Source organism: Trichocoleus sp. ST-U2 (assembly GCF_039961875.1).
Classification (GTDB): domain Bacteria; phylum Cyanobacteriota; class Cyanobacteriia; order Cyanobacteriales; family FACHB-T130; genus FACHB-T130.
On sequence record NZ_JAMPJY010000031.1, the window covers coordinates 1 to 57,671 of the forward strand.

Sequence of the window (57,671 nt, forward strand, 5' to 3'; positions counted from 1 at the left end):
GGTGCATGGCCCGTCGTCGGCATCTGGTTCACCTCTTTGGGAATCAGCACGATGGCCTTCAACCTGAATGGTTTCAACTTCAACCAGTCAGTGATTGACAGCCAAGGTCGGGTGATCAACACTTGGGCAGACGTCATCAACCGCGCCAACCTGGGTATGGAAGTGATGCACGAGCGCAACGCTCACAACTTCCCCCTCGACTTGGCTGCCGGTGAGTCTACTCCAGTGGCTCTGGTTGCTCCTAGCATCAATGGCTAATTGCTAAAACTTAGCTAAATCAAAACGCTCTCCCGTTAGGGAGGGCGTTTTTTGTTTAAGACGCTCAATAAAATAGAAAAGACTATATTTAATGCCAAGAATCTCGGCAGAGCAGCTAAACTCCACCCGGACTCAGTAGACCAGATGTGCTGGAGATAGATGCTGTCCCCACTACCCAGAGTGTTGTATGACAGACCTCGTTACTGGCGGTAGAGTGAGTCACATATATAATCTTTCCGGCTTAACTGAGAGAGTGCCTTTCCCCATCTCTCATTTACCTTTTTTAGAGTCAACACTGTCACTGTCGCGGTCGAAGCCGTGGGGGTCAGCCGGGAAAACCTTGAAATTCGGGTAGAGATGTCGGTAATTCAGATCCGGTGGGTCTGAGGGAATTCCTGCGCCTGGATAAGCTGGACTGCAAGCCGAACGTTGAAGTACATTTAAGCGATCTCGCTGTTCCCTCTGGTACCCACACTTCCGCCGATTCAGCAGGGGGTTAGAATTCAAGAGGGCGATCGACTTCGGCGCTCCGAAGTCTAGCTTCACTCGGTAGGGAGTCAGAAGTTGAGACAGCGATCACTATCTGGTTCCGTGGGATGCACAGCACACACTATCAAAGGATTGTGAGGAGCGAGCTCGCGAGATCCACGACACCCTCGCCCAGGCATTAACGGGTGTCATCGTACATATGGAAGTCGCTAAAGTCGTCGTACCAGAAGACTCCAAAGCACGAAACCACCTGATCCAGGCACACAACTTAGCCCGTGATGGTTTGGCAGAGGCACGGCGATCGGTTTGGGCGCTACGCCCTCAGGTGCTAGAACAGGGTAGTCTCTCGCAGGCGCTGAAAAGTTTAGTTCACGGATTAACCGCAGGTACACCGATTAAAGGTGAGTGTACTATTGAGGAGACGCAATACCCGCTACCTTCCGACGTAGAAACTAATCTGCTGCGTATTGCTCAGGAAGCGTTCGTCAATGCCCTCAAACACGCCCATGCCAATGCGGTTCAAGTTGAATTAACGTTCGGTTCTCAAGCCGTCAGTCTGTGCGTGCGGGACAATGGTCAGGGTTTTAATCCTGAACGGCAAAACGGGAAAGGCTTTGGTCTTTTAGGAATGCACGAGCGCATCCAGAGGCTGGGTGGTCAGTTAACAATCGCTAGCCAACCGGGACAAGGGACAGAGGTGATAGCTATTGTGCCTCTTGCGATTGATATGCCCTCCCAAACAACTGCTAGAGAATAAGATGCATCATGAGCCAGAAACAACCGATTCGCATCTTGATTGCAGATGACCATCCCATTGTACGAGCTGGAATCGCTGCCATGCTTGAAATCGATCCGAAGGCAAACATCACCGTTGTGGGTCAGGCAAACAACGGATGTGAGGCAGTTAAACTGTTTACCCAACTCCAACCCGACATTGCTTTAATTGACTTGCAGATGCCTCAGATGGATGGTGTATCAGCGATCGCAGCAATTCGCAAAAAGGTTCCTACTGCTCGCCTGATCGTGTTAACAACCTACGATCGCGACGAGGACATTTATCGAGGACTGCAAGCTGGTGCTAAAGCCTATTTGCTCAAAGACACACCCCGTGAGGAACTGCTAGCTTGCATTCAGGCTGTCCATGCAGGGCGATCGTTCATTCCGTTGGAAGTGGGAGCTAGACTGGCGGAGCGGATGAACAGCCCGGAACTTAGTAAACGAGAAAGCGAAGTCCTACAGCTAATGACGGCTGGGATGAGTAATCTGGAAATCGGTGAAGCCCTAACGATTACCGAGGGTACGGTCAAGTCTCACATCAACAATATTTTAAGCAAGTTGAACGTTAATGACCGTACACAGGCAGTAATCATCGCCCTGAAGCGAGGGATTGTCGCTCTGCCGTAGGAGATACAACTCGATTGCAAGTTATAGAAGCGCCGAAGTAGCGATGCTCGGTAGCCCGCAAGACATCGGAAGTTCCCCTTGTCCACTTACAGAGCAATATCTATGATTTCCCTGCCTCAGGTTGCAATCACAGCCAAAATCTACGAAAGTGCTAATTCGCTGGTATATCGAGGGATACGAGAAGACGACAATACACCTGTCATCCTCAAGGTACTCAAAGAAGATTATCCCACTCCAGTCGAACTCACCCGCTACAAACAGGAATATGAAATTACGCGATCGCTCAACATAGATGGGGTTGTTAAGGCTTACAGTCAGCAAGATTATCAGCGAACTCTAGTGATAATTCTTGAGGATTTTGGGGGCGAGTCCTTAGCGAAATTGGTGAATGAATTGGAAGGGGAGTTTCCAATACCCTTACCCAAATTCCTCTGCCTTGCCATCGAAATTACAGAGATTTTGGGGAGGATTCACAGCAGTAATATCATCCACAAAGACATCAGCCCCAGCAACATTGTCCTGAATCCAGCCACCGGGATAGTCAAACTCATCGACTTTGGCATTGCTACCCGCTTAAGTCGGACAAATCCTACGTTTAGAAATCCCAATGTTTTAGAAGGTACTCTAGCCTACATATCACCGGAGCAAACCGGAAGGATGAACCGTTTCCTGGATTACCGAACGGACTTTTACTCGCTAGGTGTCACCTTCTATGAACTGCTCACTGGGAAGCTGCCTTTTACAACGACTGATGCAATGGAGTTAGTGCATTGTCATATTGCTAAAGAGCCATTGCCCCCATCAACAATTAATCCAGCAATTCCTCAAATGGTTTCGAGCATCGTTATGAAGTTGATGGCAAAGAACGCTGAGGAGCGGTATCAAAGTGCCTGGGGAATTAAAGCAGATTTAGAAGAATGCCTACAACAGTTAAAGACAAACAGGCACATTGTAGCGTTTCCATTAGGGACTCAAGATATTTCCGATAAGTTTCAAGTTCCACAGAAGCTGTATGGCAGAGAGCGAGAGGTAGAAACGCTGCTAACTGCATTTGAGCGAGTAGCGGGAAGAGACAAGCAAGAGGGGGGAGATAGGGGAGCAGTTTTTACCAACATCTCGACAGAAAATTCTCCCTTGTCCTCCTTGTCCCCAGTCACTATTCCCCAATCCAAAATTGAAATGATGCTGATAGCGGGTTATTCCGGTATTGGCAAGTCAGCCCTAGTGCAAGAGATTTATAAACCAATTACCCAGAAGCGGGGCTATTTCATTTCCGGCAAATTCGATCAGTTTCAACGCAATATTCCCTACTCAGCTGTCGTCAGTGCCTTTCAGGAGTTAGCGCAGCAACTATTGAGTGAACCTGAATCTCAACTGCAAAAGTGGCGAGACAAACTCTTAGCAGCTTTGGGTGCGAACGGGCAAGTCATCATTGATGTTATTCCGGAAGTGGAACTGATTATTGGCAAACAGCCTGCTGTGCCAGAGGTAGGGCCAACTGAGTCTCAAAACCGATTTAATCGAGTTTTTCAAAGTTTCATCAGAGTATTCTGCTCAGAAGAACATCCCCTGGTCATCTTTCTAGACGATCTTCAGTGGATGGACTCTGCAACAGTCAAATTAATTGAGCTGATGATGACAGATAGTGAGACGCAATATTTGTTTTTAATCGGAGCGTATCGGGATAACGAAGTCGAATCCTCTCATCAGTTGATGATGACGAGCGAGCGCCTAAGAAGGGAAGGAGTAACAATTAACCAAATGACATTAGCTCCTCTAGCGCCAGAAGCGATCGCTCAACTGATTGCCGAGACATTAAACTGTGACAGGGCTTCAGTCCAACCCTTGGCAGAGTTAGTGCAGCGTAAAACTGGAGGTAATCCCTTCTTTGTCAATGAGTTTCTGAAAACGCTATATCAGGAAAACCTAATTACCTTTAACCTCCCTGACCTTCATAATCCAAAATCTAAGTTGCGCTGGAAGCGCACCAAAGGTGAGACCCAAAATCCAAAATGGAACTGGGATTTATCTCAAATTGAGGCAAAGAACATCACTGACAATGTAGTAGAGTTGATGATTGACAAGTTGAAGAAACTGCCTCAAGTCACACAGCAGATATTACAATTAGCTGCTTGTGTGGGTGCTGATTTTGACTTAAATACCCTCTCGATAATCTGTGAAAAATCACCAGCAGAAATTTTTTCTCACTTAGTGGCAGCAATTCAGCTAGGCTTAATCCTGCCAAAGTGTGAATTAGACGAGAACTTGTTAGTTCAAGAGTATAATTTTTTGCACGATCGAGTGCAGCAAGCAGCACACGCCTTGATTGATGAGTCGCACAGACAAGTTGTTCATCTACAAATTGGTCGCAATTTACTGAAAAAAGCTTCTCCAGAGGGACTATTAGAGAGGCTGTTTGAAATTGTTGACCATCTGAATCATGGGATTGAACTGGTCACCGCTCAATCAGAAGGAGATGAAATTGCTCAATTAAATTTAATTGCAGGTCAGAAAGCCAAAGCAGCGAGCGCCTATAATATGGCTCAAAAATATTTAGCTACAGGGAGAGAATGGCTGGCAGTTTATAGCTGGCAAACAAACTATAATCTGACATTAGATTTATATTTAGAAACAGCAGAAATTGCGTATTTGTGTGGCGATTTTGAGCAGGTAGAATTTTGGGTAGGAATCATTCTACAAGAAGCTAAAACGGTTCTCGACACCGTGAAAGCTTACGAAGTTAAAATTCAAACCGACATCGCGCAGAACCAGCCATTGAAGGCGATTGATACTGGATTGCAGGTTTTGCAGCAACTGGGGATTAGTTTTCCCGAAACGCCCAGCCAGTCTGATATTCATCTCGAACTAGACACGATCGCATCCCACTTCCATGACAAGCCAATCGGGGACTTGATCCACTTGCCGGAAATGACCGAGCCGGACAAGTTGGCGGCGATGCAAATCCTATTAAGGATAGCGATTCCTGCCTATATTGCTGCTCCCGATCTGCTGCCAATACTAGCATCTAAACAGGTCAACTTGTCCATCCACTATGGCAATGCGTCTGTCTCTCCCTTTGCCTATGCCAATTTTGGTGGGTTCATTCTTTGTGGGATGGTCGGAAACATAGAGTCGGGTTACCAGTTTGGACAGGTGGCTCTCAGGTTGTTGTCAAAGCAGAATACCCATTCCCTTAGAGCTAGGATATTGTCGCACGTAAGTTTCCTCATCATCCACTGGAAAGAGCATGTTAGAGAAACACTGGAGCCATTTCTAGAAGGCTATCAAAGTGGACTGGAAACTGGGGATTTAGAGTTTGCTGCCTATTGCGCTTACGGTTACTGCTTCCACTCCTTTGTCGTCGGAAAGGAACTCGTAGAACTTGAACGCGAGATGACGACATACAGTGAAGCAATCCGTCAAATCAAACAGGAAACAGCACTAACCTGGAATCAAATATTTCACCAGTCTGTCTTAAATCTGATGGGATGCTCGGTCAATCCAACCCGTCTAATTGGCGAATTCTACAATGAGGAGAAGGGATTGCCACAACACAAAGCAGCCAATGATGGAGGCGCAATCTTTAGTGTCTATTTTCACAAATTTTTCCTCTGCTATCTATTTTCTGAGTATGCCCAGGCAGTTGAAAAATCAGCCCTAGTGGAAAGTCAGGTGTTCCAAGCAAAAGCGATACACCTTGTTCCTTTGTACTACTTCTATAACTCTCTTGCAAGACTCGCAACATATCCTGAAAGCAGCACTCAAGCGCAGGAGGAAATCCTTAAAAACGTTGCTGTTAGCCAGGAGAAAATGAAACAATGGGCACATTATGCACCAATGAATTATTTGCATAAATATCATCTGGTGCAAGCCGAGACAGCAGGAGCTTTGGGTCAGTTGTTTGAAGCCGAAGAATTCTACGAACAAGCTATCCAAGGAGCCAAGGAAAATGGATATATCCAAGAAGAAGCATTAGCCTATGAATTAGCTGCCAAATTTTACCTATCTCGTGGTAGGAAAAAGTTTGCCCAAACCTATATGAAAGAGGCACACTATTGCTATGGGCGCTGGGGTGCCAAAGCTAAGGTTGCAGATTTGGAAGCTAGATATCCGCAGTTATTGACTCAATCTCCAGCAGTTACTCGCACGACAGATCCGGGTACGACCAATCCTACAACCACTACTGGCAATCGCTCCGGCTCATCGTTGGATTTAGCCACTGTGATGAAAGCGTCTCAGGCAATTTCTAGCGAAATTGTGCTGGATAAGTTACTGACATCGTTGATGAAAATTCTCATCGAGAATGCTGGGGCGCAAAAGGGGTTTCTGATTTTGGAAACGCAAGGCAAACTTTTGATTGAAGCTTCAGGCAGAGTAGAGCAAGAGCAGGTTGCAGTATTGCAGTCAATACCCATTGATAGCGGAGATGTTTCTACAGCGATCGCCAATTATGTTGCTCGAACCAAGGAAACTGTCGTTTTACACGATGCAAGCAGAGAAGGAAAATTTACCAATGACCCTTACATTCAAGCGCATCAACCAAAATCAATTCTCTGTGCGCCGCTGATTGATCGAGGCAAACTCGTTAGTATCGTATATCTCGAAAATAATCTCACCACAGAAGCCTTTACACCCGGTCGCTTGGAAGTGTTAAAGCTCTTATCCTCCCAAGCTGCAATCTCCATTGATCTTGCTAAACTCTACGCTGAAGTGCGTGCTAACGAAAGTAGGCTGACTCAATTCCTAGAGGCAATGCCAATGGGCGTGGCAATCCTTGATGCCAATGGCAAACCTTGCTACGTCAATCTTGTTGCAAAACAGCTTCTTGGTAAAGACGTTATTCCATCTACGACAATAGAGCAATTGCCAGAAGCTTATCAACTCTATCGAGCGGGAACTAATCAACCGTACCCAAAGGAACAAATACCTATACTTCGAGCTTTGCAGGGCGATCGCTCAGCCGTGGATGATATGGAAGTTCATCAAGGCAACAAAATTATCCCTATTGAGAGTCGTGGTACTCCAATCTTTGATGAAAACGGCAACATTGCTTATGCGATTGCGGCGTTTCAAGACGTCACAAAACGCAGGCAAGCGGAAATAGCCAAAAACACGTTCTTAGCACAGATGAGCCACGAATTGCGAACTCCTCTCAACGCCATTCTTGGCTTTGCCCAACTGATGGGTAACTCGTCTTATCTCCCTCCAGAACACCAAGAAAATCTGAGCATCATCGCCCGTAGCGGAGAACACCTGCTCACCTTAATTAACCAAGTCTTAGATTTATCCAAAATTGAAGCAGGACAGATGGCGCTCAACGAAGCAAACTTTGACCTCTGTCGCTTTCTAAGCGACTTAGAAAATATGTTCCAACTTAAGGCGAACAATAAGGGATTGCACTTGCTCTTTGAGCGGACTGTAGAAGTTCCTGAATATATCCGCACCGATGAGGTTAAGTTGCGGCAAGTGCTAATTAATCTACTTTCTAATGCCATTAAGTTTACTAAAGCAGGCAGTGTATGTCTAAAAGTCAAAAGGAAGTCCGAACAACAAACAACAATTACCTTTGAAATTGAAGATACCGGGGTTGGGATTGCCCCTGATGAGTTAGACAGCATTTTTAAAGCCTTCGTGCAAGCAAAAGCCGATCGCAAGTTCCAGGAAGGAACCGGCTTAGGGTTAACCATTGCCCGTTCCTTCGTGCAACTGATGGGAGGAGATATTAGCGTCAGTTCTCAGGTTGGTAAGGGGACAGTCTTCAAGTTTGATATTACTGTTAGCAGGATTGAAACTGTTGATATTAATAGTCAGCAACCAACCAGCAGAACAGCCCCACAACCTAATCAGCAGAGCGATCGCCTTTCGAGTGCCGATGTCTTGACACCTGCTGCCCTTGCTGCACTACCCCCCGATTTAGTCGCTAACCTCCACCAAGCCATCCTCGCACTCGATATAGAGCGGATTGAAACCTGCATCACTCAAATTCGCGAACTCAACGCTCCTTTGGCAGGAGCGATCGCAGTTTTAGCGAAAGGGTTTAAGTATAAGCAGTTATTGGCTTTCATGCAACCCGCAACTGATTAAATATGAATAATGCTCAAAACTCTGCGTCAAAAGAAACCATTTTAATTGTTGATGATATCCCTGAAAATTTACAGCTTTTAGCCGGGATGTTATCGGAGCAAGGGTATATCGTGCGCCTTGCTCCGGACGGTCAACTGGCTCTTCAATTTGTACAAGTCTCCTCACCTGATTTGATATTGTTGGATATCCTGATGCCAGACATGGATGGCTATGAAGTCTGCAAAGAGCTAAAAACGTCTCTAACTACTCAAGACATTCCAGTTATTTTTATCAGCGCCTTGCATGAAGTATTCGATAAGGTAAAAGCCTTTTCTGTGGGTGGAGTAGACTACATTACCAAACCCTTTGAAGTTCGAGAGGTTTTAGCGCGTGTAGAGAACCAATTACGCCTCAGTCGGTTCTCTAAGCAACTTTTGGAGCAAAATGCACGGCTTAGTCAAGAGATTGAAGATCGCAAGCGAATAGAACATGAGCGGAAACGGGCACAAGAAGCGCTGCAAGCCTCCGAATCGGAACTCCGGGCGCTCTTTGCAGCAATACCCGATCCCCTCTTCGTCATTAATTCGGTAGGACGTGTTTTAAAGCTTGTACCGCTTGCGCCGGAGCAATTATACAAACCTGCTGATGAGCAAATTGGTAGGACGTTGCACGAGATTTTCGAGCAACCGCAAGCCGCTATCTTTCTTTGCTACATCCAACAAGCTCTCAGTACCCAACAAATACTTAATGTTGAGTACAGACTGACTATGGGAGGGCGAGAAATTTGGTTTGCTACCCGCATTTCGCCTATTTCCCAAGATTTAGTCATTTGGTTGGCACGGGATATTAGCGATCGCAAACGCGCCGAAGAAGCATCAATTCTGGAAGAACGCAACCGCATGGCTCGCGAGATCCACGACACCCTCGCCCAGGCATTAACGGGTGTCATCGTACATATGGAAGTCGCTAAAGTCGTCGTACCAGAAGACTCCAAAGCACGAAACCACCTGATCCAGGCACACAACTTAGCCCGTGATGGTTTGGCAGAGGCACGGCGATCGGTTTGGGCGCTACGCCCTCAGGTGCTAGAACAGGGTAGTCTCTCGCAGGCGCTGAAAAGTTTAGTTCACGGATTAACCGCAGGTACACCGATTAAAGGTGAGTGTACTATTGAGGAGACGCAATACCCGCTACCTTCCGACGTAGAAACTAATCTGCTGCGTATTGCTCAGGAAGCGTTCGTCAATGCCCTCAAACACGCCCATGCCAATGCGGTTCAAGTTGAATTAACGTTCGGTTCTCAAGCCGTCAGTCTGTGCGTGCGGGACAATGGTCAGGGTTTTAATCCTGAACGGCAAAACGGGAAAGGCTTTGGTCTTTTAGGAATGCACGAGCGCATCCAGAGGCTGGGTGGTCAGTTAACAATCGCTAGCCAACCGGGACAAGGGACAGAGGTGATAGCTATTGTGCCTCTTGCGATTGATATGCCCTCCCAAACAACTGCTAGAGAATAAGATGCATCATGAGCCAGAAACAACCGATTCGCATCTTGATTGCAGATGACCATCCCATTGTACGAGCTGGAATCGCTGCCATGCTTGAAATCGATCCGAAGGCAAACATCACCGTTGTGGGTCAGGCAAACAACGGATGTGAGGCAGTTAAACTGTTTACCCAACTCCAACCCGACATTGCTTTAATTGACTTGCAGATGCCTCAGATGGATGGTGTATCAGCGATCGCAGCAATTCGCAAAAAGGTTCCTACTGCTCGCCTGATCGTGTTAACAACCTACGATCGCGACGAGGACATTTATCGAGGACTGCAAGCTGGTGCTAAAGCCTATTTGCTCAAAGACACACCCCGTGAGGAACTGCTAGCTTGCATTCAGGCTGTCCATGCAGGGCGATCGTTCATTCCGTTGGAAGTGGGAGCTAGACTGGCGGAGCGGATGAACAGCCCGGAACTTAGTAAACGAGAAAGCGAAGTCCTACAGCTAATGACGGCTGGGATGAGTAATCTGGAAATCGGTGAAGCCCTAACGATTACCGAGGGTACGGTCAAGTCTCACATCAACAATATTTTAAGCAAGTTGAACGTTAATGACCGTACACAGGCAGTAATCATCGCCCTGAAGCGAGGGATTGTCGCTCTGCCGTAGGAGATACAACTCGATTGCAAGTTATAGAAGCGCCGAAGTAGCGATGCTCGGTAGCCCGCAAGACATCGGAAGTTCCCCTTGTCCACTTACAGAGCAATATCTATGATTTCCCTGCCTCAGGTTGCAATCACAGCCAAAATCTACGAAAGTGCTAATTCGCTGGTATATCGAGGGATACGAGAAGACGACAATACACCTGTCATCCTCAAGGTACTCAAAGAAGATTATCCCACTCCAGTCGAACTCACCCGCTACAAACAGGAATATGAAATTACGCGATCGCTCAACATAGATGGGGTTGTTAAGGCTTACAGTCAGCAAGATTATCAGCGAACTCTAGTGATAATTCTTGAGGATTTTGGGGGCGAGTCCTTAGCGAAATGGATGCAGGAATCACCCCAAGCGTATTGCCCTCTTCCCTTAGCCCAATTCTTGAGCCTCGCAATCGCAATTACAGAAATTTTGGGCAGCATTCATGCTACCAACGTCATCCACAAAGACATTAACCCAAGTAATATTGTCCTCAATCCAAACACCGGGGTTGTCAAACTTATCGACTTTGGCATTTCCACCCAGTTAACCCGCACCAACCCTACATTTAAGAATCCTAATGTTTTAGAAGGCACCTTAGCCTACATGTCGCCCGAGCAAACCGGAAGGATGAACCGAACCCTGGATTATCGCACGGACTTTTACTCTCTGGGTGTCACCTTCTACAAACTGCTTACAGGACAACTGCCTTTTCCGACGACAGATATTCTGGAACTGGTGCATTATCATATTGCCAAACAGCCTATTCCACTGCATCAGGTGAATGCACAGATACCTCCAGTCATTTCAGGCATCATCATGAAGTTGATGGCAAAGAATGCCGAAGAGCGCTATCAGAGTGCCTGGGGACTCAAAGCTGATTTGTTGGAATGTTTACGGCAGTTAGAAACAACGGGTGAGATTGCAACGTTTCAATTAGGTAATCAAGATATCACTGACAAGTTTCAAATCCCGCAAAAACTGTATGGAAGGGAAGCGGAAGTTGAGACGTTACTAACTACATTTGAGCGAATAGCCGCAGGGAAGGCAAAGCAAGCAGAATTGCTGTTGGTTGCAGGCTATTCCGGTATCGGCAAGTCAGCACTAGTCCAAGAAATTTATAAACCGATTACCCAAAAGCGTGGTTACTTCATTTCTGGTAAATTTGATCAGTTTGGGCGCAATATTCCCTACTCGGCTGTCGTCAGTGCTTTCGCAGGATTAGTGCGGCAACTCTTAAGCGAACCGGAACACCAATTGCAACAGTGGCGAGACAAACTCTTAACAGCGTTGGGAACAAACGGGCAGATTATTATCAATGTCATTCCGGAAGTAGAACTTATTATTGGTAAGCAGGCACCTGTACCAGAAGTTGGAGCGACTGAAGCTCAGAATCGGTTTAATCGAGTTTTTCAAAAGTTTATTCGGATGTTCTGTTCACCAGAACATCCCTTAGTTATCTTTCTGGACGATCTACAGTGGGTTGACTTAGCAACACTAAGGTTGATCGAGTTGATGATGACGGATGTAGATACTCAATACCTGTTTTTGATTGGGGCATATCGGGATAACGAGGTTAATCGAACCCATTCATTGATGATGATGCTAGAGGAACTTAGAAAAGAGGGAGTAACAATCAGTCGGATTACGTTAGCACCTTTAGGGCTGGAGGTGATCATACAACTGATTGCCGACACATTACACGGTGAAATCAGTACAGTCAAACCCTTGGCAGAATTGGTAGTACACAAAACAGGAGGAAATCCTTTTTTTGTTAATGAATTTTTTAAAACGCTGTACACCGAAAACTTACTAGCTTTTGATTTTGATAATCTAATCTGGCGATGGGATATCCCTCAGATTGAGTCAAAAAATATTACTGAAAATGTGGTGGAATTAATGATTGGCAAGTTGAAGAAACTTCCCTATGTCACGCAGCAAATTTTAAAGCTAGCCGCTTGCATTGGTGCTAATTTTGACTTAACTACTCTCTCTATTATTAGTAAAAAAACACCCAGAGAAGTTTTTCCAGAGCTAATTCTGGCAGCGCAGTCTGGCTTGATATTGACAATATCCGAATTGGATGAACAGCTATTAGTCCAGGATTATAAATTCCTCCATGACCGAGTACAACAGGCGGCATACGCCTTAATTGATGAGCCGCATAAGCAAGCAGTTCATTTACAAATTGGTTGCAATCTCCTCGAAAAAACGTTACTAGAGCGCCTATCAGATCGGCTATTTGAAATTGTCGATCATCTGAATTATGGGATTGAGCTGGTCGCCGCTCAACCCGAACGAGACGAAATTGCTCGATTAAATTTAATTGCAGGTCAGAAAGCCAAAGCAGCGATTGCCTATAGTATGGCTAAAAAATATTTAGCGGCAGCAAGAGTTTGGCTGGAAGCTTCTAGCTGGCAAACCAACTATGACCTGACCTTAGATTTATATTCAGAAACAACAGAAGTCGCGTACTTGTGTGGCGAGTTTGAGCAGGTAGAATCCTGGGTAGCAATTGTTTTACAAGAAGCTAAAACGGTTCTCGATACCGTGAAAGCTTACGAAGTCAAAATTCAAACTGACATGGCGCAGGGTCAGTCCTTGAAAGCAATCGATACTGCTTTGCAAGTTTTACAACAATTTGGGATCAGTTTTCCCGAAAAGCCGAGTCAGGCAGATATTGATCTTGAACTAGACACAATCACATCTCTCATCAGTGAAAAGTCGATTGGAGACTTGCTCCATTTGCCTCAAATGACCGAGCCGGACAAGTTGGCGGCGATGCGAATCCTATCCAGCATCACGGTTGCTGCCCATATTACTGCTCCTTATTTGCTGCCTCTAGTTGTGTCTAAACAGGTCAATTTGTCAATCCAATATGGCAATATGTTTGTATCTTCCTTTGCGTATGCCTTCTATGGATTAATTCTTTGTGGGATGGTCGGAAATATAGAGTCTGGGTACGAGTTTGGACAGCTTGCTCTCAGGCTGTTGTCACAACCCCATACCCATTCACTCAGAGCTAGAACATTGCTGTACGTAAATGGCTTCATCAACCACTGGAAAAAACATATTAGAGAATCACTGGAGCCATTACTAGAAGCTTATAAAAGTGCACTAGAAACTGGTGACTTAGAGTTTGCTGCCTATGGCGCTTATTCCTACTGCTACCAATCGTTTCGCGTTGGGAAAGGACTCGTGGAACTTGAACGCGAGATGAGAATATACAGTGAAGCAATTGGTCAAATCAAACAGCAAGCAGTGCTCGCCTGGACTCAAATCTCTCAGCAGTCTGTCTTAAATTTGATGGGACGCTCGGTCAAACCAACCTGTCTAATTGGCGAATCCTACAATGAAAATATATTGCAACACAATGAAATAAATGAAAGACCAATCCTTCTAGTATTCCTTCTAGTATCTTTTTACAAACTTTTCCTATGCTATCTATTTTCTGAGTATGCTCAGGCAATTGAAAACTCAACCCTAGCAGAAAGTCATCTGAGCCTAGTAACAGGGGGCAGCCTTCAGGCTTCATACTATCTCTATGACTCTCTGGCAAGACTGGCAACCTATTCCGAAAGCAGCGTTCAAGCCCAATCTGAAATCCTCAAAAAAGTTGCCCTTAACCAGGAGAAAATGAAGCAATGGGCACACTATGCGCCCATGAATTTTTTGCATAAATATCATTTAGTCGAGGCAGAGAAAGCGCGAGTTTTGGGACAGTGGTTTGAAGCGGAAGAGTTCTACGAACAAGCCATTCAAGGTGCTAAAGACAATGAGTATATCCAAGAAGAAGCATTAGCCTATGAATTGGCTGCCAAATTTTACCTATCTCGTGCTAGAGAAAAGATTGCCCAAACTTACATGAAAGAAGCTCACTATTGCTATGAACGCTGGGGAGCGATGGCAAAGGCCAAACATTTAGAAATCAAATACCCGCAGTTACTGACTCAATCTCCGAATGTGAATCGCACGACTTCCACGCGCACGACCAATCCTAGAACGACCACAAGTAATAGTTCGGGAGAAGCCTTGGATTTAGCGACGGTAATGAAAGCTTCCCAAGCAATTTCTGGTGAAATTGTGCTAGAGCAGTTGCTCAGTTCATTAATACAGATACTAATTGAGAATGCTGGGGCGCAAACAGGTTGTTTGATTTTGCACAAAGATGTTGAATGGGTGATTGAAGCTAGGAGTGAGGTGGATTCTTCAGTAGATGTAGATGCCTATACCACCAGAGTTTTGCAGTCAATTCCAATTGACAACTATCTTCCTGTAGCAATCATCAACTATGTCGTTCGCACGAAAGAAAGTTTAGTCTTGAATGATGCCACCCGTGAAGGCAGCTTTACTGATGAGCCTTACATTAAAGAGCATCAAACCAAATCTATCTTGTGTGCGCCACTGCTCAATCAAGGCAAACTGGTCGGGCTTTTTTACTTAGAAAATAATCTAACGGCTGGAGCCTTTACACCAGAGCGATTGGAAGTATTGAATCTATTATCCTCCCAAGCAGCCATTTCAATTGAAAATGCTAACCTCTATACTCAGCTAGGGGAATACAGCCGTTCGTTGGAACAAAAGGTGTCTCAACGCACTGCTGAACTTGCCGAAGCCACTCGACAAGCGCAGGCAGCAAACCAAGCCAAAAGTACTTTCCTGGCAAATATGAGCCACGAACTGCGTACTCCTCTCAATGCAATTCTGGGCTTTTCTCAATTAATGAGTCGATCGCAAAGCCTACCTTCCGAATACCAAGACAACCTGGGTATCATCACCCGCAGTGGAGAACACCTGCTCACCCTGATTAATCAAGTCTTAGATTTATCCAAAATCGAGGCAGGACGCACGACACTCAACGAAACATCCTTTGACCTCCATTGCCTTCTAGATGATTTGGAAGATATGTTCCAACTCAAGGCTGAGAATAAAGGGTTGCAGTTACTGTTTGAGCGGACGCCAGAAGTACCCCAATTTGTACGCACTGATGAAGTTAAGTTGCGTCAAGTATTAATTAACCTGCTCAATAATGCGATTAAGTTTACCTGTGAAGGGGGCGTATCAGTAAGGGTAAGGTCAGTAATCGGTAATGGGGAAGATAGCTCCAATTACCAATTACCAATTACCAATTACCAATTGCAGTTTGAAGTCGAAGATAGCGGAGCTGGCATTGCTTCTGAAGAGCTAGATAGCTTGTTTGAAGCCTTCATGCAAACAAGAACAGGTCAACAATCCTCTGAAGGGACGGGTTTAGGATTGCCTATAGCACGCTCGTTTGTGCAACTGATGGGAGGTGAAATGACTGTTAGCTCCCAAGTGGGGCATGGTAGCCTTTTCAAATTTGACATTACTGTTAGCGTAGCTGAAACGGCTCAGAGCAACAGCCAACAACCAACCCGCCGAGTCGTTGCCCTCGAACCAAACCAACCAACCTATCGCATTCTGATTGTGGACGATCGCTGGGACAATCGACAACTGCTAATCAGGCTGCTTTCCAGGGTTGGCTTTGAACTACTCGAAGCGACTAATGGTCAACAGGCGATTGAACTTTGGGAAAACTGTTCGCCGCACATCATCTTAATGGATATGCGGATGCCCGTGATGGATGGCTATGAAGCAACCAAACGCATTAAAGCCACTACCAAAGGTCAGGCTACAGCAATAGTTGCCGTCACGGCTAGTAGCTTCGAGGAACAGCGAGCGATTATCCTTTCTACGGGTTGTGATGATTTTATCCGCAAACCCTTTAGAGAAGCAGACATCTTTGATGCCCTGCACAAACATCTCGGAGTGAGCTTCGTCTACGATGAACCCGTCGCCTTACCCACTTCAACCCAAAACGAGACGAATGCCATAACTCCCGATGCCATAGCTGCCTTACCTACGAATCTAGTGGCTAATCTCTACCAAGCTACAATCGATGGCGATAAAGATTTAATGTTGAGTCTCATCGACCAAATCCGCTCTTCAAATAAACCCCTAGCCAATGCCCTCGCTGCATTGGTTAACAATTTCCGGTACAAGCAGTTATTAAATTTAACTCAATTTGCCATTAATTCAAAATGAGTAATCCTCAAAATACTTTCCTAAAATGTAATATTTTAATTGTTGATGATAACCCTGCAAATTTGGAGCTTCTAGGCGGAATTTTGTCTGAGCAAGGGTATAAAGTGCGCCTCATGCCGGACGGTCAACTGGCTCTGAGGTCTGTCCAGTCAACTCGACCTGACCTGATTTTGCTGGACATTCTGATGCCTGAGATGGATGGCTATCAAGTCTGCGAAAAGCTAAAAGCAGATGAACGAACCAAAGATATTCCCGTTATTTTCGTCAGTGCCGTGCATGAAGTGTTCGATAAAGTGAAAGCATTTTCTTTGGGTGGAGTAGATTACATCACCAAACCCTTTGAAGCTAAAGAAGTTTTGGCTCGTATCGAGACTCAATTGCGGATTAGTCGGCTCTCTAAGCAACTTTTAGAGCAAAATGCACGGTTAACTGAGCAGAAGGAACTCCTGCAAACAATCTTTGACCATATTCCTGTAATGGTGACTCTTTATGATGCTAACGGACGAATTCAATTGGTCAATCTGGAGTCAGAACGTGTATTGGGATGGTCTCATACAGAACTAGAAAACATCGATTTGATAGCAGAATGCGTTCCTGACCCAGAGTATCGCACCTCAGTTTTGGAACACATGTTCGCCGCTACTGGGAAATGGCAAGACTTCAAAGCCAGGATTCGCGATGGGAGCTATCTGGATACATCCTGGGCAAGTATTCGGCTTTCTAATGGTATGAGTATTGGAATTGGACAGGACATCAGTGAACGGGTTGCTGCTGCGCTACGCGATCACAAACAGGCACTAGAGGCATCTTTGCTAGAAGAACGCAACCGCATGGCTCAAGAGATTCACGACACCCTAGCGCAAGCCTTCACAGGCATCATCGTTCACTTGGGAACCGCCTCACGCAAAATTACGGTAGATCCGGCGGCAGCACAAGAACATATAAAGGTGGGGCGCGATTTAGCTCGCTCTGGACTCACCGAAGCCCGTCGCTCAGTGGAAGCACTGCGTCCGAAGTTGTTGGAGGATGGTGACTTATGCAGCGCTGTGCGTTGCCTGTCGTCACAGATGTTTTCCCATTCCAGTACCCATACTATCTGCGAAGTGTTGGGTAAGGCATATCCCCTGCCTCAAGATGTAGAAAATAATGTACTCCGAATTGGGCAAGAAGCATTGACCAATGCCTTTAAGTACGCCAGAGCTAGTGAAATCCGAATTGAACTGGTGTATGAGACAAGGCAGTTTATTTTGCGAATCAAGGACAATGGGCAGGGGTTTGAAATCAACAGTTTTTCTGTGGAAAACGGTTTTGGTCTAATGGGAATGACAGAACGTGCCGATCGCATCGGCGCAAAGCTAACAATCCAAAGTCAACCCGGACGAGGAACGGAAGTTGTCGTATCGCTCGATAGGGAGTAGGTGATCGTGAACCAGTCAAACATCATTCGCGTCTTGGTTGCCGACGATCATCCCGTCGTAGCGCAGGGGTTGGTAGCGTTGCTCGAATGCGAGGCAGATATTACTGTTGTCGGACAAGCCTATGATGGGTGCCAAGCAGTGGAACTGTTCCACCAACATCAGCCCGATGTAACGTTAATGGATTTGCGGATGCCTCAATTGGATGGTGTTGCTGCTATTAGTGCTATCTGCGCCGAGTTTAATGATGCCCGGATTATCGTGGTGACCACCTACGATAGTGATGAAGATATTTATCGGGGGCTTCGGGCAGGTGCAAAGGGTTATCTGCTCAAGGATGCTGAACCTGACGAACTTCTGGTAGCGATTCGCACGGTTCACAGAGGTAAAAAATACATCCCACCTGATATAGGAGCCAAGCTGGCCCAGCGATTGAGCAACCCCCAATTGAGCGATCGCGAGTTGGAAGTCGTCCGTCTGATGGTTGCTGGCATGAATACCCAAGAAATTAGCACGGCTGTGTCTATTGCTGAGAGTACCGTTAAGTTCCATGTCAACAATATCTTGAGTAAATTGGGAGTCAATGACAGGACTCAAGCCGTCATCGCAGCAATTAAGCGAGGGATAGTTAATATCTAGGGGGTGGGTGAAGCAGGAAACAGGCCTCAATCTAGGCAGATCCAAGATTGTCTAAGTTCTGTAGAACGATCTACCACATAAACCAGCTAATCGGCATTTATAGCAGTCGCTAAGGCAATAATTACTTGCTATGATTTATAAAGAAAATCTTAATAATTCTCTAGCTCTTATAGTATTTAAGGTTTAGAGCGGATATCCTAATAGACTTCATACAAAAGACCACTGCGGTACACCAAAAGTAGTACCTAGTACCTAGCCGCAAGTTAGAGTAATTTCTTCATCTCAGAGTCAGCTTAAGGCTGACCTTTTTTATAGGTGAAAAAACTAACTTCAATCCGGCGACAACAGCAGGCAACTTCTCTACACTGAAACCAAGGATAAATCAGGTAGGAGGTTTTATGATATCTCGTCGTTGTCACAAATCATTTTTTTACTTCAATGAGTCAGGCAAATGAGGGTAATAGGCTATCTGTTCCTCCCTCAGAACGCGATCGCATCCAAGGATCACTCGACGCCCCAGTAGTACTAGTAAAGTACGGCGACTACCAATCTCCTGATTGTAGCGAGACTCACAGGATGATCAAAGTGATTCAGCAACAACTAGGCAATCGTCTAGGGTTTGTCTTCCGCCACTTTCCCCAGGTGTCGATCCATCCCCAGGCTCAAAAGGCAGCGGAAGCTGCTGAAGCCGCAGCCGCGCAAGGAAAGTTTTGGCAGATGCACGACACGCTGTTCCAGCATCAGCAGTCATTGGATAACGGTTATCTCGTTGAGTATGCCAATGAACTAGGACTCGATATGCCTCAGTTCCTTCAAGCTATGTGGAGGCACGTTTATGCCGATCGCGTTACCGAAGACGTTGAAAGTGGCTTACGCAGTGGTGTCACCACTACTCCAACGTTATTCATCAACGGTATTCGTTACAGCGATGCTTGGAACGTCGAGAGTTTATTGGCTGCGATCGCCAGAATAGAAAGCTCCTAAGTAAGTCAAAAGTTAAAAAAGAAACCTCACAATGGCTCAGTATTTGAGTTGTTGCTCGCAGACAAGTTAAATGCAGACTAGCTGAGCAGATGTAACCGGACACCGCAAGATTACCGAATCACCGTACAAGAGGATATGACCGATGATGAATTACAAACAATTGGTTGTGGGCTATAGTTTCCTGAAGAAGCTTCAAACCCTCGATTGGCAAACCATCCGTCATCACCTACTCAACTCTGACGAGGGTCGAGACTTCACAAGAGCGCAAGCAGCGCGTGCCATCTGGCAGTACAGTTTGTTTCTATTCCTAGCACGGCAATATCCGGGTATGCAACTGGTACCCACCGAAGAAATTGATGCGGTTTTGCACGCTCATATTGCCACTGATCGACAATATCACGACGATTGTCAAACTCTATTTGGTGGCTCCATACATCACTCGGCGGGACTGGGCACAAGAGGCGATCGCGCAGAATGGCTTGAGGCGTTCGATCGCACAAAACAACTGTTTGAAAAAACGTTTGGTCGAGGTGCGATGGGTTATTCAACCCCTGCTGCCTGCGACATACTTTTAGCATTCAATTAAAAACCATGAGTACTCAAGGCTCCTTAACGGACTTTTCCTTAGTAGAAATTCTTCAGTTTATCAAGAACGGAAAGAGAACTAGCTTGCTGACGCTGAGTAATTTATCCGTATCTAGAAAGAGTGGCTTGAGCAGCGCAAGACTAAAATTTTTAGCAACTGGGCAATGCACCAAATTGCTGAGCGGTATAAATCGAACTCCCATTATTCTAGAATGTTAGCTGCCTCCTAAAAGAGCTGTATCAAGAGTGAGGACTAAAGTGCGTGCCTCTTCTGCTTCAGGTAGCATTCCTAAAACTTCAAAGTTGTTAAACGCTTCAATTGCCCACTGCCGCGCCTCACTTAGATTTCCGTGCGCTCTGGCTAGACTCGCTAATGAATACTGGCAGAAGGCAATGCGAACCTTATCTTGGTTAACTTGGGCAACATATAATCCTTCTGTCAGAAGTTTGTGGGCATCGTCCAGTTCTCCTTGCACAATTGCAATGTCAGCCAACCAATTTTGAATAGAAAAGATGGCTCTCCGCCAATCAATTGTCTGAGCATAGTTGAGTGCTTCAGAAAACAGTGGCTTGGCTTTGTCGTAAGCTTCTTGCTTAAAACAGATCTCGGCTTGGTAGTAACGGATTTGTGTCAGCCATCGCAGTCGTTGTTCCTCTGGAAGTTCAATATTCGTTAAGAACTCTAATGTTTGGTTGAGCCACGACTGAGCCTCGTCAAATCGCCTCTGTTGAATCCGGAGAATCGCCAGATGTTTAGACAAATTCATCTCAAAGAATCGATCTTGATACTGTCGTAGATCCCAAGCTTTCATGAAAAGTGAATCGGCTTCATCTAACTGAGCGGGTTTTCCCATTGCCGTAAGAGTCTCGCCTCGATCCACTACAATCTCTGCAAGGATTGACCAATCACCTCGTTGTTCTGCCGTTTGAATCAGGGATACCGTCCAAATCAAGCGATCGTCCCAATGTCCCAGGCGACTTTTCCGGCTACCCATGATATGAGTGTATGCCTTCGTGTTCCGCCAAAGATCGAGCAGAGCGGCATAGCGTCCTTCAACCACACAAAAGTCAATGACAGCTTGTAAATTCAACCATTCCTCTTCTAGCCCCTCAAACTGAGCCTGCCACTCCTGGGCATCTTGCCCTCTATACTTTTGGGAAAAGCTTAAGTACCAGCCGATCCAGCGATCACGTGCCTCACTCTCAAAGTCCGGGTGAGCAGCCAATTCAGCAAGCGCATACTCTTTGGTTAAGGGTAAAATGCCATAACGGTTTTCTTCATGCTTCACCAAAGAGAGTCCTCGCAATCTAGCTAAGGCGTTCTTGACAACATCAGCTTCAGCGTCCGGTACTGCCACCTGAACGAGGGCTTCTCGTAATGCAGACACAGGAAATAGGGCAAGCGACATCAGAAGCTTGTGCGCGGCTTGCCCTCGCAGGGGTTTCACTGAACTCTCAAAACAGAAGCGAGCAACATCCCCTGTGGTTTGAGACATTCGTTCCAGCACTTCCTCCATCGGGAAGCCATTCGCCAACTGTCCAATGGCATAACTGATGGCAACTGGGACACCTCCAGTTCCTTTGTAGAGAGCTTGAGAATCTTCTGGACTCAGGATTACTCCTTTCTCTTGCGCTTCATACTGAATCAAGTGGAGAGCATCTGGCTGGGGCAATGAGGTCAAACGCACGGGGACAAACATAATTTGTTCGCGGGTAGTGATGACTGTTTTCACCGTAGGTGGCAGTTCGTACAGAAATGCCAGGACATCCTGCTGGTTTTCGATCGTCTCCAGATTGTCCACAATCAGCAGGGTGCGCTGGTGCGACAGAGAATCTTTAATCAGGTCTACTTGCTCTACAAAACTAGCTCCGGTGATGTCTAAGTCGTCTAGAGTACGAGCGATCTGGCGGAAAATGTCGTTGAGCGTGCGTCGAGGAGCAAGGCTTTTCAAAACACCAAAGGGAGTCAGGTAAGATTCTTTGGCAGAGGTAAAGATAATCGCCTCAAAGGTAGGTACGCCAAGGAAAGCTCCATCACCGTAACTAGTACGCAGGCAACGATAGGCGGCTTCCACAACTAAGGTTGTTTTCCCTACACCACCGATGCCATCAATACTGATCAAGTGGGCTGCGTGGTTAGGTGAAAGCAGTTCCATCAATCGGGCAACTTCCTCCTTACGACCAATGAAGGTTGTACAGCTCGGAGCGGGTAAGTTGTTCGGCACCCGTTTAGAAGGCTCTATAGAAGGTGGAGAGGATAAAGGAGGAGCTAAAAATGCAGAAGAACTGTCTTCTTTCTTTAGACTGTCTGGGTTTGATTCCTTCAGTAGTTTCTGTAGCACAAGTTGAACAGTATTGACCCTTACTTTCTGCCCTGTAGCGTTTGACAGTAGCTCCCAAAGTTCGGGGCAGAAGACCCTCTGGATGGTGCTGTCAGCGTACCCAATCACGCGAATATCCTTGAGTTTGCTTCCTTGCAAGGCTTGTTCGAGGATGCACGCTTGGATATCTCCTAAAGCTTTGCCCGTTTTAGCAAGAATTTGATTGTTCGCTACTCCGATCAATTGTGATATTTCTTCGATACTCATCAGCCAGCCAGAAAGGGGTGCTGTATTGAGCGTAGCTTGGATGATCTTCAGGAGTCACCCATCTTGAATAAACTGAAGAATTAAGCTGTAAATTCTGAAGATTTTGAAGGGGATGGCTGAAGATACGGCTGAATTTTGAGACACAAAATGAATTTGATCTCAATTATTGTTCAAGTAATCGTTGTTTATTGTTTCAAAACTAGACGAGTTTCATTTTTTTAAAAGCTCTACAGCCGTTACTAAATAGGACAGTAAGATATGTACGCTCTTTCCTCTGTAGAAAATTTTTCTTTAGAAAAGTCAAATCGCCGCTCGACGACTTCCAAATTCCCTTTTAAAGCTAGACGCAGCCGGGGGGTTATACTCAGCTTTCACGGCTGGGACAAGTTCCAAGCTGCCAAAACTCAAGCCGAGTTTGATGAAAACTATGGAAACCGCTTCACTCTTGAGGATCTAAGTGATCGCACAAGGTTGGCTTTGAATACCATTACCAAAGTCCTAAAACGCACAGAGTCTGTAGACAAGCAGTCATTGCAGTATGCCTTCCAAGCCTTTGGGTTAGAGTTGAGCGAGAGTGACTATACCCACCCCACTTCCCTGTTTGAGGCGTTGCAAACCCGGCAGGATAACCCGCAGCAGGACTGGGGGGAAGCAGCAGATGTGTCCCAGTTCTATGGGCGAGAGGAGGAATTATTCCAGCTTCGGCAGTGGAGCATAGCAGATCATTGCAGATTAGTGGCACTCCAGGGGATTGGTGGAATTGGCAAAAGTACGCTGGCAGTGAAGTTGGCGCTGCAAATTCAAACGGAGTTTGAGATAGTGGTGTGGCGAAGTCTCCGAAATGCACCACCATTGGAGGAGTTACTAGAGAGTATCCTGTCATTTGTACTGCGGATACGGGGAGAAAACCCAGTGATACCCAATAGCATAGATGGAAGATTATCCATGTTGATGGAATGCCTGCGTTCCTCGCGGTGTTTGCTAATCTTAGACAATGCCGAGACGATTTTGAGCAGTGGGGAACGGGCAGGGCAGTGTCGAGACGGGTATGAGGAGTACTCTCAACTACTCCAGACTGTTGGAGAAGTGCCGCATCAAAGTTGCTTGCTGCTGACGACGCGGGAAAAGCCCAGCGCGATCGCATTGCTCGAAGGTGAGAAGTCAAAAGTGCGATCGCTATCATTGAAGGGACTCAAAGCCGAAGCAGGGCGAGAGTTGTTCCAGCAAAAAGGGCAATTTGCAGGTTCAGAGGCAGAGTGGAGCCAACTGAGCAAACACTATGGAGGCAATCCTCTGGTATTGAAGCTGGTGGCAGCAGCGGCCCAAGAGCTTTTCAATGGCACAATTGCGGAGGTATTTAAGTATGCACAGGAGGGAGTTCTAGCCTTTGAACACATCCGCGATCTCTTGGAAGGGCAGTTCAATCGCTTGTCTGCGTTGGAGCAGGAAGTGATGTATTTGATGGCGGTTAGTCAAGAACCCGTATCCTTTGCTCAGTTAGAGAAGGACATCGTCACAGTCGCCTCCAGGCGCAAGCTGCTAGAAGCAATGAATTCCCTATTGATACGGTCGTTAATTGAGAAGGACGGAGAATACTTCTGGGTGCAACCCGTTGTGATGGAATATGTCACGGAGCGATTCGTTGAGCAGAACTGTAGCGAGATTGAGACGCAACAGATAGAACACTTCAGGAGTCATACCTTGGTCAAAGCGCAGGCGAAGGACTACGTGCGAGAGTTGCAAGAGATTCAATTATGGCGGGCATCCGCTTAATTCGGAAGAGGCAAAAAACGGATAGAGAGTCCTAGCCCAAACTTTAAAGATTTTAGCAGAACCCAACCTAGACAAGTAGCTCTTGTCAGCAATAGCTAATAATTAGCAATTCTAGAAAGACTTATGTATCGGTCAAATGATACAGTCTAGCTACTTTCATAGGCAGAAACTTGAGATGAAAGGGTGTTATCTAGAAAAATGGCTTTTGACTAGCAGTGTCTTGTATGCACTCTTTAGCTCTAACCTTTGTGCCGCACAAGTAGTTGGAGATACAACACTGCCACTAGGTGAACAATCGCAAGTTACAGGCAATCCCAATTTCCAAATCGATGGTGGAGCAAGGCGGGCTGGCAATCTATTCCACAGCTTCAGCGAGTTTTCTGTTCCCACAGGCGGTACTGCTTTCTTCAACAATGCGGCTGACATCCAGAACATCTTCAGTCGGGTTATCGGGGCATCGATTTCCAACATTGATGGGTTGATTCGAGCTAACGGCACTGCAAACCTTTTCTTGATCAACCCCAATGGCATCATCTTCGGCGAGAATTCCCGTCTGAATGTGGGGGGTTCGTTTGTAGCAAGTACGGCAAGTAGTATAAAGTTTGCCGATGGCACAGAGTTCAGCGCAGTGAATCCATCCATCCCACCCCTGTTGACTATCAGTGTGCCTATAGGTTTGCAGTTTAATGGCACGGAAGGCGATATCGTCGTGAGGAGTGATAAACCTGAACCCTCTGAACCCTTATCTTCCACCAACCCGTTTACGGAAGTGGAGGATGCAGGGCAAACTCTCGATACTAGTCAGACAGTTAATAGCCAATTTTCAGGGACAAGCTTTGACGCTATCTCAGGGACACTTTCTGATAACAGTGACGTGGACTTGTACCAACTTTTTCTGACTGAGGGTCAACCCTTTCAGGCAACAACGCTAGATGGGACTGATGTAGATACTCAGTTGTTCTTGTTTGATGCCACGGGTTTGGGTCTTCACAGTAACGATGACAGTGAGGGAACACTTCAATCAACAGTGCCAGAAGACCAGCCGTTTACGCCGACAGTATCCGGCACTTACTACCTAGGCATCTCTAGCTACGATAACGACCCCTTGAGTCCACTCGGTAATATTTTTCCAAACTTAGATGAGTCACCACTGAGTGGTTGGAATGGTAGGGGTGAGGACAGTGGAGCCTACACGATTAACCTCACTAACTCTAACCGCTCAACAGCGAACAACGGAACCGGGCTACAGGTGCCAGCAGGACAAAGCCTGTTGCTAGTCGGTGGCGATGTCGGGTTAGAAGGCGGGCAAATCATTAGTCCGGGCAGCCGAGTGGAGTTGGGTGCCGTGGCGGGACAGGGGATGGTGGGGCTGAATGGCACGGCGGGTGACTGGCGGTTGAGTTTTCCCGATGGTGTAGCGCGGGCAGACGTTTCCCTGAGCAATAGCGCTCAGATAAACGTTCGAGCTGGGGGAGGTGGGAGTATTACCGTTACGGCTCAGAACGTGACTCTGAGCGAGGGCAGTAGACTTCTAGCTGGGATCAACGATGGGTTAGGCTTTGCTGGTACTCAATCAGGGGACATTCAACTTGACGCAATAGATAGGATAGACATAACTGATGTCAGCTTTATCAGCAACAATGTGCGTCCTGGAGGTACGGGTAATGCAGGTAACGTGAATATTAGTGCTCGCGATACCGTCTCTTTGGAGGATATCAGCGCTGTATTCAATGTCGTGGACTCAACTGGTGTCGGTAACGCTGGCAATATCAACATCACGACAGGGTCGCTGGCTCTCACAAGGGGCAGTCAACTGGTTTCCCGCACGAATGGACAGGGAAATGCAGGCAGTGTAAATATTAATGCTCGCGATACGGTTGCCCTAGATGGAGAGAATGCTAATACATTTTCCACTTCAATATGGAGCCTTGTAGGAGATGGCGGCGTGGGTAATGGTGCTGGCATTAACATTCAAGCCCAACAGCTCATCGTGAAATCAAATGCTGGACTGTTTGGGGATGTATTGCCGGGCGGACGGGGACGGGGGGCAGACATCAATCTAGATATCAGTGGCACCATCTTGCTCGTTGGTGGAACAGATTCTGGCTCAGGAGAATCTGCCAGGATTACCTTGGGAGTGCTGCCACAGGCGATTGGGTCGGGTGGAAACCTTCGCATCAGGGCGGGGTCTTTACTCCTACAAGATGGCGGTTTCATCAAAGCCAGTACGCAAGGACAGGGAGACGCAGGCAATATCGACATCAGGGCGGATAGAGTTGATATCTCTGGCAGCGTTCCCAGCAATGGCTTACCCAGTGGTTTGTTTACCAGTAGCGATACGGCGGGCAATGCGGGCGATATTACCATTCATACTCAGACCTTTCGGATTGCAGATGGAGCCGCCCTAAGCGCCCGCAGTCGAGGCGATGGGCAGGGGGGAGATATCACCGTCAATGCCGCCCGCTCCTTTGAAGCGCTCAACGGCGGACAACTGATTACCACCACCTTCGGACAGGGAGGGGCTGGCACTATCACCGTCAATGCAGGAGAGCAGCTTACGATCATAGGGAGCGACCCCAATTACGCCGAGCGCCTTGCTAGATTTCCCAATCCCATCAGTCCATACGTTGCCAACGCCATCACCGAAACAGGTGCAGCTAGCGGCTTATTCGCCAATACCGAGCCTAACTCCACAGGGCGCGGAGGCGATATCCAAATCGCTACCGGACAATTAAATGTTCAAGCAGGGGCGCAACTGATTACTAGCACCTCTGGTAGCGGACGGGCGGGAGACATCACGGTGAACGCTCCAGATATCCAACTGTCGGGTGCGAATAGTGGGCTATTCGCTCAAACCACTACTTCTGCCGATGCAGGCGACCTCACCATTCAGCCACTCGGAAACGGGCAAAGTGTGCGGGTGAACCTTCAAGACGGGGCACAAATCTCTGCCTCCACCTCTAGCCGTGGTAATGGGGGAGAACTCACCATTACCGCTCCTGAATCCATTACTCTCACCGGGAATGGTTCCATTATTGCCGCCGAGACGGGTGGTAGCGGCACGGGTGGCAACTTAAATCTACGAACCGGAACCTTGAACATTCAAAACCAGGCAGAAGTAACGGTCAGCAGTGAGGGCACAGGCAGTGCGGGTTCCTTGTTTGTTGATGCCGATCAAATCTATCTCGACAACGGGGGCAGAATTCGGGCAGACACGTCTGGTGGTGGGGGCAATATCAATTTGCGATCGCCCCTAATTGTGTTACGAAATGGCAGTAACATCACGACTAATGCTAGAGGAAGCGACATTCCCGGCGGCAACATCAACATCGATACAGACAACTTGGTTGCCGTCCCAAACGAAGATAGCAACATCACTGCTAATTCTGAGGATTTCCGTGGCGGGAACGTAACCGTGAGAGCTTCGGGCATCTTTGGCATTGAGTTTAGAGAGCAACCAACTCGCTTAAGCGACATCACCGCCACGGGAGCCAGTTCGGAGTTTAGTGGCACAGTAAACCTGATCACGCCAGGGATTGACCCCTCAAGAGGACTAGCCGAATTGCCTACAGAAGTAGTCGATGCGTCGGACGCGATCACTCAAGGGTGTCGAGATGTTCAAGGCAGTTCCTTCGTAGTCACGGGTCGTGGGGGCTTGCCGCCTACCCCTCAACAAGCCTTGGGAGATGACCCCCGTTGGCGAGACTGGCGCACTCCTGCTAGAGTTAGCCGTCAACCGAACACTCCTGCTAATGGAACTTTACCGCCTTCCACTAACCCCCCCAGCAGTAAATCAGCGCGGGTAGAAGCGACTGGGTGGGTCTTTGGAGCCGATGGAAAGGTCATGCTCACGGCAAGTGCGCCTAATGTGACCTCCCCCAATCGTTGGGGACAGCCAGTTAATTGCGATGGGTCTTGACACTCCCAAAATTTTGGAAAACTCCTATGTCTAAGCGAGTCCGCCAGGCAAAGTTCTTCTTGAAGCGTAGCCCCTTACAGAAGCAAAGATGGCTTGTGTTCATCTTATTAGCTCTGGTGGGAGCGATCGCAGCCGTCAGCCTGCACACCACAATTGCATCAGCGTCGTCAAATCGCCAAGTTGGTAGTGTTGTCCGCGCAGGCGGACTTGGTTTATATAGCCGCGAATTCCATTCGCCAGGGCTTAATTTAACGGCTAAACAATCTGAATCCAAATCCAACTCCCCAAGCCCCCAATACCTAGCCCCTAAACTCTCTGACGCAATCCAACAGGGAAAAGAACTCTACCAAGCCGGACAATTTTCAGAAGCAGTAACGGCTTGGCAACGGGCAGCAACAACGTTTGAAGCTCAAGGGGATGTACTCAACCAAGCCCTAACCTTAAGCTTTCTGGCCTCTGCCTTCGAGCAACTCGGACAATGGACTGAAGCAACCAAAGCCATAACCCAGAGTCTCCAACTTCTGGCGAACAACAAACAACAGACAAGTGATCGCCAACTCATTCTCGCCCAAGTCCTCAACACTCAAGGGAATTTGCAATTAACTCAAGGTCAAGAGTCCGATGCTGTGGAAACCTGGCAACAAGCTGAAGCTGCCTACCAGAAAGCGGGTGATGAAGTCGGGATACTCGGTAGCCAAATTAACCAAGCTAGAGCCTTGCAAGCACTTGGGCTGTACAAACGAGCCACCATGATCTTAGAGGAGGTGGAAAAGACTCTCCAAAAGCAACCCGACTCGGCGCTTAAGGTAGCTGGATTGCGTAACCTTGGTAATACCCTACGTCTTGTCGGCGATCTAGATCGAACCCGTATTGTCTTGCAGCAAAGTTTAGCAATTGCTGAACGATTGCGGGAAGAGTCGCGCTCATCCTTAGATGAAGATGAATCAGCTTCAGACATTAGTGGCATCCTTATGAGCTTGGGCAATACCGTTCGTGCTCAGGGGGAGACTGACACAGCCCTGAAGTTTTATCGTCAAGCAGCAGAAACTGCTCCCTTGCCCACCACTAAAATTCAAGCTCAAGTCATTCAGCTAAACCTGTTAATCGAGGCAAAACGATCGGCAGAGGCTCAAACTCTATGGACTCAAATCCAACCCCAACTTGCTGAACTACCTCCCAGTCGCCTAGCTGTTTATACCCAAATTGACTTTGCCCAGAGCCTGATGAAGATAGGGAGAGAGGGAGGGGGGGGAGTAACTGAACCTATACTCGCCTCTGCTCGACTGTTAGCGAATGCCCTCCAACAAGCGAGAAGTTTAAACGATGCCAGAGCAGAATCTTACGCTCTTGGCAGTCTTGGTACTTTGTACGAACAGACTCGGCAGTGGGACAACGCTCAAGAGCTAACTCGACAAGCGCTAATCCTAGCTCAGATTATTAATGCACCAGACATTGCCTACCAGTGGCAGTGGCATTTAGGACGGCTGTTGAAAGCTCAGGGAGACATTAATAACTCGAAGCCAGACGCGATAGGTTCTTCCCACACACACAAAGCAGGGGTAAACGAAGCCATGCGCGCAAGCGCGATCGCAGCTTACACGGAAGCTGTCAACACCCTCAGCTACCTACGCAATGATTTAGTCAGCATCAATACCGATGTGCAGTTCTCCTTCCGGGAGAGTGTGGAACCCGTTTACAGAGAATTAGTTGAACTGCTTCTACAATCCCCCCAAGGAAGTGAACCCAGTCAGACAAACCTCAAACAAGCTCGTGAGCTCATTGAATCGCTACAGTTGGCAGAACTAGAAAACTTCTTTCGCGAAGCCTGTTTGACGGCTCAACCCGTACAGGTTGACCAAATTAATCCTCAGACGGCGGTCATCTACCCGATTATTCTGCCAAATCGATTAGCCGTTATCCTTTCCTTGCCCAACCAACCCTTGAGCTATTACGAGACTTCTTTACCTCAGAGTGAAGTAGAGCGCATCTTAAGCCAGATGCAACAATCCCTAAGACGCACGTCCTTTACCCAGGAGCGTTTGCCCATTGCTAAACAAGTGTATGACTTGCTACTGCGATCGGCGGAAGATAAGCTAGCCGCAAGTGGTGTCACCACCCTGGTATTTGTGCTAGATAGCTCCTTACGAAACCTGCCAATGGCAGCTCTCTACGACGGTCAAAAGTATCTAATAGAGAAGTACAACATTGCTCTCGCCCCAGGTCTACAATTGCTCCAGCCCCAACCCTTAGAACGCCAACAGCTTAAAGGATTAGTGGGCGGACTGAGCGAAGCGCGTCAAGGCTTTTCAGCTTTACCATCTGTAGCTATTGAAGTTAATCAGATCGAGTCTGAGATACCTTCTCAAGTACTTCTGGATCAAACTTTTACCAGCACAACCCTCCAAAGTCAACTCAATTCAGCGCCATTTCCTGTAATTCACCTGGCAACCCACGGTCGGTTTAGTTCTAGGGCTGAAGATACATTTATTCTTACTTGGGACGATCGCATTAATGTTAAACAATTGGACACCCTACTCCGATCCAGAGAACAAGGTGAATTAAACCCGATTGAATTACTGGTTCTAAGTGCGTGCCAGACGGCAACTGGCGATCGACGGGCGGCTTTGGGACTAGCTGGATTAGCTGTACGCTCAGGAGCACGCAGCACTCTCGCAACGTTATGGTCAGTGAATGACCGCTCGACTGCATTCTTCATGGTAGAGTTTTACCAAGGACTAGGTCAGCCAGGAGTGACCAAATCCCAAGCCGTTCGTACTGCTCAACTAGAACTATTGAAACAGCCCCAATACGAGCATCCTTATTACTGGGCACCTTTCATTCTCTTGGGAAATTGGCTTTGATGCTTGTCATAATGTATGACGCATCTACAGTACGTTGCAGCGAGTAGCAAAAAACAAAAGTAGCTGCTGCACCTCCTAGTTTTATCTAGAACTTGGTAATCAGGGAATAGGGGATAGCTTACTCATGGTTTGGATAAAATTCCTGTTGCCTCTTGCATCCTTTTGGGTTGCCCTGAGTTTAGAACTGGTTATTGCTCCTAGTGTTTTAGCAAGGATACAGACGCAATTAGCTTCGCTACCGGGCAAAGCGCGATCGCACCTCAAAATCTCAAACTATGACAGCTATAATCAGAGGCAAATCAATGCTCAATTACCACCACCGCCAAATAATCCTGACGAGACGACGGGGGGAGGTACGCGAGACGGAGGCAGATGCCCGCAGGATGCAATAACTTCAGAGCCACCTCTCACCGCCTTGAGTCCAGTTACTGAACCGGGGTTAACGGTAGCAGAGCATCCGACATTTCTAGCCTATGTTCCACAAACTACTGCCCAAACGGCAGAATTTAGTCTATTCGATCAAAACAATAAGGGTATTTACCAGACGACCTTTGGTCTGACCAATACTTCCGGCATTGTCAGCTTTAGCTTACCGCCTAATGCACCGCCTTTGGAGATTGGTCAGGATTATACGTGGTCGTTTGCTATGATTTGTGACCCTAAAAACCGACTACAAGACCAATTCGTTCGTGGCAGGATTCGACGAACTAAACTCAATTCAGCCCTGATAAATCAAATCGAAAAGGCAGCACCAAAGAAGCGTGTTTCTTTATATAGAACTGCTGATGTTTGGTATGAAGCAGTCTTCACGCTGTTTGAGCTACAACACTCCCAACCCGCCGATCCGAGCGTGAGTGCAGCGTGGAAAGAACTGCTCAACTCAGGTGGATTGAATTCTCTAGCTACACAGCTAGTTAAAAAATAGTATTCTATCAATTTGTCCCAGCAGTTAGATTGGATTCAATTGAAAATCCCTTTATTTTGTCCCAGCAGTTAGATTGGATTCAATTGAAAATCCCTTTATGTGGACAACGCTGAAACAGCGAATCTGGCAATGGCGTGGGGTATTGATAACGGCTCCTAGTGTAGCTGGAGTATTAGTTGCTCTGCGTTTGGCAGGAGCCCTACAACTATTGGAGTTAGTAGCACTCGATCAATTTTTTCGCCTGCGTCCTCTAGAGCCTGCCGACCCTCGAATTGTCATTGTCACGATTGACGAGTCGGACATTAAGAAACTGAGACAGTGGCCGATGTCAGATGCTGTAATGGCTCGCTTGCTCTTAACACTCAAACAACAGAATCCGAGAGCAATTGGTCTAGATCTCTATCGAAATTTACCAGTCGAGCCTGGTCATCAGGAATTGGTCAAGGTCTTTGCCTCTACACCCAACTTGATTGGTATTAAGACAGTGGTAAAAAAAGCTGACAGTGATGCTGTTGAAGCACCACCAACGTTGCTCCAGCTTGGTCAAGTTAGCGCAAGCGATCTGGTATTGGATACTGATGGCAAACTCCGTCGCAGTTTACTGTATCTGAGAACCCAGGACAATCAACCAATATTAAGTCTGGGGGCAAAACTGGCTTTTGCTTACCTTGCAACTGAAGGCATTACCCCCCAAGAAGTTGACCGTAGCAAGAGCAAATTTAGATTGGGTCGAGCCGTATTTGCTCCCTTAAAAGCAAATGACGGGGGCTATATCCGTGCTGATGTCGGAGGGTATCAGATATTGTCAAATTTTCGCAGACTACGGCATGGCTTTCGTACTATCTCGATGACGGCTGTTTTAGAGGGTCAGATACCAGCGAATTTGATACGCGATCGCATTGTTTTGATTGGTGCAACGGCAGAGAGTATCAACGATCGCTTTTACACCTCCTATAGTACGACGCTGGGTACTGCATCGGCTGGCGTTGAGATTCATGCCCATTTGACTAGCCAACTGTTGAGTGCAGCACTGGACGGGCGACCTTTACTCCAAGGTAGTTCTGAGCCGTTTGAAGGCTTATGGATTTTAGTTTGGTCGGGGATTGGGGCAATATTAGGCTGGACATCGACATCTCCTCGACGGACAGTTATTGCCGTTTTGTTTTTCGGGATTACTCTTTTGGGCAGTGCGTACCTGCTGTTTTTGGCAGGCTGGTGGCTGATTGTGATTTCCCCACTAATAGCTCTAGTTGGGGCTGCCACTATTAGTAACGGCTACTTACTCGCCCGAAACCTGAAACTCTCCCATAAGCAATTGGAAGATTATGCACGGACGCTGGAACAAAAAGTAAAGGAGCGTACCCTGGAACTAGAGCGGGAAACCATCCGTGCGAAACAAGCCGAAGATGCTGCGACTGCGGCAAACCAAGCCAAAAGCACTTTCCTGGCGAATATGAGCCACGAACTGCGTACTCCCCTCAACGTGATTCTTGGCTTTTCCCAATTGATGGGGCGATCGCCTAATCTACCCCTGGAACAGCAAGAACACCTGGGTACCATAACTCGCAGTGGAGAACATCTACTCACTCTGATTAATCAACTCTTAGATTTATCCAAAATCGAAGCAGGACGCGCTACGCTCAACGAAACACCCTTCGACCTCTATTATCTTCTAGACGATTTGCAATGTATGTTTCAGCTTAAGGCTGACAGTAAGGGGTTACAGTTGCTATTTAACCGAACTCCAGATGTTCCCCAACATGTACGCACCGATGAAGTCAAGTTGCGTCAAGTTTTGATTAATCTGCTCTCTAACGCAATTAAGTTTACGAAAGCAGGCACCGTTTCGGTAAGAGTGTCAGCGGTTGTAGGGGCGGGTTTAACCAGGTGGAGTGTGGAGCAACAGACAACTTCGTTAAACCCACCCTTACAGGAATCAGTGGTAAAAGAAAACGGACAACACACAATTACCTTTGAAGTTGAAGATACGGGTTCTGGCATTGCCAAAGAGGAGTTAGACAAGCTTTTTCAACCCTTTGTACAAACGAAAACAGGTCAACAATTGCAGGAAGGGACAGGATTAGGGTTAACTATCGCACGCTCGTTCGTGCAACTGATGGGGGGGGAAGTAACTGTTACTTCCTTGGTGGGCAAGGGTTCTGTCTTCAAGTTTGACATTAAACTCAGCTTGGTTGAAGCCACTGACATCAAAAGCCAACAACCAACCCGTCGAGTACTTGCCCTAGAACCCAATCAACTGAGCTATCGTATTCTGATTGCGGACGACGCTCTTGAAAATCGCCAACTACTAACAAAGTTGCTTTCTCCCTTTGGCTTTGAACTGTGGGAAGCTAGTAACGGTATTGAGGCGATTGAGATTTGGGAGAAATATTCTCCACACTTAATCTTTATGGATATGCGAATGCCCATGATGGATGGGTATGAAGCGACTAAACAGATCAGACTTCGGGAAACAAATAGGAAGGATGAACAAGCCAAGATCCAAACGGGTCAAGCTATAGCAATTGTTGCGGTGACTGCCCATACCTTAGAGAAAGAGCGAACCACTGCCCTTAGAGTCGGTTGCGATGACTTTATCCACAAACCCTTCCGAGAGGCTGACATCTTTGACGCTCTACACAAACATATTGGGGTGCGCTTCGTGTATGCTGAATCCACTGCCGCATCTACTGAAACTAAGGTAGAAATCTTGACTCCAGAGGCAATCGCTGCCTTACCTCCCGATTTAGTTGCTAACCTCCGTCAAGCTATCTACAATCTTGATGTCGAGTTGATACAGACCTTGATTGCTCAAATCAGTGAGTTAAATCAACCCTTAGCAACCGCGATCACTTCTTTGGCTAAAGATTTTAAGTATCGACAGTTATTGGATTTGACACAACCGATAACCTATTAAAAATCAGTGGTATCAACTTCTTTGAGTTAAACACTGAGTTAAGGCGATCAGTTCAGTAAACCTTTAAAGACTTAGTAAAAGAATATAAATCCACTTCCTTGTGTAACAACGTTTTACCGACAAAGGTGAACGCCCCTTGAGGTAATCTGAGCGAGCGAATTGTGCTGTCTACGTAGGAAGCTAGTAGGCCTAATCTTCGCGCTCGCTTAATCGCAAATTGCACTTTGCACTAGCGGAAAGCCCATCAATTACTCATGAGAATCTTTCAACTTCTCAGTAGTATCTGAGAATCAGTTGTTCAATCGAAGTTTTGCCTGCCTCTTGCATTACTTGATGAATTTTTGGAGCCTGCATCCACGTAGCTGCAATCAGTAAGGCAAGAACCGTTAAAGCTCCAAACAAGACTATTTTATTTGTTAGGTTAGGTTCCTCTTGTACTATGGGTTCGTTGGTAGCGGCTTGGATTTTTCCTTTAACAGTCGAACTCCAATTACTGCCACATTCTGACCATAAACCTAAAAGATTGAGATCGTACAAGAATTCATCTCGTGTCTTAGAGGCATTATGGTATTTATCTTCTGACATGATAAGTTCTGAAGTGCTTGCAGGCTGAGTAACTACGGTAACTTCTCCCTGTGCAGTTTTATTCACAAAGTAGGCGATGCCTCGATACATCAATCTATAAGCTACTGGTTGTACAGGAACTTCACTCTGCTTCGCATTCGGATGGATACGATAAGTAACTCTACGGTAAATCAGATTATAAGCGGGACCAGAGCCACGAACTTGCTTAAAGGGCTGTCCTCTCTTCCTGCTTTCAACCTTTGAGGGGTCGTGTTCGTAGCACACACCACGATAGTAAAGCTTCATGTTTTCACTCTTGAGAGAATGTAATGGGGGAGTTTCTTCAGGAAAAAATTTCCTTATTTGAAGGTCTACTAGACTCAATTTCTAATCTTGAAAAAGTGATTTATGTCACTTCTCAGAAGTAATACAATTGCAAATAAACTTGCATCTACAGTTAGCCACTGAGCTGTCAGCCTTCTTTTTTTAGGAGTTTTGGATGCAATATTCTGCGGACTGGAGGGAAACTCATATTTCTGAAAAGCTGCATAATTCATAATGGAATTCCTTTTATTTGATAGATTTGTTGCTCGGAAATCTAAAAGGAAGCTTGAGGATCAGGTTTTAGGTATAATTTTCTTGCCAAACACATGAAAGTTGAGTCAGGCTTTGTTAATGCTAACTTGCTTTTCTTCTACCCTATTTCTAGAACTTCTATTCAATGCAATCCACTCGACTTTTTCTAGTTAAGATGTAATTTAAGCAGAAGTTATGTACAAAGCCTAAGCAATAGCTATAGACACAGAAAAAACACCAGGCTTATCAGAAATTATTGGGAAATTATCGCTAGTTAAATGAAAAGAGTCCTGCCAAAAATTGAGTAGCGTGAGTTCGGGATAAACTGAGATCCGCCTTCTACGGTCATGGAATTCAGCTGTTTTTTAACTGTGTTTGCGTCATTTCAGTCTATTATTAATCCTTAACGTCCTTAAGCAAACTGACGTTTAATACATTCCAAATTACTGCACTTCGCAAAATCCTGCGAACGTACTTTGGCAGGTATGGTGCCGATAAAATTTCTTGCCCTGTTTTTGATTGCTTTTTTCCGAGTAAAAGTAGTTAACTTTGCTGAGTTATCAACTACTTTTATTTAATATCGAAAGCTACAATCTTAACTGTTTTAGAATTTTGCAATTTTTGTCCGTATTTAGAGCAAACACCTAGAAAAACGCTGCTCAAACAAGAATTTTACCTAACTAGTTCTTACTGCATTGAATGTGAATCAGTCTTGTCTGTAATCGTTCCCTGAATTCGCTCCAGTGCAGCAGAATTATAGCAACCGCCAGAGCGGTTAGGACGCTAGGTGTAGGACATGCTCCATTGCATCGCGTAGACAATCTTGCCTGGTCGAGTTGCTTGCGAATTCGACTTTTAAGCCAAGACCAGCATCGCTCAATCTTATTGAAGGCCGGTGAATACGCAGGCATAGAGAACAACCATATTGCAAATTAAAAAATGACAGCATCCGCCCACAACAATTTCTCTTGTTTTACTTCAATGTCAGTCGCTTGAGTGTAGTCTGCAAAAGCTTGTTTAAATTCACGAATGTAGCTGAAGCGTTCTGTGCCTTGAAGATGAAAGAAGTCCTGTTGATCTGTAATCGCTTTCCACTTCATTTGGTAGAGATCGGAAACTTGAACAGTATGTCCTTCCTTTCACTTCAACAGGTATAAGTCCTAAAATAAGCAGTTGGTTGATAGCCCATTCTTTGATATACCGGAAAGCCAGCAGGAGTTGCATGTAAAGCAGTACGTTTTTTGCCATAGCGTTGCTCTGCCTGTTCTAAAGAGTGCCGAATAACGGCTTCAGCATAACCCTGATTTCTATAATCCGGTAACGTTGCAACCAATCCTAGATAAAATTCATCGTTTATCAGAAACGTTATCGCCGTTGATACGGGTTGATTTTCCACAAAACCCAGTGTACCAAATACCGTTTCTAAAATTTCGCGAAAAGGTGCAAGAGGAAGATTAGAACTAATCACATTAATGTCAGCGACAGCTCGTCTCATCTCCAAGTTATTCACACTAACATAGTTTAATTTTGAACTATGTCTTGTTGAAGGAAGCAGTTGCTCAGTAGCCATACCAGCCATCCTGAGTAAGGGAACAAGCCCCTGTCGAGCAAAGACTTCATCGAGCTGAGGACTAAGGAACTCTGGTATCGAGTCTTCAGCGACTATCATCCACCAGGGCTGATTGCGCTTTTTAGCATAATCATAAGCCATTTTTATTTTTGTTTCTAGCTCAACCTCGTCACGGACAGATTCAGTAAAAAAGACAGCATTGATAAAGAAATTATCTGTACCGCTCCAGGTGATGACTAACTCATTTGCTTCTAAAACTTCTCCTTCAGGACATGTACTGGCGAAGTAACTCCAAGCATTAATAAATTGTTGATTTGATGCAAAAGTCTCGGACTTTAACATGACTCATAGCTCCTTATCGCTGATTACCTAAGTTGAACCAGATTTTCTTCAGTCAAAGTGTGATTGATGGAAACAGCAGCGAGTGTCCCACTTGCTACTGCTACGGCGATCTGTGAATAAGGACTAGACACATCGCCCACCGCATAGAGTCCAGGAATCGAGGTTTGCTTAGTCTCATCCACTTGTACAATGTCATTTGTGCCAAATTTACAACCTAACTTTGTAGCTAGATGGCTGTGCTGATACGATGGAGGGCGCAGCAATATACCGCGACGGGGCAGTACTTCATTGTTCGTAAAGACGATCCCTGTTAGTTTGTCGTCTTGATATTCGAGTCGAGCAATTTTTTCTTCGCGTAGCTCAACTCCCCAATTTGATAACTGCTGTCGTTGCTCATGAGTTAATTCGGCAGAACCATCTGAACAGAGCACTAAATCGCGGCTCCAGCCGGTCAGCCTGAATGTCATTTCAAGTCCTACCTCACCTCTGCCATAAATCGCTAAAGGTTGATCTCGCACTTCCCAACCATGACAGTAAGGACAGTGGAAAATGCTGCTACCCCAGAGTTTTGCGAATCCATCAATTGCCGGAAGTGAATCTTTCATACCCGTAGCTAACAGTAGTTTGCGACCGACAAATTGGTTGCCATCACTCAGGGTCACTTGAAAGTGATCGCCCAATTTTTGAGCATCGACCACTTCACCCACCTGAATTTCAACACCATCATAAGAACGCAATTGCTCTCGTCCAATTTGCAGCAGTTGTGCAGGTGAAATTCCATCTCTAGAAAAGAAACCATGGGCAGCATGGGCAACTTGATTGCGTGGCTTTCCAGCATCACAGACCAAGACTCGTTTGCAGGCTCGTCCGAGCATCAAGGCAGCAGTCAAACCGGCTGGACCGCCACCGACGATGATGACATCAAAAACATCAGTCCGTAAGTTAACGTTCATAGCTTGTTCTACGTTGTTGGTATTGAGTTGGCAGTAAGAGAAAATTGGAACCTAACATCGAGTGGGTTAGGCGATCGCAACTGCCTGGAGCCAATGCTACAGGGGGCAATCAGCGTGGAACCGATCGTCATGCCAAAGAAAAACCTTCCACAAGCATCTACAGGGTTCTCTCTTGAGAGAAGATGAAGAAGGCGATTGGTCAAAAACTATCCACTTTCTTCAAGCAGCTTTGCCCAGCAAAGGCACTCAGGTACTAATCCCACTTCTAAAATCAGAACTGCTAGGTGGTAAACCCACGATGTCTGCATAGGCGGCAGCAATCGCGCAAACACTGAGCGGAATCGTCACTAGCAGACCCACACCCAGCAGCAAAACACCCGCTAGATTTAGTAGTACCAATACAAAAGCAAAGCCAAAGAAAGAGAACCAATTTTTGGAAATCAGCTTGCGGCTAAACTCCATCCCATCCCAGAAGTTCATCTTCTTTTCAAGTACTAAGGGCAGTGCAAAGATGTAGGCGACTGCCAGATAAAGACCCGGAATGAGAAGCAGTAACAATCCAATACCAATGACCACGCTAGAAACGATACTGACCAGGAAAAGCGGCAGGTAGTTATTAAAACCCCTGAAGAAATCACCAAACGTTGTGGCTCGATTTTTCAAAAGTTTAAATGCCACGATTAAAAATCCTGCATTTAAAGGAGCAGAAATTAAGAGGCTGATGAATGCCTCCAGAGGGACAGATTGGCTAACTATGGCGATCGCAAGGTTAATCAAGAAAAACACAAGTGTAAAGCCAACAAACCCAGCAGGATTTTTCTTGAACGTTTTCCAGCCGCTGCCAATGTACTCGCTAATCTTAACTGTGTAGCTTTTCTGAAGTATGCCTTCAAGCCCCGTTGACCCGTAACCTTTCATAATCGTTCTCTCCAAAATGTTGTCGGCATTGAGTTGGCAGTAAGAGAAAATTGGAACCTACCATCGAGTGGGTTAGGCGATCGCAACCGCAGGGAGCCAACGCTACAGGGGTCAATCAGCGTGGAACCAATCGTCATGCCTTCAGTTGCGACACCATAACAACACGGTTTTTAGCCTGAAATACCCCCCAGCATGGCAATCAATCCGCAGGCAGCAACTACTGTGAGCGCACCCCACTTAAACGGCGGGTTTCTATCTAGCCAATCCGTGAAGCTGGGTACACTCAACTTACCAAAGTCGCCCTCTACGGTGTCGTAACCAGAAATTGGGGCATATAGGTTGTCGGGTGCATCTGCCGATTTTGGCTCACCTGTCAGTTGAGCGGTAAAGCCAACCTGGAGAAATAAGCGATCGATAATCGACGGGGCAATGCGTTGCAGCATCTCTAATACTCGCCCCATATCACCCACAACAAAGTCACGGGTAGGATGCTCAGCCACATATAAAATGGCATCAGCAACGGTGCTGGGTTTGTTGTAAGGCGGTAATCCAGCAGGCGCTACTCCCAGCTTCGTCCGAATTTTGTTGAAAATGGGTGTATTCGTGATGGCGGGCATCACATTAGTGACGCTGATCGGCTGTTTCTGGTACTGCAATTCAATTCTCATGGAATCTAAAAAGCCTGCTACGCCGTGCTTGGAAGCTGCATAGGGACTTTGTAATGGAAACGGAACTCTTGCTGCTAATGAGGAAACATGAATGAGTGCGCCACCTCCCTCTTTTTTGAGGTGCGGTAGAGCCACCATTGCGCCATAGGCCTGTCCATTCAGGTTGACATCAATGACTCTTCTAAATTCCTCCGGTGTGATTTGGTCAAACGGTGCAACGATGCTGGTTCCAGATAGATGTACCCAGGTATCGAGTCGTCCGTAAGTGGCAATGGTCTGATCGGCGATCGCTTTCACCTGTTCAAATTCGCTGACATCGGCAATGACAGCGATCGCTTCTCCACCCAACTGTTTAATCTCCTCCACCAACGTTGCCAACCCAGACTCGCTACGAGCAGCAACAACAACCTTTGCGCCTCTTTTGGCAAACCGCAGGGCTGTCTCTCTGCCAATTCCACTAGAAGCGCCAACGATGGCGACTACTTGCTGACTGATAGGCTTTAATTTCATGGGTTCTACTCCTAAAATTGAATTTCTTTGAATACAGTCCACAATGCTTGCGGCGAATAATTGCCAATGCTTAAACCGGGGTTCATCCCTCTGAGAAAGATGTCTCACAGCAACGTCTAGTGTCAGTCCTTGAGGAACGATAGAAGGTCGTTGGTGAGTTGTTCCTTGTGCGTATCTGTAAAACCGTGGGGTGCGCCTAGATACACTTTTAGGATGGAATGCTTCACTCCGACTGTCGCTAGCGAGAGGATTAGTTGTTGGCAGTTTCAGGGTTTTCGTCAACGGATTTGGCGGAAACTGCTCCACGCCTCCTCGACGAGATAGTAGTCCTGATTTTGATTGTCTTGATCAGCTTGCTGTGAATCCGCCATCTACGACTAGAGGTTGGCCAGTAATGTAGCTGGCAGCATCAGAGCAGAGAAAAACCACGGCTTGAGCGATTTCTTCTGCCTGACCCATGCGTCCCATTGGCACCATAGACGCTAAAGCATCTGCCGTGCTGCCCAACTTGTCAGTGAAGCGATCCGTCATCTCAGTCGCAATCAAGCCAGGATTAATCGCATTGATCCGAATACCCTGTTTGGCATAGTCGAGCGCTGCCCCTCGTGTCAGCCCCATGACCGTATGTTTACTCGCGCTGTAAATAGATACCCCTGGAAACGAAACTAAACCTCCGACTGAGGAGTTGTTGACAATCACTCCAGATCCTTGAGACAGCATTTGCCCAATCTCATGTTTCATACACAAAAAGAGTCCCCGCACGTTGATTGCCATGAGTTTGTCAAAGTCTTCGATCAATTGTTCATGCAGGGGTTTTGGAGGTAGATCAATCCCTGCATTATTGAAGGCACAATCGAGGCGTCCGTAAGTCTCAATTGTCTTCTGAACTAACGCTTTGACATCTTCCTCACTCGATACATCTGAACGTACAAATAAACATTCAGCGCCAGCATGACGAATCATTGCAGCGGTTGCCTCTCCTTCTGGGTCGCGTCTGCCTGAAAAAACAACCTTTGCACCTGCGGTTCCCAGTGCGAGAGCAGTTGCTTTACCGATTCCTGACGTGGCTCCAGTGACTAAAGCGACTTTGTTCTCAAGTGTGATCATTCTTACCTCTGCTTTAAAGTTGATACGAGTGAAAGGTTAAACGTTCCAGTTTCTCGTGGCGATCGCTTCTCCACCCAACTGTTTAATCTCCTCCACCAACGTTGCCAACCCAGACTCGCTACTCTGAGAAAGATGTCTCACCTCAACGTCCGGTGTCAGTCCTTTAGGAACGATAAAAGGTCGTTGTTGAGTTGTTCCTTGTGCGTGTCGGTTAAACCGTGGGGTGCGCCGGGATAGATCTTCAGGGTGGAATGCTTCACCAGTTTGGCGGCTGCGATCGCAGCCGCCCCAATCGGCACAATCTGGTCATCATCACCATGAATAATCAGCGTTGGCACATTAAACTTTTTGAGGTCTTCTGTGAAGTCGGTTTCAGAAAATGCTTTGATACAGTCGAAGGCGTTCTTGTGTCCCGCCTGCATTCCCTGAAACCAGAACCAGTCAATCATGCCGGGGGAGACGTTAGCACCCGGACGGTTGAAGCCGAAGAAGGGACCGCTAGCGAGATCTTTGTAGAGCTGCGATCGGTCAGCCAGGGAGCCAGCGCGAAGCCCATCGAATACCTCGATCGGTAGCCCGTCAGGATTATTCTCTGTCTTCAGCATCAGTGGCGGCACAGCCGAGATCAGTGCGGCTTTTGCAACTCGCGCTGTGCCGTGGCGACCGATGTAGCGGGCAACTTCACCGCCACCTGTAGAGAAACCAATTAAGGTAGCTCCGCTCAGGTCTAGCGTTTCAATCAGCGTCGCCAGGTCGTCAGCATAGGTATCCATCTCGTTTCCGTTCCACGGTTGGCTCGATCGCCCATGCCCCCGACGGTCATGAGCGATCGCCCGAAACCCGTGGTCTGCTAGAAACAGCATTTGAGCTTCCCAACTATCAGAATTCAAAGGCCAACCGTGGCTGAAGACAACGGGTTGTCCTGTACCCCAATCTTTGTAGTAAATCTGTGTGCCATCTTGCGTTGTGATTGTGCTCATGGAATTCCTCCTGAATCGCTATGGGTTAGGTTCAAGGCGAACAAAGGCGCTGACTCGACATTTACCTCGTTGTTCTCATTCTTCAAGAGACATTCCATTTACACCACGCAAGTTCTTTGAGTTAAGCTGCAACTTATGGTGAAGCTTAGTATTTTTCAGGAAGAAGACCCTGATTCAGTGGCTGTCTCTTATATTTAGTGGTTTCAAAGAATCATCGACCCGACATCGGATGCGCTTCTGGTTGGTTGTGCCAGCCGTGGTCGCGCAAATAAGATTCAAAGTCCGTCGGTGCAGGAAAATCACGTTTCAACTGTTCTAAATCCGCTGCGTAGCCGACGTTCTCAAACCAGCGATACATCATAGTCAATTCCTCTCCAATTTGCTGCTCAAACGCTTCAAACGGAATTTGTTGGTATTGGACAGTTTTTCCTAAAACACGGCTGAACGCAGCAGCGATTTCCGGCATGGTCATGTCCACACTGGCAAGTTCAATTTCGCGGTTCATGAAGTCTGCGGGGCGATCAAATACATCAGCGACCATCTCCCCATAATCTTCTTCAGAAAGCTGCTGCAACTTCGTCTCAGGACTCAATGGCTGAAAGAGCGTTCCGGTCTCAACCATCGGGCGCATCATGTTGTAGTTGTAGAAAAAGAAAACGGGTCGCAGGATTGTGTAGGGCAACTCGCTGGCTCGGATATATTCTTCGACTTGAAACTTGCTGTCGAAATGCGGAACACCTGTGTTGCGTTCGGCGCTACCCACCGAACTGTAGACGAAGTGCTGGATGCCCGCCACTTTCGCCGCGTCTGCAACCGCTTTGCCCTGACGGATTTCGGTGTCTAATCCATCTTGAAAGATCTGTAGCGAAAAAACACCGTAGGCATCTTGCAAAGCGCGATCGAGGGAAGCGCGATCGTTGAGATCTCCGACTACGAGTTCTGCGCCTGCTTGTTGGAGGGCAAGAGATGCAGGCTTGTTTGGGTCACGCACCAAGGCGCGAACCTTGAAATTGCCGCGTTGCAAAAGATGACGGGCGATCGCGCTTCCCTGATTGCCTGTAGCGCCGGTGACTAAGATAAGTCGTTCTGCGTTGATTGACTGTGGCATAGGATTCCTCCTGAATCGGTATGGATTGGGTTCAATGCGAACGAAGGCGCTGACTCGACATTTACTTCGTTGTTCTCATTCTTCAACAGACATTCCATTTAGCCCACGCAAGTTCCTTGAGTTAAGCTGCAACTTATCGTCAAGCGTGGGATTTTTCAGGAAAAAAGACCCTGATTCAGTGGCTGTCTCTTATATTTAGTGGTTTCAAAGAATCATCGACCCGACATCGGACGCGCTTCTGGTTGGTTTTGCCAGTCGTGATCGCGTCGATACTGGAGCCAACCAGGTGTTAGTAGACACAGGTTCAGGGGAATTGTTTGGGGAACTAGGCGGCAAGCTACCAAGGTCGTTGCAGGCAGCAGGCTATACAGCCGATGAGATCGATATTGTTCTCATTACTCATATCCATACCGATCACAGTGGTGGTTTGGTTGTAGGTGGTCAACCCATGTTTCCTGCTGCTACGGTCTATGTCGGCAAACCCGATATTGATTTTTGGCTTAACCCTGACAATGCAAAGCGATCGCCAGACTATCAAAGATATTTCAACGAGGCAGTTAAGACAGTCAAACCCTATCTGGATATGGGTAACCCCCTTCTGTCACTCTCGGAAAACAATAAATAGCAGTGCTGTTGAAGCATTGTTTCCATCCGTACACCCAAGCAGCACCCAACGAAGTTTGGGGCTTTTAGCTATTCTCTAGCAGGAGTGACAGAAGGGGGGTAATTGAGGGGATCATACGTGAACTGGGTCATCAGGCTAAATATGGAAATGCGATCGCCTACTATCAAGCGATCGCATCATATTAAGGTATCTATGCAAAGGATACTTAGATCAGAGCTGACAATAATCTCTAACTAAGGCACTTTGAGGTCCATGATGATGCCCCAGGTTATGGGACCAACGACTCCTTGAGTATTGGAAAGGCGTTCTCCGTCACCATTCTTCTGTAACTGAATCACGGCAGCTTTGGTTTTGGAGCCAAAAATACCATCAGCCAACCCCAAACTGAATCTTTTTGTTAACAGCGCTTGCTGCATCCGTTGCACAGCATTGCTGCTATCCCCTTCTCGCAAGAAAACTCCAGGCTGATTTTCTGGCCAAGTATATCCCATTGCAGTCCAGGTTGCTGCTCCGACAATGCCATCAGCTACTAGATTTTTGGATTGCTGAAAGCGAATCACTGCTGCTCTAGTCACGGGGCCGAACTGAGCATCAGGCGCGTTGGCAGTGAACTTGCGTATTTGCAGAATGTATTGTAAATCGGTAACTTCTGCCCCAATTGACCCTTGTTGCAAAATAATGACAGGTTTCTGTTGAGTGGTAGTAGACATGGAAATTCTCCTTAAAGTTGTAGTTGTGAGTGGTTGACGAATCAATTGAATGAGCTGAGTTCTCTTACATTGGTTCGCATTGCAGTGCTTTTACATTGCGGAGGTAGTCGAGCTTAGGTGCATAGTTTCCTGGGCAGTAAACATAGACAATGTTTTCGGAGTCGCTGATAACTAAGCGGTAAGCAGGTGGAACATCTCCTTGGCCTTCGCCAATTTGCTCAATCTGAGGAGCAATCTGAGAGGCAGATTGGGCTGAGACTGGAAGCTGGAAGAGAAGGGTGAAACTGAGAACGCTGAGAAAAGCGATAGAGAGCAGAACGGCTTGGACGATGCAATGAGAGTTAAATCTCATGATTAGTTTCCTTGCTGTAAATGTGGTTGGTTAGTCGATATATTCGATGATCAGTAAGGAGGTGCGATCGCTAGCAGAGATTCTAGAGATGAATATCCACCAGGGCTGAAGAAGATAGAGTAGTAGAGTCCCCATAATCTTCTTCAGAAAATAAGTCGTTCTGCGTTGATTGACTGTGTCATGGGATTCTTCCTGAATCGCTATGGGTTGGGTTCAATGCGAACGAAGGCGCTGACTCGACATTTACTTCGTTGTTCTGATTCTTCAACAGACATTCCATTTAGCCCACGCAAGTTCCTTGAGTTAAGCTGCAACTTATCGTCAAGCGTGGGATTTTTCAGGAAAAAAGACCCTGATTCAGTGGCTGTCTCTTATATTTAGTGGTTTCAAAGAATCATCGACCCGACATCAGACGTGCTTCTGGCTGGTTCTGCCAGTCGTGGTCGCGCAAATAAGATTCAAAGTTGGTTTGTGCAGGAAAGTCACGTTTCAACTGTACTAAATCCGCTGCGTAGCCGACGTTCTCAAACCAGCGATACATGATAGTCAATTCCTCTCCAATTTGCTGCTCAAACGCTTCAAACGGAATTTGTTGGTATTGGACGGTTTTTCCTAAAACACGGCTGAACGTGATAGTTAATTCCTCTCCAATTTGCTGCTCAAACGCTTCAAACGGAATTTGTTGGTATTGGACGGTTTTTCCTAAAACACGGCTGAACGCAGCAGCGATTTCCAGCATGGTCGTGTCCCCCCTGGCAACTTCAATTGAATATTCAAGGCGCAACGGGGTTGACAACTGCTCTAAAAACAACATTGGGAGCATTAGGAGCACTAGCATAATCATCGCTAGGCTGTAATGCTCCAGTCTCTCCAGTGGAAAATCGCTTTAACTTGTCGCTTAATTAGCGGATCTTGAGTAGTGCAAATGGGTGAAGTTTTACAAACTAAGTTTATGTTGCATCAATTTTCAATCACTACTGGGATATCTCGAATATGTTTTTTAGATTTGCCATAGCTCTTATCACCGCAGGGTTAATTATTGCAACCTCAATTATGTTTCCGGGAATTACCGCAGAGAAAACGGTAAAACCTCAAGTGCCGGGTGTCTATCAATTCAAGTTAGGCGATTTCACAATTACCGCCCTCAGCGACGGCACAGTGCCACTGGATCTGCATCCCATCCTGACCAATACGAACCAGGCAGAAATCGATCGCCTACTGCATCAAAGTTTCCTTAAAAACCCTGTTGAAGCTTCGATCAATGTCTTTCTCATCGATACTGGAGACAAGCAGGTATTAGTAGACACAGGTTCAGGAGAATTGTTTGGGGAACTAGGCGGCAAGCTACCAAGGTCATTGCAGGCAGCAGGCTATACAGCCGATGAGATCGATATTGTTCTCATTACTCATATCCATACCGATCACAGCGGTGGTTTGGTTGTAGGTGGTCAACCCATGTTTCCTGCTGCTACGATCTATGTCGCCAAACCCGATATTGATTTTTGGCTTAACCCTGCTAATGCAAAGCGATCGCCAGACTATCAAAGATATTTCAACGAAGCAGTTAAGATAGTCAAACCCTATCTGGATATGGGCAAGCTGAAGCCGTTTTCGGGTGAGACGGTGATTCTACCTGGAATTACCGCACGCCCCACACCAGGACATACACCCGGACACAGTTTCTTCTTGGTGGAAAGCCAAGGCGAGAGCATCGAGTTTTGGGGCGATATTGTGCACGTCGCCTCGGTTCAATTTCCGAAGCCCGAAATCACGATCGACTTTGACGTTGATCCTAATGCCGCAGCAGCGCAACGGGCAAAACAATTTGCCGATGCAGAAAGATCCCGTCGTCTCGTCGCAGCTGCCCATGTCTCTTTCCCAGGAATCGGTCATATTCGTGCAGACAATCAGGGCTATGCTTGGGTGCCTGTGGACTATCGCTGGCGTGAATGATGAGGTTGCGCCGCAAAAAGAATAAGACATCGAAGCGTCCAGATATTCCGCTATTTATCGTTAGATCCCCCGACCCCCCTTGAAAAAGAGGGGGGCTTAAGAGTTCTCAGGTCGGGTAAGAGGGAACATGTCAATGAGCACGCCATGTTAGCTGTTGGCAATCGTAACGGCTCGATTCACATACATGTCCTTGGTCAACTGCTCTATGACGAACGTGGCCAGATCGGCGCGGGTTACCTGTCGGCCCTTCTCTACACCTGCAAGCACGCGCACGGAGCCGACAGCGGGCTGGTCATTCAACACGGCGGGGCGAACTAGCACATAGGGGATTCCTGCCTGTGCGATTTCCCGTTCCATGGCAGCCTTATCCGCTGTAGATCCACGCAGGAAGGTGGGCAGCAGCAGCAGCCGGAACAGTAGTGTTGCCTGCGCCGTGCTGTCCCCCACACCCAAAGCCGAGATCGCGATGATCCGGCGTGTGCCGTGCTTCTTTGCGGCTGCGACGACAGCGCGAGCAACCCGTTGTTCGATCTCCGTCTTCCGCCACGGCGTCTTGCCGCCGACTGTATCGATCACAGCGTCTTGGTCAGCTGTCGCGTGGGACATTGTCGCTTGGTCGGTTGCATCCCCAGTGAGAACGCGAACGTTAGGCGGGGCGTTGTATTGAGCACTATCGCGGATGAAGGCTGTCACAGTGTGGCCGGCGGCAACGGCCTGCTCCACCACTTGTCTTCCGGTCTTGCCCGCCGCTCCAATCACTAAGACATTCATTGTGTTACCTCTTTGGGGTGTATCGCAAATATTAGGTCAATGGTTAAGGTGAGAAGCCTAAAACTGCCCTCATTGCTTGCTATACCTACTCCTTCTCTAGAAATGACAGCACTTTTTGCCTAATGTCATCTTTGCTGAATGTTTGGTGGTATTGCCACTACTCCTTGAGTTATCGGAACCTGGAGAGAACGATGACAGAGTGGACAGGACAAGTAAACGGATCTTTTGTCTTTCAAAAGTTTTTGCGGCACAGCCAGCTTCTTTACTCTGCGGTTGCGGCGTGCTCTATGATTCTAACGACAGCATCTGGATATAGCTTTTGCCATAAGTCCCAATCCGATGGAATTTGACGTAACTTTTCACTACGGCTCGTCATTGCTGGAAAGCTACTCTCTCTCTAAGTTCTCACACTGATTAACTAATTATCAGGGACAACAGATGGACTCAGCGCAGTCTGTTGGCGATTAGAGACCCCCTGCTTCCCTGCCCAAATTTTAAGTATTTGTACTTAAAACATCCCACCGCTAGCTGCTTTAGCAATCGCGTTTGAGCCACTCCCGGAATAAATATTTTTCTGGCGGGAAGGGAGTAAGTCACACTGACAAGGGCAAGCGTTTCGAGCTAGATTGCCCCTGGTGACAGCTTCGCTCTTTCTTCCCCACGAGAGCGTATTTCAGTCCCCAGCCATTTGCAGGTAGCGATAATGAATCCAACCAGGACGAGCAGCAAGCTTTACCCATTTGCCAGAAGAGGAGGTTACTCTGACGTTGACATCATGTTGGTAAGGGATGACACCAATTCTTCGATAATTAGAACCAGGGCCAGAGCGGATGACGACTCCATTTGGGGCAGTTACCAACACTGTGCAAACAGGTTTAATACCTGGTCTTAGCCGACATAGTTGTTCGGCTGGGCTTTGAACTTGAGTAGCAACGGCTGGCACCGTGGAGTTAGCTGCAATTAGTGTTAAAAATGCTAAGGCAGTCAGTTTTAAGTTGAATTTAAGCATGATTTTACCTCGTTTGGATGAGCAGCTTGTTAATCTGAGATAGACTCTTTTGCAAGGGTGCCGGAGACTGAGCAATCTCCACGGGAACTGGCATCAAGATGGAGAATATGAGTCATTTGATTAGCCTCAACTTATGAAACAGTTCGGTAGAGAAAAAAACTTGCAATCCTTGACGAAGGAGGAATCGCAGAATAAACTCAAGAATCAGAAAGGATTGAGTTGTACAAATTAAATGTGCTTCCTTCTTGTATCTTCCGACTTGATAAGTTTTGGAGTGCTTGCAGGTTGAGTAACTACGCTAACTTCTCCCTGTGCAGTTTTATTCACAAAGTAGGTGATTCCTCGATAGATCAATCTATAAGCTAGTGGTTGTACAGGAACTTCACTCTGCTTTGTATTCGGATCGAATCGATAGGTAACCCCCCGGTAAATCAAATTATAAGCGGGACCAGAGCCACGAACTTGCTTAAAAGGCTGTCTTCGGTTTTGGCTTTCAAGCTTCGAGGGGTCGTATTCGTAGCTAACACCGCGATAGTGAAGTTTCATGGTTTCACCTTTTGAATAAATGTAATAGGTTGGGTTCAAGGGGAACGAAGGTGCTGACTCGACATTGTTGTTCTCATTCTTCAACAGACATTCCATTTAAACCACGCAAGTTCATCGAGTTAAGCTGCAACTTATGGTGAAGCGTGGTATTCTTCAGGAAAAAAGGCACTGATTCAGTGGTTTGCAATTCGTACAAAAGTATGCAACCCGTTATAAAAAAGATTCACTTTGCCCTTTTCCTCAACCCCCACCCCACCGGAAAACTTCGAGTTACCCTTTCACGGGTGGATAATAATTTATCGAAGCCGCTCCAATCGAGCCTGGTGTGAAGAGAGAGGAATTAGACTCAGTGGACTTCCCAAGGGAAGTCCGCCAGTAACTGTCAGTTAGGAAAAGAAATACAAGGGGTAGAAGATGAGAGAGTTCCCATCGCAGAGCAATCGCAGAAGTTTTCGGTCTACTGACATTACCCTATTTTTCAAACGGTCGATGGCTCAAGAACACACGCTTCGATCAGTCTGAGCACCTCCATCTCCGTGTTGTGGTTCGCGAACTCCAGCGCCAGCTCTTTTGCCCGCTCACTATACACAGGGTTGTCGAGAACTTCTCTGGCCGCTGCACGTAAGTCCTCTGCCGTTGCCTGATTGGTTCTCAGGTCGATTCCGACACCAGCCCACTGCACATGCGCCGATACCTCCCCCTTGTCCTCTGTCATCCCTGCCGAGACTATCGGAATCCCATGCGCCAGCGCCAGATTTACCGTGCCATATCCTCCGTTCGTGACCAGCAGATCCACACTCTGCATAATCAATTCGTAAGGCAGAAACGACGCAAGATAGGCATTTGCCGGAATCTCGGTAAGAATCGACTCGATCGGTTGTCCTCCCGTACTTACCAGAACGATCACGTCCTCTTCCTTGGCCAGTCCAGTCAACGTCGGACCAATGAGTTGCCCGAAATTTCGGTTCGCGATCGTTCCCTGAGTCACAAGAACTAGGCGCTTTGTCCGATCAAGTTCATGCCACCACGTTGGCAGCGCCGGCTGCCCTGGTGGCATCGGTAGAAGACCGATATAATGCACAGGCGACGAGGAGGACGAATCATCCGAATACTGGAAACTCTCGATTCCGTGTTGCAGATAAAGATCGGGCAGCACAGACATGCTCTCCTGGGGGGAAAACGGTAGCGGACCGCAGCCAAGTTCGGCTAGGGCCTTATCTACCCCAGCCTTAGCTGGCTGATGAAACACACGCTCTCGTCTCTCACGTTCTGCAAGCTGCTCTTTCTGGGACATGCCCGGTTGTGGCAGACTCGCACTGAACAGATTCAGTAGCGAAACGCCCAGATGCACAATCGCGGGACGTTCCTCGCGTGCTCCCAGAAGCATCGGCAGCGTACCGAAGAACAACGAATCTGCCACAATGACATCCGCCGGAAAGTCTTGCAGAGCCTGCTTGAGTCCTGCTGCCTGCCCGCCGATCTTTTTCGCGAAGAAATATTCGAGGTCGAAGGCTGCCATCTCCAGTCCTGGGTTTGGATTCTTCGCCTGCTTCAGCTCCAAGAAGAAAGCCATCGCATCAGTGGAACTGTTGGTTTCCGGAGGCTCCGGAGTAAACGGCACCCCTGCCGCCTCCACCATCGGCCTCAACTTAGGTGCCGTCTGTACAACTACGTCGTGATTGTGTTTTATAAGAATGTTGGCGACGGCTAGCAGTGGATTCAAATGGCCTAGGCCGGCTGTTGATGCAATTAATACTTTCATTGGAAATCCTTTACTATGGTTCGGTCACATCTTCAAGCGGTTGCTTTACTCAGGGATTCTTGCAAGACGGTCTTCCGGATTTGGGCTTCCAAATACCGCCCTATTTGTTTTCTTGATGGTCTGATTGACCACCAAAGTAGTTAACCTAGCTTTCAATCATGTCTTCATTCTTCAACAGACATTCCATTTAGCCCATGCAAGTTCCTTGAGTTAAGCTGCAACTTATCGTGAAGCGTGGTATTTTTCAGGAAAAAGGGCCTTGATTCAGTGATTTGCAATTCGCACAAAAGGATGCAGTTCGTTATAAAAAAGATTCGCTTTGGCCTTTTCCTCAACCCCCACCGGAAAACTTCGAGTTACTCTTTCCGGGGTAGATAAAATTTATCAAGTTGTCAAGGTTCTGTTGTAGCCTCAAATTGTGAAATAGTTTGGGAGAGACAAAAACTTGGAATCATTGACGAATGAGGAATTGCAGAATAAACTCAAGAATCAGAAAGGATTGAGTTGTACAAATTAAATGTGCTTCCTTTTTATATCTTCTGACCTATAAGTTTTGAAGTGCTTGCAGGTTGAGTAACTACGCTAACTTCTCCCTGTGCAGTTTTATTCACAAAATATACGATTATTCGATAGATCAATCTATAAGCTACTGGTTGTACAGGAACTTGACTCTGCTTTGTATTCGGAGCAATACGATAGGTAACTCTACGGTAAATCAAATTATAAGCGTGACCAGAACCACGAACTTGTTAAAGGGCCGTCTTCTGTTCTAGCATTCAAGCTCCGAGGGGTCGTATTCGTAGTTATATAACTCTTAATTGGGATCGTGAACCAAAATTTTGTCCCTGTACCAAGAAAGCTAATAACTCCAATTTCACCACCATGAGCATGGATGATTTGACGGCACAAGTACAATCCCAATCCTAAACCTAAAGAATTTCGTATATGGGAAGAACGAAAGTACAGCTCAAATAGGCGCTTACATTGTTCTTCCGACATCCCTACGCCGTTATCCTCAATGCTACAGCGTATCATTTTTGATCCGGCTGTAGCACTCAGCGTTATCATCAACCCAGACGGATTATGTTTAATTGCATTTGTAATTAGATTACTAAAAACGCGCCATAGTTGAGTTGAATCAGCAGCCACCAACGGTAAATCTTCAGGCACTAAATTCTTCAGCATGGCTTGATTTTGTTCCAAGATTGGTTCTAAGTCAGCCACTGATGAACTGACCAACCCACTGAGTTGAATGAGTTCAGTGTGGAGGACAATGCCTTGCACATCATTTGCATGAGCTTCGAGTAAGGAGTTAATCAGTTGAAGTTGGTGATCGCTCCCTTGCACCATCCGTTCTAAAATCGAGCGGGGTATAGCAATCGTTGCATCTGGCTTTTGCAGTAAATTATTCAGCACCATTAATGTGCCTATCACGGGGTTACGCAAATCGTGAGAAACGCCATGTAAAAACACCTGTGATTGCCGTTTCGATTCAAACTCACTGCGGTGTAAGCGTTCGTACAAACACACACCAAGGTCACAGATCAAGCAAATCCAGAAATAAAAGACAAAAATTATGATGTTATGGAGAACAGGATTTTCAACCTCTGGATTACTCAAACCCAGTAATGGCTTGACACAAAAATAGTAGCCTATCGTTGTCACTTGCGAGACTAAATGAAGCTGCCAATTTACAGGAATTAACGTTGCTTGTGCCGGAAATACAATCGTCCAAGCGATAAGTACAGGATCGACCTTTCCTTGCAGTGTGGCTTGAATTTGTGGAAGCAGGGTGATTGACCAAGAACAGCATAAGAAAAGCCGTTTCGGGTAACGAGATGCCCAAGGGGATTTCAGCAAAATTAAGCATAACAGCAGACTCAGCTCGATAGTAATGTAAATCATGAGATCGATTAAATTCTCTTCCTGGCTTACTGCTTCGTTCGGATTATCTGAAGCATTAAGAACGGATGTAATACACAAACCTAAGATGAGAAAGGTTAGGCAGGCAATAATAGCAATCCATACAAACCAATGGAGTCGATTCAACATGAAGCGACACCGCCATGCCTGATATTCGGCTGAGTTACCAGCTTGCTGCACTCTCGCCAAAACCGAGCTTACCGTTTTAGCAAATCGATTTAACGGCATTTTGTAACGCATTATTGGAATAGTTCTCATTATTTATAGCTAAAGGCTCCAAGGCAGAAGATTGACTGACCAAGGTTTCAGTATTTGGCAAGAATCCTAATCGCCTTGGCAACTGCTATAACACCGCGATAGTAAAGTTTCATGGTTTCACCTTTTGAATGAATGTAATGCGTTGGGTTCAAGGCGAATGAAGGCGCTGACTCGACATTTACCTCGTTGTTCTCATTGTTCAACAGACATTCCATTTAGCCTATGCAAGTCCCTTGAGTTAAAGCTGCAACTTATCGTGAAGCGTGGTATTTTTTCAGACTTTTAGCATCGTATTGACATATATCCGTAACGGATATAGTATGAGGCATGGATAAAAAGAATACAACCAATAAACCCCTTACCCCAGCTGTGTTTCATATCCTTCTCGCACTCTCCACACAGGAGAGACATGGCTATGAAATCATGAAGCAGGTCGAGTTGGATTCACAGGGAAAAGTAAAGATGGGGCCTGGAACGCTCTACGGCTCGCTTGGTCGCATGATCGAGGCGGGATTGATACGTGAGAGTGACAAAAAGATAGACCCAAAAATGGACGACGAGCGGCGGATCTACTACAGAATCACCGGGCTCGGTAAAAAAGCACTCGCTGCGGAATTGGAGCGATACCGCGAAGTTCTGATGGTTGCTCAACAAAGACGGATCTTTCCGAATACTTTTGCCTAGGAAATATGAACGAACGCTTAATACGACGATACCGCAACTGGTATGCAAAACTGCTTCGCCTCTACTCGAAGCCTTACTATGAGCGCTTCGGTGAGGAAATGAAGCAAACTTTCACCGATCTTCTCCGAGAGCGTGCAGAGGAAGGACAAGGATTATTTGGTTATGCTCTTTGGCTGTTCGTCGAAACATCCGCGGGAATTATGAGAGAGAACATAACATATATCATTATGCAAAACAAAAACATTATTTGCCTTGCATTCGGGACAGCATTCATATTGCTGATGCCCTTGATAGCGATGCTGTTTACCAATCAAGTCGTCTGGGATTTGACCGACTTCATTGTCGCTGGTACCCTCATCTTTGGCACGGGTCTCGCCTATGAACTGGTAGCCAGGAAAGGGGGCACTATGGCGTACCGAGTAGCTGTCGGCATTGCACTCGCAGCAGCGTTCCTCCTCGTCTGGATGAACCTTGCCGTTGGTATCATCGGGTCTGAGGACAACCCTGTTAACCTGATGTATTTCGGAGTGCTCGCCATTGGAATCCTCGGTGCCACCATCGCGCGTTTACGGCCACAGGGAATGGCACGTACGTTGTTTGCAACAGCACTCGCTCAGGCATTGGTTCCTATGATTGCACTAATTATCAAGAAACCCCAAGTGACCTCGGTGGAAGCATCCATAGGTGTGTTGGGTGTATTGGGTCTGAATGCGTTTTTCGTCATGATGTTTATCGGATCTGCTATGCTGTTTCGGCGTTCCCGAATCAGGCTATGAACTGGAGCTGATTCTATGCAATGAAACACGTCTTGCGTTCAGCATCCTAATCTATATGGCGATCGCTATAATACTAATTTAAATTGGTATCAGAACAGAGATGGGGGAATTCGCCGCCTGAGAACGAAGCCGGAATCTCTCAGGCACACACCTACTACTTCCATACCACTAGATGAGGGCATTAGCCATCGGGATTTATGCGATCGCTTCGGCATCAGTCCAGTCAATGTTGGGGCAAGGGCTAAGCAAAAAAACTTGACCACTGTAGCGTTTCTCGAACAAGAGACAGGCTGGAGGTACGTCGGCCAACTCTGGTATCCGCCTCAATAATTAGGCTGTTTATTAGCCCAAGGATTCTTTAATTAAGGTGCGCTCGCACCTCACCTACCACACTCCAAAAACTCCACAGCCAATCAGACGTAACTAGCTAGGTTCCTCTGAGACTTTAACGACCAGTTTTCCCTTCTTGTTGCCGTCGAAAAGTTTTAGGATTGCTTTCGGTGCATTTTCCAAGCCCTCGACAACCTCCAGAGCATATTTAATTTTTCCCTGATTGAGCCACTGTCCAAGGTCGCTTATCGCTTCAGACAATCGGGGAATATAATCGAGGATAATAAACCCCTGCACACGAACACGCTTTATCAGAATCTTGCTGTAATTATAAGGACCGGGAACAGGCTCTGTTGCATTATAAGTTGAGATTAAACCGCATAAAGGAATACGTGCGTGCAGATTAATTTTTGTCAACACGGCATCAAGAATAGAACCACCAACATTATCGAAATAAACATCAATTCCTCTGGGACAGGCTTGAGCGATTGCGCTTTCCAAGTCAACGGTTTTATAGTTAATCGCTGCATCAAACCCAAGTTCTTCAACAAGCCAGCGGCATTTCTCATCAGAGCCAGTTATTCCCACCACCCGACAACCTTTAATCTTGGCAATTTGTCCAACAATGGAACCAACTGCTCCTGCTGCGGCTGACACAACCACAGTTTCTCCAACTTTTGCCTGTCCAATATCCAAAAGCCCAAAATAAGCCGTGCAACCCGTAAGTCCCAGGGGCCCCATAAATGTGGTGAGCGGACAGGGCAAAGGGTCAGGTAGTCGCGTGAGAGAAAAGCCACTGTTCCCTTCAGCGATCGCATAATCTTGCCAACCCAGCATACCCGAAACCAAATCTCCCTGTTTAAAATTTTGATTCTTAGACTCTTCAACCACACCGATAATACCACCGCGCATGACTTCCCCTATTTCAACGGGAGGCATATACTGCTCCATGTCGCTCATCCAAATGCGATTGGTGGGGTCTAGCGAAAGATAGATAGTCCGTACCAATATCTCACCTTGTTGAGGGGTGGGGATTGGTTCTTCCCGATACTCAAAATCGCTTTCCTTGATGTCACCAACAGGACGAGATGCCAAGCGTAACTGCCGATTTATCCCTGTTTTCATAGCTTTATCCTTGAGTAGTCCTATTCATAAGTACCTGTATAGCCTCACCAGTTTTTTTTCAAAAACGGTAGCCCAACATTCGGAAGTACAGCCCCCGTCGGGCATGGAGCTCTACATGGGTGCCGTCCTCGACGATCTCGCCCCCCTGCATCACAATAATTCGATTGCAGTCTACGGCGGTTTCGAGTTGGTGCATGACCAAGCTGATGGTTCTGTTGTGACGTAGACGCTGGAGGGCCTCTATAACTTATTGCTCGTGCTTCAACTCCAGTGCGTTCTTAAGTTCGTTAAGGATGAGTATAGGAGCCTTAGTGACGAGCGTCGGTGCGATCATCGCACGGGCACTACCGCTGCCCGCCCGAAAGGTTTTGACCGCCCTCAGTGACCAAGGTATCATACTGTTCCGGCAAGGTTTCGATGCACTCAGCTACCCCGGATTCGACCGCCTCCTCCCGAATCTCGTGGAACAAAGGA

Annotated in this window: 41 protein-coding genes and 5 pseudogenes (1 of these 46 running past the window's edge); 23 read left to right on the top strand and 23 right to left on the bottom strand. The window is 46.8% G+C overall.

What is annotated here, in order from left to right; all coding sequences use genetic code 11:
• Window positions 1-258, top strand: a pseudogene (locus NC996_RS19105) (photosystem II q(b) protein); the annotation flags it as partial.
• Between the two features lie 270 nt (window positions 259-528).
• On the opposite strand, the gene NC996_RS19110 reads toward NC996_RS19105, so the two are convergent.
• Window positions 529-804 carry a hypothetical protein gene (locus tag NC996_RS19110; RefSeq protein WP_190685178.1) on the bottom strand — a complete coding sequence of 92 codons (276 nt, stop codon included), beginning with the start codon at window positions 802-804 and terminating at the stop codon, window positions 529-531.
• A 97-nt stretch (window positions 805-901) separates the two neighbouring features.
• Here NC996_RS19110 and NC996_RS19115 point away from each other — a divergent pair, with 97 nt between their 5' ends.
• From NC996_RS19115 to NC996_RS19160, 10 genes are all read left to right on the top strand, one after another.
• Complete coding sequence (locus tag NC996_RS19115; protein ID WP_339380295.1) at window positions 902-1,504, top strand: sensor histidine kinase; 603 nt, start codon at window positions 902-904, stop codon at window positions 1,502-1,504.
• Between the two features lie 8 nt (window positions 1,505-1,512).
• On the top strand, window positions 1,513-2,151 hold the full coding sequence (locus NC996_RS19120; protein WP_190685181.1) for a response regulator transcription factor: 639 nt from the start codon (window positions 1,513-1,515) through the stop codon (window positions 2,149-2,151).
• Between the two features lie 102 nt (window positions 2,152-2,253).
• Window positions 2,254-8,235: an AAA family ATPase gene (locus tag NC996_RS19125; protein WP_190685183.1), complete on the top strand. Its 5,982-nt coding sequence runs from the start codon at window positions 2,254-2,256 to the stop codon at window positions 8,233-8,235.
• A gap of 2 nt (window positions 8,236-8,237) precedes the next feature.
• Window positions 8,238-9,728, top strand: coding sequence for a response regulator (locus NC996_RS19130; RefSeq protein ID WP_190676243.1), 1,491 nt, complete (start codon window positions 8,238-8,240; stop codon window positions 9,726-9,728).
• A gap of 8 nt (window positions 9,729-9,736) precedes the next feature.
• Complete coding sequence (locus NC996_RS19135; RefSeq protein WP_190685181.1) at window positions 9,737-10,375, top strand: response regulator transcription factor; 639 nt, start codon at window positions 9,737-9,739, stop codon at window positions 10,373-10,375.
• A gap of 102 nt (window positions 10,376-10,477) precedes the next feature.
• Window positions 10,478-16,471 (top strand): hybrid sensor histidine kinase/response regulator, encoded by a 5,994-nt coding sequence (locus NC996_RS19140; protein ID WP_190685186.1) that lies wholly within the window; start codon window positions 10,478-10,480, stop codon window positions 16,469-16,471.
• Entirely contained in the window at window positions 16,468-17,889 is a 1,422-nt protein-coding gene (locus NC996_RS19145) for a response regulator (RefSeq protein WP_190685189.1), read from the top strand. Before NC996_RS19140 ends, NC996_RS19145 begins: the two co-directional genes overlap by 4 nt.
• A gap of 6 nt (window positions 17,890-17,895) precedes the next feature.
• Window positions 17,896-18,525 (top strand): response regulator, encoded by a 630-nt coding sequence (locus NC996_RS19150; protein ID WP_190685192.1) that lies wholly within the window; start codon window positions 17,896-17,898, stop codon window positions 18,523-18,525.
• Between the two features lie 438 nt (window positions 18,526-18,963).
• Window positions 18,964-19,509 (top strand): DsbA family protein, encoded by a 546-nt coding sequence (locus tag NC996_RS19155; RefSeq protein WP_190685213.1) that lies wholly within the window; start codon window positions 18,964-18,966, stop codon window positions 19,507-19,509.
• Between the two features lie 142 nt (window positions 19,510-19,651).
• Entirely contained in the window at window positions 19,652-20,095 is a 444-nt protein-coding gene (locus NC996_RS19160; RefSeq protein ID WP_190685216.1) for a hypothetical protein, read from the top strand.
• A gap of 214 nt (window positions 20,096-20,309) precedes the next feature.
• On the opposite strand, the gene NC996_RS19165 is transcribed toward NC996_RS19160, so the two are convergent.
• Window positions 20,310-22,658: a tetratricopeptide repeat protein gene (locus NC996_RS19165; protein ID WP_348260009.1), complete on the bottom strand. Its 2,349-nt coding sequence runs from the start codon at window positions 22,656-22,658 to the stop codon at window positions 20,310-20,312.
• Between the two features lie 282 nt (window positions 22,659-22,940).
• On the opposite strand from NC996_RS19165, the gene NC996_RS19170 reads away from it, so the two are divergent.
• From NC996_RS19170 to NC996_RS19190, 5 genes are all read left to right on the top strand, one after another.
• A complete protein-coding gene (locus tag NC996_RS19170; RefSeq protein WP_190685221.1) occupies window positions 22,941-24,455 on the top strand; it encodes an NB-ARC domain-containing protein in 1,515 nt (504 codons plus the stop codon).
• Window positions 24,456-24,660: 205 nt separating this feature from the next.
• Complete coding sequence (locus NC996_RS19175) at window positions 24,661-28,374, top strand: filamentous hemagglutinin N-terminal domain-containing protein (RefSeq protein ID WP_339380288.1); 3,714 nt, start codon at window positions 24,661-24,663, stop codon at window positions 28,372-28,374.
• Window positions 28,375-28,400: 26 nt separating this feature from the next.
• Complete coding sequence (locus tag NC996_RS19180) at window positions 28,401-31,235, top strand: CHAT domain-containing protein (RefSeq protein ID WP_190685227.1); 2,835 nt, start codon at window positions 28,401-28,403, stop codon at window positions 31,233-31,235.
• A 124-nt stretch (window positions 31,236-31,359) separates the two neighbouring features.
• Window positions 31,360-32,160 (top strand): DUF928 domain-containing protein, encoded by an 801-nt coding sequence (locus NC996_RS19185; protein WP_190685229.1) that lies wholly within the window; start codon window positions 31,360-31,362, stop codon window positions 32,158-32,160.
• 97 nt (window positions 32,161-32,257) lie between these two features.
• Window positions 32,258-35,077 (top strand): CHASE2 domain-containing protein, encoded by a 2,820-nt coding sequence (locus tag NC996_RS19190; protein ID WP_339380289.1) that lies wholly within the window; start codon window positions 32,258-32,260, stop codon window positions 35,075-35,077.
• 273 nt (window positions 35,078-35,350) lie between these two features.
• Here NC996_RS19190 and NC996_RS19195 read toward each other — a convergent pair whose 3' ends face one another.
• From NC996_RS19195 to NC996_RS19215, 5 genes and pseudogenes are all read right to left on the bottom strand, one after another.
• On the bottom strand, window positions 35,351-35,947 hold the full coding sequence (locus NC996_RS19195; protein WP_190685232.1) for a DUF4278 domain-containing protein: 597 nt from the start codon (window positions 35,945-35,947) through the stop codon (window positions 35,351-35,353).
• Between the two features lie 1,045 nt (window positions 35,948-36,992).
• Window positions 36,993-37,137 (bottom strand): annotated as a pseudogene (locus NC996_RS19200) (transposase); the annotation flags it as partial.
• A gap of 12 nt (window positions 37,138-37,149) precedes the next feature.
• Window positions 37,150-37,341, bottom strand: a pseudogene (locus NC996_RS19205) (flavodoxin family protein); the annotation flags it as partial.
• A 20-nt stretch (window positions 37,342-37,361) separates the two neighbouring features.
• A complete protein-coding gene (locus tag NC996_RS19210; protein ID WP_190685237.1) occupies window positions 37,362-38,129 on the bottom strand; it encodes a GNAT family N-acetyltransferase in 768 nt (255 codons plus the stop codon).
• 23 nt (window positions 38,130-38,152) lie between these two features.
• Window positions 38,153-39,082, bottom strand: coding sequence for an NAD(P)/FAD-dependent oxidoreductase (locus NC996_RS19215; protein ID WP_190685240.1), 930 nt, complete (start codon window positions 39,080-39,082; stop codon window positions 38,153-38,155).
• A gap of 44 nt (window positions 39,083-39,126) precedes the next feature.
• On the opposite strand from NC996_RS19215, the gene NC996_RS19220 reads away from it, so the two are divergent.
• Window positions 39,127-39,258, top strand: a complete 132-nt coding sequence (locus tag NC996_RS19220) for a hypothetical protein (RefSeq protein WP_277879741.1) — start codon at window positions 39,127-39,129, stop codon at window positions 39,256-39,258.
• A 70-nt stretch (window positions 39,259-39,328) separates the two neighbouring features.
• Here the strand turns inward: NC996_RS19220 and NC996_RS19225 are convergent, their stop codons facing one another.
• The 7 genes and pseudogenes from NC996_RS19225 to NC996_RS19255 form a co-directional block, all read right to left on the bottom strand.
• Complete coding sequence (locus NC996_RS19225; RefSeq protein ID WP_190685243.1) at window positions 39,329-40,000, bottom strand: glycerophosphoryl diester phosphodiesterase membrane domain-containing protein; 672 nt, start codon at window positions 39,998-40,000, stop codon at window positions 39,329-39,331.
• Window positions 39,997-40,137, bottom strand: a complete 141-nt coding sequence (locus NC996_RS19230; RefSeq protein ID WP_190685245.1) for a hypothetical protein — start codon at window positions 40,135-40,137, stop codon at window positions 39,997-39,999. The genes NC996_RS19225 and NC996_RS19230 overlap by 4 nt, the downstream gene beginning before the upstream one ends.
• Window positions 40,138-40,170: 33 nt before the next feature.
• Complete coding sequence (locus NC996_RS19235; protein ID WP_190680258.1) at window positions 40,171-41,178, bottom strand: SDR family oxidoreductase; 1,008 nt, start codon at window positions 41,176-41,178, stop codon at window positions 40,171-40,173.
• A 122-nt stretch (window positions 41,179-41,300) separates the two neighbouring features.
• Window positions 41,301-41,405: pseudogene (locus NC996_RS19240) on the bottom strand (alpha/beta hydrolase); the annotation flags it as partial.
• A gap of 121 nt (window positions 41,406-41,526) precedes the next feature.
• The gene (locus NC996_RS19245) at window positions 41,527-42,285 is read right to left on the bottom strand and encodes an SDR family oxidoreductase (RefSeq protein WP_190685249.1); all 759 of its coding nucleotides are present in this window, start codon (window positions 42,283-42,285) and stop codon (window positions 41,527-41,529) included.
• A 155-nt stretch (window positions 42,286-42,440) separates the two neighbouring features.
• Window positions 42,441-43,265, bottom strand: coding sequence for an alpha/beta hydrolase (locus NC996_RS19250; RefSeq protein ID WP_190685252.1), 825 nt, complete (start codon window positions 43,263-43,265; stop codon window positions 42,441-42,443).
• 211 nt (window positions 43,266-43,476) lie between these two features.
• The gene (locus tag NC996_RS19255; RefSeq protein ID WP_190685255.1) at window positions 43,477-44,373 is read right to left on the bottom strand and encodes an NmrA/HSCARG family protein; all 897 of its coding nucleotides are present in this window, start codon (window positions 44,371-44,373) and stop codon (window positions 43,477-43,479) included.
• 238 nt (window positions 44,374-44,611) lie between these two features.
• Between NC996_RS19255 and NC996_RS19260 the strand changes: the two genes are divergently transcribed.
• Window positions 44,612-44,998, top strand: a complete 387-nt coding sequence (locus NC996_RS19260) for an MBL fold metallo-hydrolase (protein ID WP_277879742.1) — start codon at window positions 44,612-44,614, stop codon at window positions 44,996-44,998.
• A 233-nt stretch (window positions 44,999-45,231) separates the two neighbouring features.
• On the opposite strand, the gene NC996_RS19265 is transcribed toward NC996_RS19260, so the two are convergent.
• The 3 genes from NC996_RS19265 to NC996_RS19275 all read right to left on the bottom strand — a co-directional run bounded on the left by NC996_RS19265 (window position 45,232) and on the right by NC996_RS19275 (window position 46,898).
• Complete coding sequence (locus NC996_RS19265) at window positions 45,232-45,708, bottom strand: peptidoglycan-binding protein (protein WP_190685259.1); 477 nt, start codon at window positions 45,706-45,708, stop codon at window positions 45,232-45,234.
• Window positions 45,709-45,772: 64 nt separating this feature from the next.
• Window positions 45,773-46,060 carry a hypothetical protein gene (locus tag NC996_RS19270; RefSeq protein ID WP_190685262.1) on the bottom strand — a complete coding sequence of 96 codons (288 nt, stop codon included), beginning with the start codon at window positions 46,058-46,060 and terminating at the stop codon, window positions 45,773-45,775.
• Between the two features lie 394 nt (window positions 46,061-46,454).
• Complete coding sequence (locus tag NC996_RS19275; RefSeq protein WP_348260010.1) at window positions 46,455-46,898, bottom strand: hypothetical protein; 444 nt, start codon at window positions 46,896-46,898, stop codon at window positions 46,455-46,457.
• Window positions 46,899-47,053: 155 nt separating this feature from the next.
• Here NC996_RS19275 and NC996_RS19280 point away from each other — a divergent pair, with 155 nt between their 5' ends.
• Window positions 47,054-48,013 (top strand): MBL fold metallo-hydrolase, encoded by a 960-nt coding sequence (locus NC996_RS19280; protein WP_190685265.1) that lies wholly within the window; start codon window positions 47,054-47,056, stop codon window positions 48,011-48,013.
• Between the two features lie 147 nt (window positions 48,014-48,160).
• On the opposite strand, the gene NC996_RS19285 is transcribed toward NC996_RS19280, so the two are convergent.
• From NC996_RS19285 to NC996_RS19295, 3 genes are all read right to left on the bottom strand, one after another.
• Window positions 48,161-48,784 (bottom strand): NAD(P)H-binding protein, encoded by a 624-nt coding sequence (locus tag NC996_RS19285; protein WP_190685268.1) that lies wholly within the window; start codon window positions 48,782-48,784, stop codon window positions 48,161-48,163.
• 673 nt (window positions 48,785-49,457) lie between these two features.
• The gene (locus tag NC996_RS19290; RefSeq protein ID WP_190676298.1) at window positions 49,458-49,793 is read right to left on the bottom strand and encodes an SH3 domain-containing protein; all 336 of its coding nucleotides are present in this window, start codon (window positions 49,791-49,793) and stop codon (window positions 49,458-49,460) included.
• Window positions 49,794-50,021: 228 nt separating this feature from the next.
• The gene (locus tag NC996_RS19295) at window positions 50,022-50,339 is read right to left on the bottom strand and encodes a DUF4278 domain-containing protein (protein ID WP_190685271.1); all 318 of its coding nucleotides are present in this window, start codon (window positions 50,337-50,339) and stop codon (window positions 50,022-50,024) included.
• 294 nt (window positions 50,340-50,633) lie between these two features.
• Here NC996_RS19295 and NC996_RS19300 point away from each other — a divergent pair.
• Window positions 50,634-50,726, top strand: a pseudogene (locus NC996_RS19300) (transposase); the annotation flags it as partial.
• Between the two features lie 91 nt (window positions 50,727-50,817).
• On the opposite strand, the gene NC996_RS19305 reads toward NC996_RS19300, so the two are convergent.
• On the bottom strand, window positions 50,818-52,101 hold the full coding sequence (locus NC996_RS19305) for a glycosyltransferase (protein WP_190685274.1): 1,284 nt from the start codon (window positions 52,099-52,101) through the stop codon (window positions 50,818-50,820).
• Between the two features lie 720 nt (window positions 52,102-52,821).
• The gene (locus NC996_RS19310) at window positions 52,822-54,252 is read right to left on the bottom strand and encodes a HAMP domain-containing sensor histidine kinase (protein ID WP_199303064.1); all 1,431 of its coding nucleotides are present in this window, start codon (window positions 54,250-54,252) and stop codon (window positions 52,822-52,824) included.
• 357 nt (window positions 54,253-54,609) lie between these two features.
• On the opposite strand from NC996_RS19310, the gene NC996_RS19315 reads away from it, so the two are divergent.
• Together NC996_RS19315 and NC996_RS19320 are read left to right on the top strand one after the other, a co-directional pair.
• A complete protein-coding gene (locus tag NC996_RS19315) occupies window positions 54,610-54,966 on the top strand; it encodes a PadR family transcriptional regulator (RefSeq protein WP_190685277.1) in 357 nt (118 codons plus the stop codon).
• A 227-nt stretch (window positions 54,967-55,193) separates the two neighbouring features.
• Window positions 55,194-55,742 (top strand): hypothetical protein, encoded by a 549-nt coding sequence (locus NC996_RS19320; RefSeq protein WP_190685312.1) that lies wholly within the window; start codon window positions 55,194-55,196, stop codon window positions 55,740-55,742.
• A 423-nt stretch (window positions 55,743-56,165) separates the two neighbouring features.
• On the opposite strand, the gene NC996_RS19325 is transcribed toward NC996_RS19320, so the two are convergent.
• A complete protein-coding gene (locus tag NC996_RS19325; protein WP_190685279.1) occupies window positions 56,166-57,197 on the bottom strand; it encodes an NADP-dependent oxidoreductase in 1,032 nt (343 codons plus the stop codon).
• A gap of 293 nt (window positions 57,198-57,490) precedes the next feature.
• On the opposite strand from NC996_RS19325, the gene NC996_RS19330 reads away from it, so the two are divergent.
• Window positions 57,491-57,671 carry the 5' portion of a hypothetical protein gene (locus NC996_RS19330; RefSeq protein WP_190676308.1) on the top strand. The gene runs 17 nt beyond the window's last position, so the window shows 181 of its 198 coding nt (coding positions 1-181); it begins with the start codon at window positions 57,491-57,493; the stop codon falls past the right edge of the window.

What these genes read in the sequence shown, in the direction of transcription:
- NC996_RS19255 (WP_190685255.1), bottom strand. Translation starts at nt 44,373, where the DNA reads ATGCCACAGTCAATCAACGCAGAACGACTTATCTTAGTCACCGGCGCT.
- NC996_RS19185 (WP_190685229.1), top strand. Translation starts at nt 31,360, where the DNA reads ATGGTTTGGATAAAATTCCTGTTGCCTCTTGCATCCTTTTGGGTTGCC.
- NC996_RS19245 (WP_190685249.1), bottom strand. Translation starts at nt 42,285, where the DNA reads ATGATCACACTTGAGAACAAAGTCGCTTTAGTCACTGGAGCCACGTCA.
- NC996_RS19180 (WP_190685227.1), top strand. Translation starts at nt 28,401, where the DNA reads ATGTCTAAGCGAGTCCGCCAGGCAAAGTTCTTCTTGAAGCGTAGCCCC.
- NC996_RS19315 (WP_190685277.1), top strand. Translation starts at nt 54,610, where the DNA reads ATGGATAAAAAGAATACAACCAATAAACCCCTTACCCCAGCTGTGTTT.
- NC996_RS19270 (WP_190685262.1), bottom strand. Translation starts at nt 46,060, where the DNA reads ATGAGATTTAACTCTCATTGCATCGTCCAAGCCGTTCTGCTCTCTATC.
- NC996_RS19250 (WP_190685252.1), bottom strand. Translation starts at nt 43,265, where the DNA reads ATGAGCACAATCACAACGCAAGATGGCACACAGATTTACTACAAAGAT.
- NC996_RS19310 (WP_199303064.1), bottom strand. Translation starts at nt 54,252, where the DNA reads ATGCCGTTAAATCGATTTGCTAAAACGGTAAGCTCGGTTTTGGCGAGA.
- NC996_RS19225 (WP_190685243.1), bottom strand. Translation starts at nt 40,000, where the DNA reads ATGAAAGGTTACGGGTCAACGGGGCTTGAAGGCATACTTCAGAAAAGC.
- NC996_RS19265 (WP_190685259.1), bottom strand. Translation starts at nt 45,708, where the DNA reads ATGTCTACTACCACTCAACAGAAACCTGTCATTATTTTGCAACAAGGG.
- NC996_RS19210 (WP_190685237.1), bottom strand. Translation starts at nt 38,129, where the DNA reads ATGTTAAAGTCCGAGACTTTTGCATCAAATCAACAATTTATTAATGCT.
- NC996_RS19275 (WP_348260010.1), bottom strand. Translation starts at nt 46,898, where the DNA reads ATGCTAGTGCTCCTAATGCTCCCAATGTTGTTTTTAGAGCAGTTGTCA.
- NC996_RS19135 (WP_190685181.1), top strand. Translation starts at nt 9,737, where the DNA reads ATGAGCCAGAAACAACCGATTCGCATCTTGATTGCAGATGACCATCCC.
- NC996_RS19280 (WP_190685265.1), top strand. Translation starts at nt 47,054, where the DNA reads ATGTTTTTTAGATTTGCCATAGCTCTTATCACCGCAGGGTTAATTATT.
- NC996_RS19235 (WP_190680258.1), bottom strand. Translation starts at nt 41,178, where the DNA reads ATGAAATTAAAGCCTATCAGTCAGCAAGTAGTCGCCATCGTTGGCGCT.
- NC996_RS19325 (WP_190685279.1), bottom strand. Translation starts at nt 57,197, where the DNA reads ATGAAAACAGGGATAAATCGGCAGTTACGCTTGGCATCTCGTCCTGTT.
- NC996_RS19190 (WP_339380289.1), top strand. Translation starts at nt 32,258, where the DNA reads ATGTGGACAACGCTGAAACAGCGAATCTGGCAATGGCGTGGGGTATTG.
- NC996_RS19120 (WP_190685181.1), top strand. Translation starts at nt 1,513, where the DNA reads ATGAGCCAGAAACAACCGATTCGCATCTTGATTGCAGATGACCATCCC.
- NC996_RS19125 (WP_190685183.1), top strand. Translation starts at nt 2,254, where the DNA reads ATGATTTCCCTGCCTCAGGTTGCAATCACAGCCAAAATCTACGAAAGT.
- NC996_RS19160 (WP_190685216.1), top strand. Translation starts at nt 19,652, where the DNA reads ATGATGAATTACAAACAATTGGTTGTGGGCTATAGTTTCCTGAAGAAG.
- NC996_RS19230 (WP_190685245.1), bottom strand. Translation starts at nt 40,137, where the DNA reads ATGACGATTGGTTCCACGCTGATTGACCCCTGTAGCGTTGGCTCCCTG.
- NC996_RS19320 (WP_190685312.1), top strand. Translation starts at nt 55,194, where the DNA reads ATGCAAAACAAAAACATTATTTGCCTTGCATTCGGGACAGCATTCATA.
- NC996_RS19145 (WP_190685189.1), top strand. Translation starts at nt 16,468, where the DNA reads ATGAGTAATCCTCAAAATACTTTCCTAAAATGTAATATTTTAATTGTT.
- NC996_RS19285 (WP_190685268.1), bottom strand. Translation starts at nt 48,784, where the DNA reads ATGAATGTCTTAGTGATTGGAGCGGCGGGCAAGACCGGAAGACAAGTG.
- NC996_RS19170 (WP_190685221.1), top strand. Translation starts at nt 22,941, where the DNA reads ATGTACGCTCTTTCCTCTGTAGAAAATTTTTCTTTAGAAAAGTCAAAT.
- NC996_RS19155 (WP_190685213.1), top strand. Translation starts at nt 18,964, where the DNA reads ATGAGTCAGGCAAATGAGGGTAATAGGCTATCTGTTCCTCCCTCAGAA.
- NC996_RS19295 (WP_190685271.1), bottom strand. Translation starts at nt 50,339, where the DNA reads ATGAAACTTCACTATCGCGGTGTTAGCTACGAATACGACCCCTCGAAG.
- NC996_RS19305 (WP_190685274.1), bottom strand. Translation starts at nt 52,101, where the DNA reads ATGAAAGTATTAATTGCATCAACAGCCGGCCTAGGCCATTTGAATCCA.
- NC996_RS19140 (WP_190685186.1), top strand. Translation starts at nt 10,478, where the DNA reads ATGATTTCCCTGCCTCAGGTTGCAATCACAGCCAAAATCTACGAAAGT.
- NC996_RS19130 (WP_190676243.1), top strand. Translation starts at nt 8,238, where the DNA reads ATGAATAATGCTCAAAACTCTGCGTCAAAAGAAACCATTTTAATTGTT.
- NC996_RS19195 (WP_190685232.1), bottom strand. Translation starts at nt 35,947, where the DNA reads ATGAAGCTTTACTATCGTGGTGTGTGCTACGAACACGACCCCTCAAAG.
- NC996_RS19290 (WP_190676298.1), bottom strand. Translation starts at nt 49,793, where the DNA reads ATGCTTAAATTCAACTTAAAACTGACTGCCTTAGCATTTTTAACACTA.
- NC996_RS19215 (WP_190685240.1), bottom strand. Translation starts at nt 39,082, where the DNA reads ATGAACGTTAACTTACGGACTGATGTTTTTGATGTCATCATCGTCGGT.